This is a genomic window from Pseudomonas sp. UBA1879, from assembly GCF_002338065.1.
In the GTDB taxonomy this organism is placed as follows: Bacteria; Pseudomonadota; Gammaproteobacteria; order Pseudomonadales; family Pseudomonadaceae; genus Aquipseudomonas.
Genome location: NZ_DDHJ01000013.1, coordinates 259,781 through 317,328 on the forward strand (window position 1 = coordinate 259,781; position 57,548 = coordinate 317,328).

General features: G+C 61.1%; 51 protein-coding genes, 3 tRNA genes and 1 pseudogene (2 of these 55 running past the window's edge). 6 read left to right on the forward strand and 49 right to left on the reverse strand.

All coding sequences use genetic code 11. The annotated features are described in order from the left end of the window. The 5 genes in view from B3N48_RS13135 to B3N48_RS13155 are tightly spaced (at most 29 nt apart) and all read right to left on the reverse strand, a layout consistent with a single transcriptional unit that may run on beyond the window. Positions 1–402: the 5' end (the start) of a DUF2797 domain-containing protein gene (locus B3N48_RS13135; RefSeq protein ID WP_296184186.1), read on the reverse strand. Its footprint begins 429 nt before the window's first position; the window shows 402 of its 831 coding nt (coding positions 1–402); the start codon lies at positions 400–402; its stop codon lies beyond the left edge, outside the window. Beyond that, a complete protein-coding gene (locus tag B3N48_RS13140) occupies positions 399–659 on the reverse strand; it encodes a YeaC family protein (protein ID WP_062380693.1) in 261 nt (86 codons plus the stop codon). Before B3N48_RS13140 ends, B3N48_RS13135 begins: the two co-directional genes overlap by 4 nt. Before the next feature lie 29 nt (positions 660–688). After that, positions 689–1,561, reverse strand: coding sequence for a rhomboid family intramembrane serine protease (locus tag B3N48_RS13145; protein ID WP_296184187.1), 873 nt, complete (start codon positions 1,559–1,561; stop codon positions 689–691). 24 nt (positions 1,562–1,585) lie between these two features. Next, entirely contained in the window at positions 1,586–2,557 is a 972-nt protein-coding gene (locus B3N48_RS13150) for a metallophosphoesterase (RefSeq protein ID WP_296184188.1), read from the reverse strand. Further along, on the reverse strand, positions 2,557–3,447 hold the full coding sequence (locus B3N48_RS13155; RefSeq protein WP_120127105.1) for an NAD(+) kinase: 891 nt from the start codon (positions 3,445–3,447) through the stop codon (positions 2,557–2,559). The genes B3N48_RS13150 and B3N48_RS13155 overlap by 1 nt, the downstream gene beginning before the upstream one ends. Positions 3,448–3,733: 286 nt before the next feature. Between B3N48_RS13155 and B3N48_RS13160 the strand changes: the two genes are divergently transcribed. Then, positions 3,734–4,717 (forward strand): DUF1853 family protein, encoded by a 984-nt coding sequence (locus B3N48_RS13160; protein WP_296184189.1) that lies wholly within the window; start codon positions 3,734–3,736, stop codon positions 4,715–4,717. Here B3N48_RS13160 and B3N48_RS13165 read toward each other — a convergent pair. The 6 genes from B3N48_RS13165 to rarD form a co-directional block, all read right to left on the reverse strand. Then, positions 4,680–5,963, reverse strand: a complete 1,284-nt coding sequence (locus tag B3N48_RS13165; RefSeq protein ID WP_296184192.1) for an arsenic transporter — start codon at positions 5,961–5,963, stop codon at positions 4,680–4,682. The two genes, B3N48_RS13160 and B3N48_RS13165, sit on opposite strands and share 38 nt — an antisense overlap. Next, positions 5,964–7,169, reverse strand: a complete 1,206-nt coding sequence (locus tag B3N48_RS13170) for an MFS transporter (RefSeq protein WP_296184194.1) — start codon at positions 7,167–7,169, stop codon at positions 5,964–5,966. Between the two features lie 299 nt (positions 7,170–7,468). Continuing rightward, a complete protein-coding gene (locus B3N48_RS13175) occupies positions 7,469–8,809 on the reverse strand; it encodes an MFS transporter (RefSeq protein WP_296184197.1) in 1,341 nt (446 codons plus the stop codon). 224 nt (positions 8,810–9,033) lie between these two features. Beyond that, positions 9,034–9,942 (reverse strand): 1-aminocyclopropane-1-carboxylate deaminase/D-cysteine desulfhydrase, encoded by a 909-nt coding sequence (locus B3N48_RS13180; RefSeq protein WP_296184199.1) that lies wholly within the window; start codon positions 9,940–9,942, stop codon positions 9,034–9,036. A 219-nt stretch (positions 9,943–10,161) separates the two neighbouring features. Next, positions 10,162–12,201 carry an NADPH-dependent 2,4-dienoyl-CoA reductase gene (locus tag B3N48_RS13185; RefSeq protein ID WP_296184201.1) on the reverse strand — a complete coding sequence of 680 codons (2,040 nt, stop codon included), beginning with the start codon at positions 12,199–12,201 and terminating at the stop codon, positions 10,162–10,164. Positions 12,202–12,449: 248 nt separating this feature from the next. Continuing rightward, positions 12,450–13,337 (reverse strand): EamA family transporter RarD, encoded by an 888-nt coding sequence (rarD, locus tag B3N48_RS13190; protein WP_296184204.1) that lies wholly within the window; start codon positions 13,335–13,337, stop codon positions 12,450–12,452. A 384-nt stretch (positions 13,338–13,721) separates the two neighbouring features. Here rarD and B3N48_RS13195 point away from each other — a divergent pair, with 384 nt between their 5' ends. From B3N48_RS13195 to ilvA, 3 genes are all read left to right on the forward strand, one after another. Further along, positions 13,722–14,873 carry a carbon-nitrogen hydrolase family protein gene (locus tag B3N48_RS13195; RefSeq protein ID WP_296184206.1) on the forward strand — a complete coding sequence of 384 codons (1,152 nt, stop codon included), beginning with the start codon at positions 13,722–13,724 and terminating at the stop codon, positions 14,871–14,873. Between the two features lie 3 nt (positions 14,874–14,876). After that, positions 14,877–15,917 (forward strand): AraC family transcriptional regulator, encoded by a 1,041-nt coding sequence (locus B3N48_RS13200; protein WP_296184209.1) that lies wholly within the window; start codon positions 14,877–14,879, stop codon positions 15,915–15,917. A gap of 817 nt (positions 15,918–16,734) precedes the next feature. Further along, the gene (ilvA, locus tag B3N48_RS13205) at positions 16,735–18,288 is read left to right on the forward strand and encodes a threonine ammonia-lyase, biosynthetic (RefSeq protein WP_296184212.1); all 1,554 of its coding nucleotides are present in this window, start codon (positions 16,735–16,737) and stop codon (positions 18,286–18,288) included. Between the two features lie 292 nt (positions 18,289–18,580). On the opposite strand, the gene B3N48_RS13210 is transcribed toward ilvA, so the two are convergent. From B3N48_RS13210 to B3N48_RS13370, 33 genes and pseudogenes are all read right to left on the reverse strand, one after another. Further along, a complete protein-coding gene (locus B3N48_RS13210; protein WP_296184215.1) occupies positions 18,581–19,417 on the reverse strand; it encodes a DUF2242 domain-containing protein in 837 nt (278 codons plus the stop codon). Between the two features lie 262 nt (positions 19,418–19,679). Then, positions 19,680–20,945, reverse strand: a complete 1,266-nt coding sequence (locus tag B3N48_RS13215) for a 3-phosphoshikimate 1-carboxyvinyltransferase (RefSeq protein ID WP_296184217.1) — start codon at positions 20,943–20,945, stop codon at positions 19,680–19,682. Positions 20,946–21,060: 115 nt separating this feature from the next. Continuing rightward, on the reverse strand, positions 21,061–22,011 hold the full coding sequence (locus B3N48_RS13220; RefSeq protein ID WP_296184219.1) for an NAD-dependent epimerase/dehydratase family protein: 951 nt from the start codon (positions 22,009–22,011) through the stop codon (positions 21,061–21,063). A 135-nt stretch (positions 22,012–22,146) separates the two neighbouring features. Next, positions 22,147–22,223, reverse strand: a tRNA-Asp gene (locus B3N48_RS13225). Between the two features lie 157 nt (positions 22,224–22,380). Beyond that, positions 22,381–22,457, reverse strand: a tRNA-Asp gene (locus B3N48_RS13230). Between the two features lie 66 nt (positions 22,458–22,523). Then, positions 22,524–22,599 (reverse strand) — tRNA-Val (locus B3N48_RS13235). Between the two features lie 212 nt (positions 22,600–22,811). Next, positions 22,812–23,591: an SDR family oxidoreductase gene (locus tag B3N48_RS13240; RefSeq protein WP_296184222.1), complete on the reverse strand. Its 780-nt coding sequence runs from the start codon at positions 23,589–23,591 to the stop codon at positions 22,812–22,814. Positions 23,592–23,600: 9 nt separating this feature from the next. Continuing rightward, the gene (locus tag B3N48_RS13245) at positions 23,601–24,812 is read right to left on the reverse strand and encodes an O-succinylhomoserine sulfhydrylase (RefSeq protein WP_296184224.1); all 1,212 of its coding nucleotides are present in this window, start codon (positions 24,810–24,812) and stop codon (positions 23,601–23,603) included. A 21-nt stretch (positions 24,813–24,833) separates the two neighbouring features. After that, positions 24,834–26,342: an amidophosphoribosyltransferase gene (gene purF / locus B3N48_RS13250; protein ID WP_296184226.1), complete on the reverse strand. Its 1,509-nt coding sequence runs from the start codon at positions 26,340–26,342 to the stop codon at positions 24,834–24,836. Positions 26,343–26,354: 12 nt separating this feature from the next. After that, positions 26,355–26,942, reverse strand: coding sequence for a CvpA family protein (locus tag B3N48_RS13255; protein WP_296184228.1), 588 nt, complete (start codon positions 26,940–26,942; stop codon positions 26,355–26,357). A 157-nt stretch (positions 26,943–27,099) separates the two neighbouring features. After that, positions 27,100–27,786: an SPOR domain-containing protein gene (locus tag B3N48_RS13260; RefSeq protein ID WP_296184230.1), complete on the reverse strand. Its 687-nt coding sequence runs from the start codon at positions 27,784–27,786 to the stop codon at positions 27,100–27,102. After that, positions 27,770–29,076: pseudogene (gene folC / locus B3N48_RS13265) on the reverse strand (bifunctional tetrahydrofolate synthase/dihydrofolate synthase). The gene B3N48_RS13260 and the pseudogene folC overlap by 17 nt, the downstream one beginning before the upstream one ends. Beyond that, a complete protein-coding gene (accD, locus tag B3N48_RS13270; RefSeq protein ID WP_296184233.1) occupies positions 29,073–29,993 on the reverse strand; it encodes an acetyl-CoA carboxylase, carboxyltransferase subunit beta in 921 nt (306 codons plus the stop codon). Before accD ends, folC begins: the two are co-directional and overlap by 4 nt. A gap of 292 nt (positions 29,994–30,285) precedes the next feature. Beyond that, positions 30,286–30,906 carry a phosphoribosylanthranilate isomerase gene (locus B3N48_RS13275; protein ID WP_296184235.1) on the reverse strand — a complete coding sequence of 207 codons (621 nt, stop codon included), beginning with the start codon at positions 30,904–30,906 and terminating at the stop codon, positions 30,286–30,288. Positions 30,907–30,965: 59 nt separating this feature from the next. Beyond that, the gene (gene truA / locus B3N48_RS13280; protein WP_296184485.1) at positions 30,966–31,790 is read right to left on the reverse strand and encodes a tRNA pseudouridine(38-40) synthase TruA; all 825 of its coding nucleotides are present in this window, start codon (positions 31,788–31,790) and stop codon (positions 30,966–30,968) included. 341 nt (positions 31,791–32,131) lie between these two features. Beyond that, a complete protein-coding gene (locus B3N48_RS13285; RefSeq protein ID WP_296184237.1) occupies positions 32,132–34,897 on the reverse strand; it encodes a FimV/HubP family polar landmark protein in 2,766 nt (921 codons plus the stop codon). Positions 34,898–35,013: 116 nt separating this feature from the next. After that, the gene (locus tag B3N48_RS13290; RefSeq protein ID WP_296184240.1) at positions 35,014–36,024 is read right to left on the reverse strand and encodes an aspartate-semialdehyde dehydrogenase; all 1,011 of its coding nucleotides are present in this window, start codon (positions 36,022–36,024) and stop codon (positions 35,014–35,016) included. An 88-nt stretch (positions 36,025–36,112) separates the two neighbouring features. Next, complete coding sequence (locus tag B3N48_RS13295; protein ID WP_296184242.1) at positions 36,113–36,676, reverse strand: DUF1285 domain-containing protein; 564 nt, start codon at positions 36,674–36,676, stop codon at positions 36,113–36,115. A gap of 10 nt (positions 36,677–36,686) precedes the next feature. After that, positions 36,687–37,292 (reverse strand): DUF4823 domain-containing protein, encoded by a 606-nt coding sequence (locus B3N48_RS13300; RefSeq protein WP_296184245.1) that lies wholly within the window; start codon positions 37,290–37,292, stop codon positions 36,687–36,689. A gap of 160 nt (positions 37,293–37,452) precedes the next feature. Next, positions 37,453–38,115, reverse strand: a complete 663-nt coding sequence (locus B3N48_RS13305; RefSeq protein WP_296184247.1) for a TetR/AcrR family transcriptional regulator — start codon at positions 38,113–38,115, stop codon at positions 37,453–37,455. A gap of 401 nt (positions 38,116–38,516) precedes the next feature. Beyond that, the gene (locus B3N48_RS13310; RefSeq protein ID WP_296184250.1) at positions 38,517–39,305 is read right to left on the reverse strand and encodes a TatD family hydrolase; all 789 of its coding nucleotides are present in this window, start codon (positions 39,303–39,305) and stop codon (positions 38,517–38,519) included. Between the two features lie 15 nt (positions 39,306–39,320). Then, the gene (locus tag B3N48_RS13315; protein WP_296184254.1) at positions 39,321–39,677 is read right to left on the reverse strand and encodes a PilZ domain-containing protein; all 357 of its coding nucleotides are present in this window, start codon (positions 39,675–39,677) and stop codon (positions 39,321–39,323) included. 42 nt (positions 39,678–39,719) lie between these two features. Then, entirely contained in the window at positions 39,720–40,706 is a 987-nt protein-coding gene (locus B3N48_RS13320) for a DNA polymerase III subunit delta' (RefSeq protein WP_296184257.1), read from the reverse strand. Then, complete coding sequence (gene tmk, locus B3N48_RS13325; protein ID WP_296184260.1) at positions 40,699–41,343, reverse strand: dTMP kinase; 645 nt, start codon at positions 41,341–41,343, stop codon at positions 40,699–40,701. Before tmk ends, B3N48_RS13320 begins: the two co-directional genes overlap by 8 nt. 19 nt (positions 41,344–41,362) lie before the next feature. Beyond that, positions 41,363–42,658 carry an endolytic transglycosylase MltG gene (gene mltG, locus B3N48_RS13330; RefSeq protein ID WP_296184262.1) on the reverse strand — a complete coding sequence of 432 codons (1,296 nt, stop codon included), beginning with the start codon at positions 42,656–42,658 and terminating at the stop codon, positions 41,363–41,365. Positions 42,659–42,661: 3 nt separating this feature from the next. Continuing rightward, positions 42,662–43,477, reverse strand: coding sequence for an aminodeoxychorismate lyase (gene pabC / locus B3N48_RS13335; RefSeq protein ID WP_296184486.1), 816 nt, complete (start codon positions 43,475–43,477; stop codon positions 42,662–42,664). Then, on the reverse strand, positions 43,477–44,721 hold the full coding sequence (gene fabF, locus B3N48_RS13340) for a beta-ketoacyl-ACP synthase II (protein WP_296184265.1): 1,245 nt from the start codon (positions 44,719–44,721) through the stop codon (positions 43,477–43,479). Before fabF ends, pabC begins: the two co-directional genes overlap by 1 nt. A 108-nt stretch (positions 44,722–44,829) precedes the next feature. Continuing rightward, positions 44,830–45,069, reverse strand: a complete 240-nt coding sequence (acpP, locus tag B3N48_RS13345) for an acyl carrier protein (protein WP_296184269.1) — start codon at positions 45,067–45,069, stop codon at positions 44,830–44,832. Between the two features lie 186 nt (positions 45,070–45,255). Next, positions 45,256–45,993: a 3-oxoacyl-ACP reductase FabG gene (fabG, locus tag B3N48_RS13350; protein WP_166596766.1), complete on the reverse strand. Its 738-nt coding sequence runs from the start codon at positions 45,991–45,993 to the stop codon at positions 45,256–45,258. A gap of 13 nt (positions 45,994–46,006) precedes the next feature. After that, positions 46,007–46,945, reverse strand: coding sequence for an ACP S-malonyltransferase (fabD, locus tag B3N48_RS13355; protein WP_296184278.1), 939 nt, complete (start codon positions 46,943–46,945; stop codon positions 46,007–46,009). 131 nt (positions 46,946–47,076) lie between these two features. Further along, a complete protein-coding gene (plsX, locus tag B3N48_RS13360) occupies positions 47,077–48,084 on the reverse strand; it encodes a phosphate acyltransferase PlsX (protein WP_296184280.1) in 1,008 nt (335 codons plus the stop codon). Between the two features lie 4 nt (positions 48,085–48,088). After that, the gene (rpmF, locus tag B3N48_RS13365; RefSeq protein WP_003179396.1) at positions 48,089–48,271 is read right to left on the reverse strand and encodes a 50S ribosomal protein L32; all 183 of its coding nucleotides are present in this window, start codon (positions 48,269–48,271) and stop codon (positions 48,089–48,091) included. A 13-nt stretch (positions 48,272–48,284) separates the two neighbouring features. Then, complete coding sequence (locus tag B3N48_RS13370; RefSeq protein WP_296184419.1) at positions 48,285–48,812, reverse strand: YceD family protein; 528 nt, start codon at positions 48,810–48,812, stop codon at positions 48,285–48,287. A 106-nt stretch (positions 48,813–48,918) separates the two neighbouring features. Between B3N48_RS13370 and B3N48_RS13375 the strand changes: the two genes are divergently transcribed. Continuing rightward, a complete protein-coding gene (locus B3N48_RS13375) occupies positions 48,919–49,497 on the forward strand; it encodes a Maf family protein (RefSeq protein WP_296184422.1) in 579 nt (192 codons plus the stop codon). Positions 49,498–49,558: 61 nt separating this feature from the next. On the opposite strand, the gene sppA is transcribed toward B3N48_RS13375, so the two are convergent. Genes sppA through rluC form a run of 3 tightly spaced genes read right to left on the reverse strand, consistent with a single transcriptional unit; the run spans position 49,559 to position 52,184 of the window. Then, positions 49,559–50,551, reverse strand: coding sequence for a signal peptide peptidase SppA (gene sppA, locus B3N48_RS13380; RefSeq protein WP_296184424.1), 993 nt, complete (start codon positions 50,549–50,551; stop codon positions 49,559–49,561). Positions 50,552–50,557: 6 nt separating this feature from the next. Beyond that, a complete protein-coding gene (locus tag B3N48_RS13385) occupies positions 50,558–51,235 on the reverse strand; it encodes an HAD-IA family hydrolase (RefSeq protein ID WP_296184426.1) in 678 nt (225 codons plus the stop codon). Next, positions 51,225–52,184: a 23S rRNA pseudouridine(955/2504/2580) synthase RluC gene (rluC, locus tag B3N48_RS13390; RefSeq protein ID WP_296184427.1), complete on the reverse strand. Its 960-nt coding sequence runs from the start codon at positions 52,182–52,184 to the stop codon at positions 51,225–51,227. The genes B3N48_RS13385 and rluC overlap by 11 nt, the downstream gene beginning before the upstream one ends. A 716-nt stretch (positions 52,185–52,900) precedes the next feature. Here rluC and rne point away from each other — a divergent pair. Continuing rightward, the gene (gene rne, locus B3N48_RS13395; RefSeq protein WP_296184429.1) at positions 52,901–56,131 is read left to right on the forward strand and encodes a ribonuclease E; all 3,231 of its coding nucleotides are present in this window, start codon (positions 52,901–52,903) and stop codon (positions 56,129–56,131) included. A gap of 126 nt (positions 56,132–56,257) precedes the next feature. Here the strand turns inward: rne and B3N48_RS13400 are convergent, their stop codons facing one another. Further along, a complete protein-coding gene (locus B3N48_RS13400; protein WP_296184431.1) occupies positions 56,258–56,848 on the reverse strand; it encodes a nucleotidyltransferase family protein in 591 nt (196 codons plus the stop codon). An 83-nt stretch (positions 56,849–56,931) separates the two neighbouring features. Further along, positions 56,932–57,548: the 3' portion of a UDP-N-acetylmuramate dehydrogenase gene (gene murB / locus B3N48_RS13405; RefSeq protein ID WP_296184432.1), read on the reverse strand. It continues 403 nt past the right edge of the window; 617 of the gene's 1,020 nt are visible here — the last part of the coding sequence; the start codon falls outside the window, past its right edge — the gene reads right to left on this strand; the stop codon is at positions 56,932–56,934.

Consider the following 57,548-nt stretch of genomic DNA (forward strand, 5'->3'; position numbering starts at 1 on the left):
GAGCCAGCGGGTCGGCAGTTGCGTGGCGCGGGTGATGCCGACTTTCACGCCCGACGAATTGGCCAGATAGACCACATGGTCGGTCATGCAGAATTGCGTGCCCCACTCCGGATCACGGCAGGTGCCATGCTCGTGGTGGCATTTTTCCGGGCTCATGATGCAGATGTCACACTGCGCCAGCTTCTGCATGCAGGGGTAGCAGTAGCCCTGGCTGAAGCTGGTCTTGGTCCGACGACCGCAATGACTGCAATGGATGGCGCCGAGGTACTCCAGGCGCACGGTCTTGCCGATCAATGGGTTGACCGGGATTTCCGAGTCGCCCAGACGAAACGCGTATTCCACCCGCGTCGCATCGAGCCGCGCGGACATCTTGTTGACGGAACCTCGACCCATTTCAATCAATGGATGGCATCCGATTTGAAGAGAATATTCGGCACAGGCGCCGATTTGGACGCACATTCCTGCGGGCCCATATAGCCGATGCGCTGCTCTTCGGGGACGTTGCGCACTTCCCAGGCAATCAGCGCCTGCAGCGACAGTTCACGTTGTTCCTGGGTCAGCTTGCGGCCATCGGACCATTTGCCGATTTCCACGGCGAGTTTCAGGCTTTCGTAGATGTCCGGGGTGATGTTTTCGATCATTTCGACAAAAGACGACATTGGGTTCTCCCAGAATTAAGCGGGCGATTTTAATGTGTCCGGCGCGCCAATGCACCGCCCACGAGACCTGTTGCACAACCGATGATCAGCCCGCCGACGTGGGCGCCATTGGCGATTTCGCCAAACCCCAGCAGACTGACCAGCCCGGACATGCACAGCACCAACCACGCCAGCATCATCACCAGCACCCCACGGGGCAGGCGATACATGGGGTTGGGCGCCATCAATTGAAAGATCCAGCAGTGACCGAGCAGCGCATACAGCACGCCGGACAGGCCGCCGAACAGACTCGGCCCGCTCCAGACATACTGGCCGTAGTTGGAAAACGCGCTGAACGCGAGGGTCAGGCCGAGCAACTGCCAACTGCCTTGACGCATTTCGATACGTCGCCCCAGCTCCCAGAACCACAGGGCATTCATGACCAGATGCAGGATGCCGAAGTGGATCAGCATCGGTGAGACGACCCGCCACCACTGCCCCGCCGCCAGCGTGACGCTGACCGGGGTGAACGTCACGTAATCACCGCTGACGCGGAAATCGTTGAAGGTCAGCCAGCTCAGCGCCTCGTAGTTGTCGCCCAGCAGGGTCACCCCGGCGACGATCAGGCACAACAGCAAGACGACACTGGTCACCGGGCTGCTGCGCACTTGCACCAAAGGACTGGGGCGTGTCAGCGCCACCACTTCGCGGCCGGGCGGCAGTTGCGCGGTGGGGTCGCCTTCGGGGTATTGCTGATACAGCAGGCGCACGTCGTCGGCCAGTTGAGGCGCGTCGGGCACCCAAAGCACTTGCTGGCCGGCCTCTTCGCTGACTCGATGCGGCACGTTGAGGCGCCGCAGCAATTCGACGAAACCGCTCAGGTCGGTGTTCAAGGGCAGTCGCAAAACGGCGACCGGGTTCATGGGGTCATGCTCATTACGCAAGGCTCATTGAGAGATTTCTGGCCGCTTGACGTCGACCCAGACGAACTTGTTCGGGTCGATGCGGGTTTCTTGATCGAGTCGGTAGGCCACCAGCTTGCCGTACAGCACGGCGCTGTAATCCAGGCACGCCAGATTCGGACGGATCGGCGCGGGCACGCCGCTGCGCCAGTAGTGACCGACGAACAGCAGCGGCTCATCGACGCCATAGCGCAGCAAGGCGCTTTTCTCGGTATCGGAGAGCGGCCGCTTGGCCACGCGCTCCGGCAAGGCATCGGGCTGAAACACCACGTCGCCGTAGGTTTGCGGGTTGTCTTCCCAGAACTTGGTGCGGAACGAGGCGCGGGTCAGGCCGTCACCGCCGGTCAGCGTCATGCCATGGGGCAAGCGCATGTCGGTGCCACGGAGCAGGCGATCAAACACCGCGCTGGCGAAACTGCCGGGCACGGCCGAGGCCTGCACGAACGCCTGATCGACACGGCCGTCGCCGTGGGCACTGCGCAGCGGCTCGATCAGGCTAGCGTCCCAACAGGCGTGGACCAGCCGGAAACGCTCGGCATCGATGAACAGTGGCAGTTCGTAGAACCAGTTGAGAAAGTCGTGCCAGTCACCGGGGTGCCCCTCGAATTGCGCGAGGGTTTCACCGAGCAAACGGGCGTGGCGCGGGGTGTGCTCGCGCACGAATTGCTTGCCCGTGTCAGGCGGCGCAGGCGTGCTCCAGCCCAAGGCGTTGAATTCATGGTTGCCCATGATGCAGAACGCCTGACCGGCCATGACCATGTCGTGAACGATGTGCAGCGCCTCGCGAATGCGCGGGCCGCGGTCGATGATGTCGCCGAGGAACAGGGCGATGCGTTCAGGGTGGCGCCAGACGCCGGCCTGAACGCGGTAACCGAGGGTGTCGAGCAAGTGCTCAAGGGTCTGGGCACAACCATGCACGTCACCGATCAGATCGTAGCTACGCGCGGGATCGAGCATCAGTCGCCCCCGCCGCCAAGCCGACTGCCCCAACCGAGTTTGGTCCGGCAGACTTCGTAATAGTTGTGATCGAGGGGGTGAATCAGACGCAGTTTCTGCGGTTTCTTTTTCACGGTCACGGTGTCACCCGGCGCGCAGGTGAAGTGGTTTTGTCCATCGCAGGAGACCTGTGGGTAAATCGTCATGTCCTTTGAGACAACGATTTTCAGCTCACTGTTGCCGTCGACGACGATCGGGCGTCCGGACAGGGTGTGCGGGTACATCGGCACGATGACGATGGCGTCGAGCTTGGGGTGCATGATCGGGCCGCCTGCCGACAGCGCGTAGGCGGTGGAGCCCGTCGGGGTCGCGACAATCAGCCCGTCGGCCTTCTGGCTGCAGACGAACTGGCCATCGATGTAGATCTCGAATTCGATCATCCGCGTGGATTTACCGGGGTGCAGCACCACATCATTGAGCGCGTCGCCCTGACCGATGGCTTCGCCGTGGCGGCGCACTTCGGCTTGCAGCAGGAAGCGGTTTTCCACCAGATAATGGCCGTCCAGCACCTCGGCGACCTTCACTTCCAGCTCATCGGGGCGGATGTCGGTCAGAAAGCCCAGGCTGCCGCGGTTGATCCCCAGCACTGGCACGTTGTGCTTGGCCAGCGCCCGCGCCGCGCCCAACAGGCTGCCGTCACCACCGACGACGATGACCATGTCACAGACTTCGCCCAGCATCTTGCGCGAAGACGTTTGCATCCCGTGCCCTGGCAGGACTTCAGCGATGGCGTCTTCGAGAATCACATGCAGGTGCCGCGACACCAGGAATTTCTTGAGCCGGCGAACGGTCTCCAGCACCTGCGAACTGCCCAGGCGACCGATGATGCCGATATTACGAAATTGCTCCATGGGGCTCCCGCAGGGTTCAGGCACAGAAAGAACGCGATTATGGGCGAAGGGGTCGGGGGCGGCAAATGGGGCATGATCCCATGACCTGTCCTGCACCTGTGAAAGCGAGCCTCCCTTCAAAGGCATTCTGGCAAGCACAGAAGTTTCATGGCCCTGCACCTGTGGGAGTGAGCCTGCTCACGAAAGCAGTTTGGCGAGCTCAGAAGCTTCAGCGCCCGGACTGTCCTCTTCGCAAGCAAGCTCACTCTCACAGTAGATGACCTACTGTGCCTGCTATCCTCCGCCCATGACCCCATTCCCGACCCTCACCGCCCTGCCCCTTCAACTGCGCACGCCTCAGGTGCGGGATCTGGCATGGGTGATCCTCTCGCCGCCGATGCTCGCGCTGACCGAATGGCCGCAGCGCCATCCCTTGAGCGGCAGTGACTGGGTGCAGAATCCCGAGGCACTGGACGCCTTTTTGCGAAGTCTCGACCAGGACAGCGGCGCTCTCATTGAATGGCTGTCGCGCCGTTCGATTCGGCGTCTGGGCCTGTATTACGAACGCCTCTGGCATTTCGCGATCCTGCACGCGCCGGGGGTGGAGACGATTGCCGCCAACCTGCCGATTCGAGTCGGCGGACATACGCTGGGCGAGCTGGACATGCTGTTGAGGGACAAGAACGGCATTCATCACGTTGAATTGGCGATCAAGTTTTATCTGGGTGAACGGGACACCGACCGCCGGGATCCAGCGAACTGGCTGGGACCGGGATCCCATGATCGGCTGGGCTTGAAGCTCGCCCACCTGAGTCAACATCAGTTGCCGATGTCGGGACGTGAGGAAAGTCGGGAAGCGTTGTCAGCGCTGGGGATTGAAACGTTCGATGCGGCGCTCTGGCTGGGCGGTTATCTGTTCTATCCATGGCCCGACACAGGTGCTTCCCCACAGGGCGTGCACGCCGAGCATTTGCGCGGGACATGGGTTCATCACCAGGACTGGCCGGCCTTTACCGCGCAACACCCCGAAGGACGCTGGCAACCGCTGCCGCGCCATGCGTGGTTGGGGCCTGCCCGGTATGACGAGGTGTGGACCGCAGAAGCGTTTGAGACCTGGCGCGAGCAGCTCCCGCCTACGGCTCAAGCGCACTTGCTGGTGCGCCTGACCGAACATCCGGAGGGTCATTGGCAAGAGGCCGAGCGCGCCTTTCTCGTGTCAGACCTCTGGCCAGACGTCCCGGACGCAGAGGCGGTCAGACACTCAGTCGCAACACCAGCGCCGCCAGTGTGATCAGCAGCACCGGCAGCGTCAGGACGATTCCGACGCGGAAGTAATAGCCCCAGCCGATACTCACGCCCTTCTGCGCCAGCACGTGCAACCACAGCAAGGTCGCGAGGCTGCCGATGGGCGTGATCTTCGGCCCCAGGTCGCTGCCGATGACGTTGGCGTAGATCATCGCTTCCTGCAACGGCCCGTGCGCCTGACTGGCATCGATGGACAGCAGACCAATCAACACGGTGGGCAGGTTGTTCATGACCGACGACAGCAACGCCGTCAGGATCCCGGTGCCCATCGCCGCGCCCCACAGGCCGTGTTCGGCAAAGCGATCCAGCCAGCCGGCGAGGTACGTGGTCAGGCCTTCGTTGCGCAGGCCATACACCACCAGGTACATGCCCAGCGAGAAAATCACGATCTGCCAAGGCGCTTCTTTCAGCACCTTGCCCGTGGAAATCTTGTGCCCTTTGGCCGCGATGCCCCAGAGGATCGCCGCACACACGGCCGAAATCGCGCTGATGGGCAGGCCCAGGGGTTCAAGGGCGAAGCACCCTATCAACAGAATCCCCAGCACCCACCAGCCGGCGATGAACGTGGGCCGGTCCTGAATGGCCGACGCTGGCTCAGCCAGCTGCGAGGCGTCGAAGGTTTTCGGGATGTCGCGACGGAAAAACAGCAGCAGCACCACCAACGTCGCGGCCACGCTCACCACGTTGACCGGCACCATCACCGAGGCGTAGCGATTGAAGCCGATGCCGAAATAATCGGCAGACACGATGTTCACCAGGTTCGACACCACCAGCGGCAGGCTCGCGGTGTCGGCGATGAACCCCGCTGCCATGACGAACGCCAGCGTGGTCGCCGGCGAAAACCGCAGTGCCAGCAGCATCGACATGACGATGGGCGTGAGAATCAGCGCGGCGCCGTCGTTGGCGAACAGCGCCGACACCAGCGCGCCGAGCAGCACGATGAACGCGAACAGCCTGCGTCCGCGGCCGTTGCCCCAGCGCGCCACGTGCAGCGCCGCCCAGTTGAAGAACCCGGCTTCGTCGAGCAGCAGGCTGATGATGATCAGCGCGATGAAGGTGCCGGTGGCGTTCCAGATGATGTGCCAGACCTGGGGAATGTCCGACAGGTGCACGACACCGAACAGCAATGCCAGAACCGCGCCGAACGTCGCGCTCCAACCGACGCCCAAGCCTTTCGGCTGCCAGATGACTAATGTGATGGTGACCAGGAAAATCAGCGCGGCAGTGAGCATTTAGCGTTTGGTTCTCGGGAGAAGGATGGCAAGGATGCCGAGCAACGGCAGGTAGGAGCACAGGGTATAGACGTAGACAATGCCGTGAAGATCCGCGAGGTGTCCCAATAATGCCGCGCCGATGCCACCGAAGCCGAACATCAGGCCGAAGAAAATCCCGGCGATCATGCCAACGTTGCCCGGCACCAGCTCTTGCGCATACACGACGATGGCCGAAAACGCCGAGGCCAGGATGAAGCCGATGATCACGCTCAGCACGCTGGTCCAGAACAAGTCGGCGTAGGGCAAGGCGATGGTGAACGGCGCCACGCCGAGGATCGAGAACCAGATGACGGCCTTGCGGCCGATCTTGTCGCCGATCGGTCCGCCGAAGAACGTACCGGCCGCCACCGCCGCGAGGAACATGAACAGGTGCAGCTGCGAACTGGCGACGGTCAGTTGGAATTTGTCGATCAGGAAAAAGGTGAAATAGCTGGTGAAACTGGCCATGTAGAAATATTTGGAGAACACCAGCAGCGCCAGCACGATCAACGCGCCGGTCACCCGCCCTTTGGACAGGCCGTGAGTCGCGGCGTGCCCGGCCTTGAGCTTGAACAGCGCTAAATGCTTTTTATACCAGCGGCTGATGGCGTACAGCAGCCCCACGGAGAACAGCGCGATCAGGGCGAAATAGGCGATGTGGCCTTGGCCGAACGGAATGATGATCGCCGCCGCCAGCAACGGCCCGATGGCTGAGCCGCTGTTGCCACCCACCTGAAAGCTCGACTGCGCCAGCCCGAAACGCCCGCCAGACGCCAGGCGAGCGATGCGCGAAGCTTCCGGATGGAAGGTCGACGAACCGATGCCGATCAGGCCCGCCGCCAGCAGGATGAGCGGGAAGCTGCCCACCGTCGCGAGCATCAACACCCCCGCCAGAATGCACAGCGACCCGACTGGCAGCACCAGTGGGTTCGGGTGGCGATCCGTGTAGTAACCGACCCAGGGCTGCAGCAACGACGCCGTGACCTGAAACGTCAGCGTGATCAGCCCGACCTGAGTGAAGCTCAAGCCGTACGACGCTTTGAGCATCGGATAGATCGACGGCAGGATCGACTGGATCAGGTCGTTGAGCAAGTGCGCCAGCGCCACTGCGCCAATAATGCGCAGGACCAGTGGGCTGGATTGAGGGGGCGCGGGAGCTGCGGTCGAAGGGCTAGTGACGGCCATCGGGTTCATCCATCGAACGGGTGATGTGCCGCACGCAATGATGACAAGATATGTCAGCGGCACCGAGGGCCGTCAATGTGCCATTTTTTGGGGCAGTGGTGCCACGTTTTGTTGCGGGACTTATTGGGCGTGCAAACAATACCCTGCTGCCAACACTAAGCGGGAATCGAATGCTGAGTTTCAACGCAGGCCATGGGAGTCGGCTTGCTGGCGGATGCGGTCTTTCAGTCAACGCCTCTATGACTGACTGACGCTTTCGCCAGCAAGCCGGCTCCCACACAGGGGCAGCAGGATAGGGCTCATGCAGCCGAGTGCATCGCCTGCCGCCGCTCCAGCGCCCCGTCCACGTCATGCAACGACACCTTCGAGGTTTCCGGCAACGCCAGACCGCCGATCAGACCCAAGACCGCGACCGCAATCAGGTAAAACGCCGGGGACAGGTTGCTGCCGGTCATCCCAATCAGCCAGGTCGCCATCAACGGTGCGGTGCCGCCGAAGATGGTGTAGGCAATGTTGTAGGTGATCGCTGAAGCGGTGTAACGGGTGCGGGTGGGAAACGTCTCGGACAACAGCGCCGCGGTCACCACGTTGCACAGCACCGCGCCGGTGGCCAGCAGCATCACGCCGATGATAGAGCCTGCGAACGAGCCGGAACTGGCCATCAGAAACGACGGATACACCACCACGGCCAGCAGGACACAAGCCGTGATGACGGTCGCACGGCGTCCGACCTTGTCGGAAAACGCTCCGGCCACCGGGCACAACAACGAGGCAAACAGCAGCGCGAGCAGCGACACCAGCAACGCCGTTGCACGGCTCAGACCACCGGCGACTTGCAGGTAGGTCGCGAAGTACGTGGTGAACATATAGAAGGAGAGTGCCGTCAGCGAGATAAACGCGCCGAGGGCGAGAATTGCGCCGCCATGATGGTGCAGGGTTTCCTTGAGCGGCGAGTGAGCCACCGCGTGTTCCTCCGTAACCGCCTGGAACGCCGGGGTTTCGTCCAGCTTCCAACGCAGGTACAGGCCGACCAACCCCAGTGGCGCGGCGACCAGGAACGGCACGCGCCAGCCCCAACTGCTCATGGCCTCCGCCGAGAGCGAGGCTTCCAGCGCGTAAGCGAAAATCGCCGCCGAGGCGAACGCCGCGAAGGTCGAGACCGGCACGAAACTGCCGTACCACGCCCGTTTGCCCCGTGGAGCGTGTTCCATCAAATAGGCGCAGGCCCCCGCGTATTCGCCCCCGGCTGAAAAGCCCTGGGCGCAACGGATGATGGTCAGCAGGATCGGTGCGATCACGCCGATGGCGGCATAGGTAGGCAGCACCCCAATAAGGGTCGTGGCTCCCGCCATCAACAGGATGGTGAAAGCCAGCGTACGTTTACGGCCAATCTTGTCGCCCAGCATGCCGAAGAACAGCCCGCCCAAAGGGCGAAAGGCAAAGGCCACGGCGAACACCGCGAAAGTCTTGAGCAACGCCGCGCTGGCATCACCGCTGGGGAAAAACTGCTGAGCGATGGTGGTGGCCAGGAATCCGTAGACCGCAAAGTCGAACCATTCGACGAAGTTGCCGATGCCGGCCGCTACGATGACTTTTCTCAAGGTGGCAGGGTCAACCTGCTCGATGGCTGGAGTGGTCATGAAAACCTCGGCGCGCGTAGGAAAGATCCGATTATCGGTACAGCGCCTGAGCCGCCTTACTCCAGAAGTGTCGTTGACGTACTCAGGACCGACCTGTCATGGGGTCCGGTCCGCAGGATTCGTGCCAGCCGTACGCAGCGGCTGAGGCAGGTCCGCGTTTTTCTAAACGCTGAACCTCGTGGGAGTGGGTTTGCTCACCCACAAGGATCGCCCAGAGTGAACACTCAACGGTAGCGCTTCAAAGCACCGCTGGCTCGCTTGCCTTGCAACCCTCCGGTATGCACGAAGACCAGACGCGTGCCGTTCGCGAACCGCCCCGCCTCCACCGTCTGCTGCAAGGCGAGCAGTGCTTTGCCGGTATAAAGGGGTTCGAAGGGGACGCCGCTTTGCGATTCGCTCGTTTCGATAAAGGCCAGCAGTGAGGCATCGATTTTGCCGAATCCTCCGCGACTGGCATCGAGCAATTCGTAGCGGGCATGGGCGTCAGCACCGACAATGGCCGTCACGTTTTCGGCAACCCCATGCCCCGTCGGCACCGCCATCGCGCCGTACACCTTGCGAGGTCGGGATTCGGCCAGCACCAACCCGGCCAGCGTTGTGCCCGTTCCACAGGCCAGCCACCAGCCGTCATAGTCGTCCCAGCCGATGCCAGCCCGTTGATCGCAAGCTTGACGCACGATCTCGGCACAACCCAACGCCCCTTCCCGCCCACCGCCGCCTTCGGGAATCGGAAACAGCTGTGGATAACGCTCGCGCCACGGCGTCCAGAAATTCGCGTCGTGCCGGGCGCGATAACCGGCGTAGCCGAGCCAGTGAAGCTCCATGCCGAAGGCTTGAAGGTCCAGCACCGTGGGCGTTTCCACCGGATGCCCCCGTAACAGGCCGACCGTGGGAAAGCCGAAGCGCTGCCCCGCCGCCGCCAGCGCATGCAGGTGATTGGAATGCGCCCCGCCCAGACTGATCACCCCGTCGGCGCCCGTCTTTCTTGCAGCGGCGAGGTGGTGAGAGAGCTTGAACCATTTGTTGCCGCTGATCAGCGGGTCGATCAGATCAAGACGCAGGATCGCGACGCTGACGCCGGATGCGGCGAGCCAAGGCAGGTTCAGGGGTTGGAGCGGGGCTTGGGGGAGCATGACGATCGGCACACGGCGAAAAGTCCGAAGTCTACCGCACAGACCCGCTTGACGCTGAACGCTGTGAAAGGTCCCCACTCAGACTCGCCTGACGCCAACCTCTGTGGGAGTAAGCTTGCTCACGAACGCGGTGTATCTGTCCTGTAAAAGCTGACTGACAGGACGCCTTCGTGAGCACGCTCTCTCACCCAGCAGCGACTCAAGCCAAGGTGGAAGCGCTTACAGCTCCGCCGCCAACCGCGAGCCCTGGTTGATCGCCCGTTTGGCATCCAGCTCTGCTGCGACGTCCGCGCCGCCGATCAAATGCACGTTCTGCCCGGCTGCTTGCAACCCATCGTAGAGCTCACGCAACGGGTCCTGCCCCGCGCAGATCACCACATTGTCCACCGCCAGCAGCTTCTCTTCGCCATCGGCACCGATGCGGATGTGCAGGCCGGCGTCGTCGATCTTCAGGTATTCGACGCTGTTGAGCATTTGCACGTGCTTGTTCTTCAAGCCTGCGCGGTGGATCCAGCCAGTGGTTTTGCCGAGGCCGTCGCCGACTTTGGTAGCCTTGCGTTGCAACAGAAACACCTGACGCGCCGGGGCATGGGGATGGGGCGTGATGCCCGCGATGCCACCCCGTGCTTCCAGCGCGCTGTCAATGCCCCATTCTTCCCAGAACGCGTCGCGATCAAGGCTTGTGGACACGCCTTGGTGCACCAGAAACTCCGAGACGTCGAATCCGATGCCACCCGCGCCAATCACCGCCACCGAATGGCCCACCGGTTTGCGCTGCAGAATCACATCGAGGTAGCTGAGCACTTTGGGGTGATCAATGCCGGTGATCGCCGGCACGCGCGGCGCGATGCCGGTTGCCAGGATGACCTCGTCGTAGCCTTTGCCAACCAGATCCTCCACCGCGACGCGGGTGTTCAGGCGCACATCTACGCCCGTGGTCTGCAATTTGCGGCCGAAATAGCGCAGCGTCTCAAAGAATTCCTCCTTGCCCGGCACGCGTTTGGCAATGTTGAACTGGCCGCCAATCTCGCTCGCTGAGTCGAACAGCGTCACCTCATGCCCGCGTTCGGCCGCCACCGTCGCAGCGGCCAGCCCCGCCGGCCCGGCACCGACCACGGCGATTTTCTTGATCTGTTGCACCGGCAGGTAGTTCAGCTCGGTTTCGTGACAGGCCCGCGGGTTGACCAGGCAGCTGGTGAGCTTGCCGTCGAAAATGTGGTCCAGACACGCCTGGTTGCAGCCGATGCAGGTGTTGATCTCGTCGCCACGACCGGCAGCGGCCTTGTTGACGAACTCGGGGTCTGCAAGAAACGGCCGCGCCATGGACACCATGTCGGCGTCGCCTTCGGCCAATACGGCTTCGGCGACTTCCGGGGTGTTGATGCGGTTGGTGGTGATCAACGGGATCGACACCGCACCGCGCAGTTTCGCCGTGACCTTGGCGAAGGCCGCGCGGGGCACTTTGGTGGCGATGGTCGGGATTCGCGCTTCGTGCCAGCCAATGCCCGTGTTGATGATCGTCGCACCGGCCTGCTCGATGGCCTGGGCCAATTGCACCACTTCTTCCCAAACGCTGCCGCCTTCGATCAGATCAAGCATCGACAGGCGATAGATGATGATGAAATTCGGCCCCACGGCCTCGCGCACCCGCCGCACGATTTCGATGGCCAGACGCATACGATTTTCATAGCTGCCGCCCCAGCGGTCAGTGCGGTGGTTGGTGTGCGCTGCAAGGAACTGGTTGATCAGGTAGCCTTCCGAGCCCATGATTTCCACGCCGTCGTACTCGGCGGTCTGGGCCAGGGTCGCGCAGGTCACGAAATCCTGGATCTGCTTTTCGATGCCCTCCTCATCCAGCTCTTTGGGCTTGAACGGGTTGATCGGCGCCTGAATCGCACTCGGCGCAACTTGCTTGGGGCTGTAGGCATAACGGCCGGTGTGCAGGATCTGCATGCAAATCTTGCCGCCCGCCTCATGTACGGCGCGGGTAACGATGCGATGGTGTTCCGCCTCTTCCGGCGTGGTCAGTTTTGCCGAACCGCTATAAACGCCGCCTTCCACGTTGGGCGCCACGCCGCCGGTAACCATCAGACCCACCCCGCCTCGGGCACGCTCGGCGAAATAAGCCGCCATGCGTTCGAAACCCCCGGGCTTTTCTTCAAGACCGGTGTGCATCGACCCCATCAGCGTGCGGTTGCGCAGCGTGGTGAATCCCAGGTCCAGGGGAGCCAGCAAATGCGGGTAGTGGGCGGCGGCCATATGAAACTCCATCAAGCATCATCACGTAGGCGCGAGCGCTCTTGGGCGCCCGTCGTTTATTCGGGACTACAGCGCAGTCCCCGTTCATGACGCCGACAGTAAACAGCATCGTGGTCACGCTCAATGACCGGTTATCACAATTTAATGACCGAAACGCGCAGCGTATTACGGGGATGTTTAACCGCACAGCCCCATCAATCGCTAGATCCCGTGAAGACGGCGGACAAACGACAGGCTCAAGCGCCGCCTCATCGTTTACGCAGCTGCCGCCAAGTGTCGACGCTGTAAACGAGCAGCCCAAGCCAGATGAACACAAACGCTGTCAACGTCGCTGGCGCCAGCGCTTCGCCAAACACGGTCACGGCCAGAATCAGCACCAGCGTCGGCGCAACGTACTGCAGAAAACCCAGCGTCGAATACGGCAGGTGCCGTGCAGCTGCGTTGAAACAGAGCAGCGGAATGAGGGTGATGAGCCCCGCGAGGGCCAACAGCATCACTTGATGACTGAACAGAAATGCGGGCTGAAAGCTCTCCGACTCCGGGTGAAAGGCCACCCAGCCGAGTGCCAGCGGGACCAGCAGCCATGTCTCGACCACCAGCCCCGGCAGTGCGGCCACCGGCGCGCGTTTGCGAATAAGGCCGTAGAAACCGAAGCTCAAGGCCAGGGTCAATGAGACCCACGGTAGGCTGCCAACCTGCCATACCTGCTGCACGACCCCAATGCTCGCCAACCCCACCGCCACCCATTGCAATCGGCTTAGGCGCTCGCCCATCAGCAACATCCCGAGCAACACGTTGATCAGCGGGTTGATGTAATAGCCGAGGCTCGCCTCAAGCATGCGTCCGTTATTCACCGCCCACACATACACCAGCCAGTTGGTCGCGATCAGACAGCCGCTGACCGTCAACACCCCAAGCCTGCCAGGGTGTTGCAGCAGCTCCCGCCACCAGCCGGGGTGTTTCCAGACCAGCAGCATCGCCGAGCCCAGAATCGCCGACCACAGCACCCGATGGATGATGATCTCCACGGCTGGCACGTTCTGCACGGCCTTGAAATACAGCGGGATGAAGCCCCACATGAGGTACGCGCTGAGGCCCAGCAGGTAGCCTTTGCGCGGGTTGACGGCAGTTTGCATCAGGATCCTTCCGGCATTCTTATCAAAACGGCTGACGAGGATACCGGTCAGTCAGCGGTTTATCGAATCATTCGCGAGTCGGGGTTCTGCCTGACACCGCAACCGTTGCAGGAGGCGGCGCCAAACAGGGATGGCTTGTCCCCTGAGACACTCGGCGCAAGTCAGAGCGGTCTGTCAGATCAGCAAGATAACGGGGTCTATCCATCCCGATGTGTCGGCAATCGAAGCCGGGTTCCAGGTGGGTCAACACGATGTCCAGGTTCCCAGTGATGCACGAAAAAACGCAACACGCTTAAATCGCTTCGGTCAGACGCCGTTTTCCCGTAGCCTTGGCGCCATCCATCCACCCGGCAGCAGCTCATTAAGGCCCACACGCTCCTCCCCATGCGCAAAGTTCTTGGCTTCCTCGCCGCGGTCGTGCTGGCGATTCTTCTGACCAGCTATGGGCTGTGGACCCATAAGCGCCACGCCGGCCATTACCTCACCGATCTGCGCATCCAACTGGTGATCAACGATGGCGAGCCAGGGGACCACGGCAACCTGCTCGGCATTCAGCCCGAGCTGTTTCCTTCGGATTACTCCAGCCTCAAACGCCTGCATCGCAAGCTGGCGGCCTATCTGCAGCAGGCGCGTGAACACGGCTTGATCAATGACAAAACCATCGTCGTGCTGCCTGAACACATCGGTACCTGGCTATTCGCCGTCGACGAGAAGTCGCAGTTCTATGAGGCGGCGACCATCGAAGAAGCCATGAACTGGCTGGCCTTCAGCAACCCGGTGTTGTTTATCGACGCGCTGTTGCACGCCCGGGGGGAAAGCCGGCTCGATGACGCCCACCTGCGCATGAAGGCGCGCAGCATGGCGCAGGATTACCAGAGTGTATTCGGTGGGCTGGCCAAGGAATTCGGTGTCACGCTGGTGGCCGGCTCGATCGTCTTGCCAGCACCTGAGGTGCACAACGGTCAACTGCAGGCGGGCAAAGGCGCCCTCTACAACAGCAGCGTGGTGTTTGGGCGCGACGGCTTGCCCATCGGCCAACCGCAGCGCCAGCTGTTTCCCTCCTGGTATCAACGCGGCTACATCCGCTCCGGCAAGGACGCGCCGCTGAACGTCATCGACACACCGGCCGGTCGACTGGCCACGCTGATCGGCAGCGACAGTTGGTATCCCGACAATTACGTGCGGCTCAACGCCAGCGGCGCCGAGTTGATCGCCGTGCCGGCCTTCGTGGCGGGCAATGGCAGTTGGTCCCGGCCGTGGCGCAGCGATAAACACCCCACGCTGATGAGCCCTCTCGATCCAGAACCCAAACCGTTGACCGAGGGCGAGGCCTGGCGAAGCTTGTCGCTCACCCCGATCAGCACCGCCAAGGCTGGCATCAGCGTGTTCATGCGCGGGCAATTCTGGGATCAGGGCAGTGCCGGTCACAGCTTTGCGACACGCGGCGGGCAAAGTGTCGCCGAGCGTTCCATCAGCGCAGCGCTCAAGGGGGCCAAACCCGGCCACGGGGCGCGACTGATCAATCTGTGGTTGTGACCGATGAGCGCGCTGCAGGTACGTTTGGGAGATTTGTCGGTCGGCTTCGTGCATAACCTGGCCGACGCCGTACGCAGCACCGGCCACGACCCGCAACCCCTGCTCGACCAATACGGCCTGGACGCTGCACGGCTGGGTGAAGCGGGTGCGCGTCTTTCGATCCCGCGCTACATGCGTCTGGGGCACGCGGCGATTCAATTGACCGGCGCAGCGAGCCTGGGCCTGAAGATGGGCCAACTCAGCCGCTTGAGCCAGGCCGGACTGGCCGGCGTCACCGCCGCGCAGGCGCCGACCGTGCGGGAAGCGGCGCGCACGCTGATTCGTTTCGATGCGCTGTACGGCTCCAATTATCGCGGCCAGTCGAGCTTTCACGAAGACAGCGCAGGCGCCTGGCTGCGTTTCTACTCCATCAGCCCCTACAACGATTACAACCGTTTCGTCGTCGACTCCATCCTCAGCGGCTGGCTGCACCAGCTCTCGACGCTCGCCGACACGCCGATTGTGGCGGAACGCATCGAAATCGAATTCGATGCGCCGGGCTATACCCAGGATTACGCCGGGTTGAGCGATCAGCCAGTGGTCTTCGGCGCGGGCCTCAATCAACTGCGTTTGAGCCAGCGAAGCCTGGGGCTGCGCAACCCCGACCACGTGCCGAGCACCTGGCGCCATTTACTGCAACTGTGCGAACGGGAACTGGAGCAACGCACGCGCACTCGCACCTTGCGTGAACGCATCACTCAGTTGCTGGGGCCGTTGCTCAATGGCGGGAGGGAACCGGACCTGGAAGAAGTGGCGGCCCGGTTGAAGCTGCCGACCTGGACGTTGCGTCGCCGGCTGGCAGAGGAAGGCACACGCTTTCGTGCGGTTCTCAATGACACACGTCGCGATCTGGCGATGACCTATATCCGCGACACGGAGCTGGCCTTTGGCGAGATCGCCTATTTACTGGGGTTTGCGTCGGCAGAGGCTTTTCAACGCGCCTTCAAACGGTGGAACGGACAGACCCCTGGCGAGTTCCGCCGCAGCCAGCGTCAGTCGGTCTGATCACTCTCTTACAGCTCGGTCGCGTCATCGGCGGGTTCGAGCGGGTCGAGTTCGTAAGCCTGATACTCCAACAGTTCTTCCTGGTAGTCGTCCATCACTCATGCCCTCATGGCGGGTGTGTTGCGTTTCGGTGTCGTTTTTTGTCGTTTCAGCGACTGTTGCCACTGACCACGACCTTCACCCTAAAGTGCCCTCATGAACGAACCATGAAAGCTTGTTGAACAATCGACGACGGAAACGCGCGAACAGGATCGATGCTTCCGTACCAAGGCTCTGGGGCGGGATCTGTAGCCAGCCATCGGAATGTTTAGTCCAAGAAAATTCATCGCGCAAGGGGTCAGGATAATCGGGCGGATTCTATTCGTGAGCACGCTCCTGCCATGGGGTTCGAGGGAGATAACCCTGTTTGGGAAGCGTGAGGAGTTTCTGTGGGAGTGAGCGTGCTCCCGAAAGCGTCAGGCCCCCCCATCCACGCAGCCTGATGCATGACCTTCGTAAGCAAGCTCACTTCCATGCAAGACCTAGTTGGCGACCAAGGTGATCACGTTGCGCTTGACGACCAGAACCGGCTCGCCATAGTCTTCCCGCCATGAACCTTACCCAGCAATGTTTCGGCCAACGAATTATTACCGCCATTCCAGTCATGGCGGGTTAGCCGACGTTTGCACCGAACCCGCCCTTGGAGGCGGGTTTTTTCTCTCTGTCTCCCCGGGCCCCGAACCTCGAACCAGGAGTCAGACATGTTCATCATTCGCCCTTCCCTCGCCCCTCTTTCTGCACGCCTGATCATCGCCGCCCTTACGACGAGGACGACACGATGACCTCGACGGTTGCGCTCAGCCCAGTCAGCCACGACCTGCTGAATCACTATGCCCGCAAGATCCTTACCTCCCGCGTCTACGACGTCGCCGTCGAAACCCCGCTGCACGGCGCTCGCCAGCTCTCCGAACGCCTCGGCAATCAGGTGTTGCTCAAGCGCGAAGACCTGCAGCCGGTGTTCTCCTTCAAGATTCGTGGGGCTTACAACAAGCTGGCGCAATTGAGCGCGGAAGAAGTTGCGCGGGGCGTGGTCACCGCGTCGGCGGGCAATCATGCCCAGGGCCTGGCGCTGGCGGCGAAGACGTTGGGCGTGTCGGCCACCATCGTCATGCCGAAAACCACGCCGGAGATCAAGGTCGAGGGCGTGCGCTCCCGAGGCGGAAACGTCGTGCTGCACGGCGACTCTTTCCCCGAGGCGTTGGCGTATTCCCTGAAGCTGGTCGAGGAAAAAGGCTACGTCTACATCCACCCCTACGACGACCCTGACACCATCGCCGGGCAAGGCACAGTGGCCATGGAAATTCTCCGTCAGCACCCGGGCCGACTGGACGCGATCTTCGTCCCGGTAGGCGGCGGCGGACTGATCGCGGGCATTGCGGCCTATGTGAAATACCTGCGCCCGGAGATCAAGGTGATCGGCGTCGAACCGAACGACTCCAACTGCCTGCAACAGGCCATGGCCTACGGCGAGCGCGTGGTGTTGCAGCAGGTCGGCCTGTTCGCGGATGGCGTCGCCGTGGCGCAGATCGGCCAGCACACCTTCGACATCTGCAAGGATTACGTCGATGAAGTGATCACCGTCAGCACCGACGAAATCTGCGCGGCGATCAAGGACATCTACGACGACACCCGCTCGATCACCGAACCTGCAGGTGCGCTGGGCGCGGCGGGGATCAAGAAATACGTCGAGCAATACGAGGTCAAAGGCCAGACCTTTGTCGCGATCGAATCCGGCGCCAACGTCAATTTCGACCGCCTGCGCCACGTCGCCGAACGCGCCGAACTGGGCGAAGGCCGTGAAGCCATCATTGCCGTGACCATCCCCGAGCAGCCCGGCAGTTTCAAAGCGTTCTGCGAGGCCGTGGGCAAGCGCCAGATCACCGAATTCAACTACCGCTACCACACCGATCGCGAGGCGCACATCTTCGTCGGCGTGCAGACCCATCCGGAAAACGACCCGCGCAAGGCGCTGATCGCCAGCCTTACCGACCAGGGTTTTCCGGTGCTGGACCTGACGGACAACGAACTGGCCAAACTGCACCTGCGGCACATGGTCGGCGGGCATTCGGAGCGGGTCAGCGATGAAATGGTCTTCCGCTTCGAATTCCCCGAACGGCCCGGCGCGCTGTTCAATTTCCTGAATAAACTGGGCGGTAAATGGAACATCTCGATGTTCCACTACCGCAACCACGGCGCGGCGGATGGCCGGGTGGTGGCGGGCCTGGTCGTGCCGGAAGAGGAACGGCACCTGGTGCCCAAGGCGCTGGCGGAGATTGGCTATCCGTATTGGGATGAGACCCATAACCCGGCGTACCGGTTGTTTCTAGGGTAGCGCAGATGTTCGCGCTGTCCTCGATCCGGAGGGAGCCAGCAAGCCGGCTCCCACGGATGCGGCGTCGGTGCAGATTTTATGACCTATGCATGACCCTTGTGGGAGCCGGCTTGCTGGCGAAGGCGGTTTGCCAGTGAGCATAGAATTTCCCACATGTTCTATGTTCGGCATGTTGTGCGCGGTGCCTGAGGAGCGCCATCCCGGCACTCCCACGTCTTCGGCACAAGCTGGCAGGTGCCAGGCACGAAACCGCCGCCGGCATGACCCAGACCTGTGGCAGTGAGTGACACAATCACTGCGCTGGAGTGGCCTCTGGCGCGGTTGCTGGAGCGGCTTCGGCGGCAGGCGCCGGCGCGGGCTCTGATGGTGCGACGGCTTCGGCCTTCACTGGTTCGGGCTCAGCGGGCGCCGGCATGGGCTCGCTGGTTTGCTCAGCGGCCGCCGGTGGTGTGGTCGGCGTGGCCAGCGGCGCAGGCGTGGCATCAGGGGATGGGGTCTGAGCCGGCTTCTGCTCGGTCAGTGCAGCCGCCTTCGCGGGCGCAGGCTCAGGCATGCCCAGATCGGTCTTGGGTTTTTCTTCAATGTGCGCGGCTTTCTTCACTTCAGGCGGCAGGAAGTTTTCCACCAGCGCGAAGAAACGGTCGTAAAACTTGGATGACGCCACCGTCTCGCTCGCGACCTTGACCATGGAGTCGTCGGTAGAGCCAATCGGCATCGACACCGAGCCCAACACCCCCACCCCCAGGCTTGCCGAGTTGTTCACCTTCTTCAATGCGTAACGGTCCTGCAGGGCGTTGGCGAACATCGTAGCCTTGCCATCTGCACTGCCATCCGCCGCACAGACCACGTTGAAGCTGATTTCCATGTGCGTTTCGCCGGTCTGCTGGAAACTCTTGTGCCCGGCAATCATCTTTGGATCGCTGCTGGTGATGATGTACCCCTGACTCAGCAAGGCACGCCGGCCTGCCTCGCAGGTGGCGGCATCGGAAACAGGGTAATTGCGCGAGAACGTCCCGGCGTCATCGAAGTTTTCGTGCTCGTAAATGGCCTGTTTCTTGGACGAGCAGCCTGCGGCGGTCAGCAGGGCGAGCGCCCAGCATGCAGTACGAAAGCTCATTAATTTAGACATCAAACATCCCGGGGAAAAAGGTCAACAGAACAGCGGACCGGAGAAAACGCCGGTAAGTCTGCAACAAGCCCGGCGACGGATCAACGCACAGTTTGCAACCATGTGGATACATCGAAGCTCTGACCGCCGCGCTATGCCGCATGAAGCGGGCTGGCTGGCGGCCTGGCGGCAGCCCTGGCGAAAAATCGGAACCACCGGCAAATTGCTGAATGGGAGCAGGAATCGACTGACGGTCGCCCTCGTTCGCCCCGCCGCCGCCATATCAGACTTCGCCGCGCTCCAGACGTACGCCCAGAAACTCAAGGGCGCGCCAATAGCCTGGATACGTCTTGGCGACGCACTCCGGGTCTTGAATGCGCACACCTGACACCTTCAACCCCGCCAAGGCAAAGCACATGGCGATGCGATGATCAGAGTGGGTGTTGATCAATGCATCGCTGTGGGTGCCTGCCAGACCTGGGTCGGACGCCACCAGCAGATCGTCGCCCTCGACCGTCGCCAACCCTGAACGCACCTGATTCAGGCCGTCGTGAAGCGCCTGAACGCGGTCGCATTCTTTGACTCGCAGGTTGGCCAGATCGACGAAGCGTACCGGTGTGTTGTTGAACGCGGCCAACACCGCCAGGGTCGGGATCGCATCCTGCATCTGCGAGCCGTTGATCACTGCCTGCATGTTCGGGAATTGCGCGATCATCTCCATCGCCCTGGCGTCGGGCTGGGTGAACGCCTCGGCAGCTACGCCCAGATCGATTTTGCCGCCGGTGAGCGCTTCTGCCGCCCAGAGGTAAGTAGCCGCAGAGGCATCGGGTTCAATGTGGTAGTCACAGGCGGTGTAGCCGGTCGGTGACACCCGCCACAACGCGTCGTCGACCACTTCGACCTCGGCTCCGAAGGCGCGCATACAGGCCAGGGTCAGATCGATGTAGCCGCGAGCGCCGATTTCCTTACCGGTCAGGGCCACTTCAATAGGGGCCTCACCGCACGCCGCGACCATCAACAGCGCCGAGACGTACTGGCTGGACAGGCCGCCATCGATTTCGAAGCGTGTCGCTTTGATCGAGCCCGTGCCGTGAATGATCACGGGTGGGCAGCCCGTAACGCTTTCGGCACTGAGACCGCCCTTGCGCAATGACTCAAGCAATGGGCCAATCGGGCGTTTTTGCATGTAATGATCGCCGTCGAGGGTCACGACACCCTTCACAGTCGCGACAGCCGCGGTCAGGAAGCGCACAGCAGTCCCCGCATTGCCGAGAAAAAGCGGGCCTTCGGGGATTTGCAGGTGGCCGCTGCTGGTGACCACGAAACTGGTGTCGTCCGGCTCGTCGATGGTCACGCCCATTTGGCGCAGCGCGTTGGACATGTGCCGGGTGTCATCGCTTTTGAGAGCCCCGCGCAGATGGCTAGTGCCTTTGGCCAGCGCAGCCAGGAGCAGCGCGCGGTTGGTAATCGACTTGGAGCCGGGTGGCGCGACATGCCCCGTCAACGGTACACCGGGTGGGATCACAGTGAGGGTTTGGTTCATGCCCATGGTCCAGCTCTCCAAATTCGAAATCAGCGCCGCTTCAACAAGCCGCCAATCATGGCATTTATCAGCGGGATCTGCAGCAGCCCGTTACGACCGGTCCCGCAGGAAAAGTCAGCTGCTATCGCGTGTTTTGTCGACTCATGCGGTACTGGCGCCCGACCTGCGCCAATGAAGCCAGGGTGTCGTTGTCAGGGCGATAGCCCAATACATCACGCGCTTTGCTGGCGTCCACCGTCAGCGAACCACACAGTTTGGTGTACGTATCTTCCTTGCCTGCCAGCTTGAACAGCCATGCGAGCAGCGAAGGCGGCACCGGGACAGACCAAAGGCGTTTTCGCATACCCTCAGCGAGCGCGACCAGGATCTGATGGGTTGAAACGTCGGAAGCATCGCTGGCGAGGAACAACTGACCCGCGGCGTCAGGGTGTTGAACCGCGAGCGCAATCAGCCTGGCAAGGTTATTCACAGAGATCAGGCTGCGGGCATTGCGCACCTGCGCAAGGGGGCTGGGCAGCCCTTTGTCGACAACCTTCAGCAACGTCCGAAAATTACCCAGCGCCTCGGCGCCGTAGACCAGCGGTGGACGAATGATCACCCACTCGGTAGGGCTGCCGTCGAGCAGCGCGCGCAGACCGTTTTCGGCGTCGAGCTTGGAGCGGTCGTAAGCCACCACCGGTTGCGGCACCGACGCTTCAGTGAAGCGTTCATCGCAGGCGTTGCCATTGACCCGGATCGTGCTGATGAAGATGAAACGCTTGACCCCGACATCCAGGGCGAGCTGTGCGAGTCGAACGGTGGCCTCGTGATTGACTTCACGATAAAGCGCCGGTGCGTCATTGCGCGGGTCCATCACATGCGCTCTGCCGGCGAGGTGCACGATGCAATCGACGCCTTCCATGCAGTCCGTGAGGGACGGCGTGTCGGTGAAATCCTTGGCGCGATAATCCACCCCGGCCACCGATCCGCTACCGCGGCGGGACAGGCCAATGACCGCATGCCCCTGCTCGACCAGCACTTGGCAAAGCCGCGTACCAATGAACCCGGTGGCGCCTGTGACGAGAATCCGCATGATTCGCTCTCCATGAGTGGCCGGAATAATAGGTGCAGAAGCGGCGCCTGACTGCTTTTCGCAGGCATAAAAAAAGCGACCCTAAGGTCGCTTTTTTTGTCGCTTCGAGGCGTTCAAGGGCCTCGAAGCTATGTATGGCGCAGCGGACGGGACTCGAACCCGCGACCCCCGGCGTGACAGGCCGGTATTCTAACCGACTGAACTACCGCTGCGTGTCGCACAGACTTGCATCTGTTTAACTCTTTCACAGACTTTCGTCTGTTTAACCCTTTCGAAACAAGTCTCGTGTGTACTCATTTCGTAGAACACTGATCGAAGGCCTCGGCGCTCAATCTCAGACCTGACTTATAAGGCCAGAGCTGGAAAATATGGCGCAGCGGACGGGACTCGAACCCGCGACCCCCGGCGTGACAGGCCGGTATTCTAACCGACTGAACTACCGCTGCGCAGTGGTGGACTTTCGTCCGGCTGAATCTCAGTAGCCTTCAGCGTGCTTTATAACTTCTCAACGATGGTGGGTGATGACGGGATCGAACCGCCGACCCTCTGCTTGTAAGGCAGATGCTCTCCCGGCTGAGCTAATCACCCTTTGCTTCGCTGAGGCCGCGAAATTTACGCAGGTGCCGAACCTAAGTCAATAGCCTGATTGAAGTTTTTTCTAAAAACAGCAAACTCAGCTTCAGGCGTCGAATCGCAAGCTTCAAGCAAAGAAGTCCTGCGCTTCCACAAAAAAGCGAGCCATCAGCTCGCTCTCCTTTCCGCTATTACTCGCAGCTCGACGCTCAAAGCTCGCAGCTGCATCACTCAACGTAGATCATCTTCTTACTCATGCCGCCGTCGACCACAAACTCTTGTCCGGTCACGAAGCCTGAGTTCTTCGACAGCAACCACGCCACGGTCGCAGCAACGTCCTCCACTGTGCCTACCCTGCCCGCAGGATGCTGCGCATGATCGGCGTCGGACAATGGCTCGGCGCGACGTCTTGAAGGGTCGCGGGCGTCGATCCAGCCGGGGCTCACGGCGTTGACCCGCACTTGCGGGCCCAGGCTCATGGCCAGCGCATGGGTCAGCGCCAGCAAACCGCCTTTGCTCGCGGCGTAGGCCTCGGTGTCTGGTTCGGATTGCCGCGCCCGGGTCGAGCTGAGGTTAACGATGCTGCCTGCGTGGGCGCGCAGGTACGGCGCGCAATGCTTGGCGAGCAACATGGGACCTGTCAGGTTCACGGCCAGCACCCGGTTCCAATGGGCCAGATCGAGGCTTTCCAGCACCGTATTGCGAGGATCGGCCACGGCCGCGTTGCAGACCAGCGCGTCCAGGCGACCAAACATGCCCAGTATTTCAGCGACGCCACCGGCGACCTGATCTTCGCTGGACACATCCATGCCGATGAAGGACGCGTTATCACCCAGCACTCCGGCCACCGCGTCGCCGCGCTGCCGATCGACATCGGTCAGCACGACCTGCCAGCCTTCAGTGATCAGCCAGGCGGCGATGCCCAACCCGATTCCCCGCGCTGCACCTGTCACCAAGGCAACGCGGCCGTTGTGCATACCGGCGGCTTCTACCACTAACTCATTCACAGGCATCACTCACAACGCGGCCAGGCCACGCGTTAGATCGGCCTTGAGGTCGGCCACGTCTTCCAGACCCACCGCCACGCGGATCAGGCTGTCGCGAATGCCCGCTGCCTCACGTTCCTGCGGCGACAAGCGGCCGTGGGACGTGGTGCTCGGGTGGGTGATCGTGGTTTTGGTGTCGCCCAGGTTGGCGGTGATCGAAATCAGCCGCGTGGCATCGATGAAGCGCCAGGCACCTTCTTTGCCACCTTTGACCTCAAAGCTGACCACCGCACCGAAGGCTTTTTGCTGACGCTTGGCCAAGTCATGCTGCGGATGGCTTTCGAGGCCGGCGTAATGCACTTTCTCGATGCCATCCTGCTGCTCCAGCCATTGCGCCAGTTCAAGGGCGTTCTGGCAGTGGGCGCGCATGCGGATGTTCAGGGTTTCGAGCCCTTTAAGAAACAGCCAGGCGTTGAAAGGGCTCAAGCTAGGGCCGGCAGTGCGCAGGAAGCCGACGACTTCTTTCATCTGTTCGCTGCGACCCACCACAACCCCACCCATCGCACGGCCTTGGCCGTCGATGAATTTGGTGGCCGAGTGCACGACCACGTCAGCGCCCATGCGCAGCGGTTGCTGCAGGGCCGGGGTGCAGAAACAGTTGTCGACCACCAGCATTGCGCCCTTGGCATGGGCGATTTCAGCCAGTGCGGAAATATCCACGAGCTCGGCAAGCGGGTTGGACGGCGACTCGACGAACAGCAACTTGGTGTTGGGCTTGATCGCCGCGTCCCAGCCGGACAATTCGGCTAGCGGAACGTAATCGACCTGCACACCGAAGCGCTTGAAATATTTTTCGAACAGGCTGATGGTCGAACCGAACACGCTTTTCGACACCAGCACGTGATCGCCAGCGCTGCACAGGCTCATCACCGTCGCCAGAATCGCCGACATGCCTGTGGACGTCGCCACCGCCTGCTCGCCACCTTCCAGCGCCGCAATACGCTCTTCGAACGAATGCACCGTCGGGTTGGTGTAACGCGAATAGACATTACCAGGCTGCTCGCCAGCGAACGTCGCGGCCGCATCGGCCGCCGTACGGAACACGTAGCTGGAGGTGAAAAACAGTGGATCGCTGTGTTCGCTCTCCGGCGTACGGTGCTGACCGGCGCGGACCGCGAGGGTGTCAAAACCCACGCCTTCCAGATCGCTGTCCAGTCGACCGGCATCCCATTGCTGAGTCATGCCGTCTACTCCTTGTCTGAATTAGTTGTTGTACAGATCGATGATCGCACTCACTGCCTGAGTCTTGACCTTCGAAGCATCGTTACGCGCCTGTTCGATCTTGTTCAAGTAATGCTCGTCGATGTCACCGGTCACGTACTTGCCGTCGAAGACCGAACAGTCGAAATTGTCGATCTTGATCTTTTTGCTGCCACTCACCGCCTCGATCAGGTCAGTCAGATCCTGATAGACCAGCCAGTCGGCGCCGATGAGGTCGGCCACGTCCTGAGTGGAACGGTTGTGAGCGATCAGCTCGTGGGCACTCGGCATGTCGATGCCGTAGACGTTGGGGAAGCGTACGGCGGGGGCCGCGGAACAGAAGTACACGTTCTTGGCACCGGCTTCGCGGGCCATCTGAATGATCTGCTTGCACGTGGTGCCGCGCACGATGGAGTCATCCACCAGCATCACGTTCTTGCCGCGGAACTCGAGCTCGATGGCATTGAGCTTCTGGCGCACGGATTTCTTGCGCGCTGCCTGGCCCGGCATGATGAAGGTACGGCCGATGTAGCGGTTCTTGACGAAGCCTTCGCGAAATTTCACGCCCAGGTGGTTCGCCAACTCCAGCGCCGCGGTGCGGCTGGTGTCAGGAATCGGGATGACCACGTCGATGTCGTGATCAGGACGCTCACGCAGAATCTTGTCGGCCAGCTTCTCGCCCATACGCAGACGCGCCTTGTACACCGAGATGCCGTCGATGATCGAGTCCGGACGGGCCAGGTAGACGTGTTCGAAGATGCACGGTGCGTATTTCGGGTTGGTCGCGCACTGACGGGTATGCAGCTTGCCGTCTTCGGTGATGTACACCGCTTCGCCCGGCGCAAGATCGCGGATCAGGGTGAAGCCCAGTACGTCGAGGGCAACGCTTTCCGAGGCGATCATGTACTCCACGCCTTCGTCGGTGTGGCGCTGGCCGAACACGATCGGGCGAATGGCGTCCGGGTCGCGGAAGCCGACGATGCCGTAACCGGTGATCATCGCTACAACCGCATAACCACCACGGCAACGGTTATGCACGTCGGTGACAGCTGCGAAGATGTCTTCTTCGGTCGGTTGCAGCTTGCCGCGCACCGCCAGCTCGTGAGCGAAGACGTTGAGCAAGACTTCCGAGTCGGAGTTGGTGTTGACGTGGCGCAGGTCGGATTCGTAAATCTCCTTGGCCAGCTGCTCGACGTTGGTCAGGTTGCCGTTGTGCGCCAGGGTGATGCCGTACGGCGAGTTGACGTAGAACGGCTGGGCTTCGGCCGAGGTCGAGCTGCCTGCGGTGGGATAACGGACGTGACCGATGCCCATGTGACCGACCAGGCGCTGCATATGGCGCTGATGGAACACATCACGAACCAGACCGTTGTCCTTGCGCAGGAACAACCGGCCGTCATGGCTGGTCACGATACCGGCAGCGTCCTGGCCGCGGTGCTGGAGGACGGTAAGCGCGTCATACAGCGCCTGATTGACGTTCGACTTGCCGACGATACCGACGATGCCACACATGCGACACAACCCCTACTTAGTGGAACTGGATTTACCGATCACATCCTGCGGCGTTGCCGTCGGCAGGAGCTGATCCTTGAACGGGATATCAACAGGTACGCTGATCCCGCTGGCTAGCCACTTGCTGGACATCCCGAGAATCAGGTTTTTCGACCAGTCAGCGACCATTACGAACTGCGGCAGCAATCGGGACTGCTGCCACCATTGATCCTGTTGTACCGGGCCGAGGCTCAACAGCCCGACCGCCACCACAACCAGCAAGCCCCCACGCGCGGCGCCGAAGACCATGCCCAGAAAACGATCGGTCCCGGACAGCCCGGTGACGCGAATCAGTTCTCCGATAAGAAAGTTGACCATGGCGCCGACCAAGAGCGTGGCGACGAAAAGAATGGTGCAGCCCGCAATCACGCGCGCCGAAGGTGTTTCGATGTAGTTGACCAGATACTGGGCCAGCGAACCGCCAAACATCCAGGCAACGGCACCTGCGATGATCCAGGTCAGCAAGGACAGCGCTTCCTTGACGAAGCCGCGCTTGAGACTGATCAAAGCGGAGATGGCGACAATCGCAATGATCGCCCAGTCAACCGGAGTAAATGACACGTTGCAGCCTACAGACTGATAAGGCGGCGCATTTTAGCAGAGCGCTCGCCCGGCGGTAAGCAGGGATTATGGATAGTCGCCAATTAAGGCGAACGATTGGACTTTGGCCCTGCGACAGCCGGCGTGCCGGCTGCTACACGATTCAGCACGCCTGGAGCTATTTACGCTCTGGCTGAAAGCGGACCACGATGCCTTTGAGCTTTTGCTGCTTGTCGAGTTGGTCTCGCAAGCGGTCGGCCTCTGCGCGCTCGATCAGCGGCCCGACGAACACACGGTTCACGCCATCAGACGTCCGAATGTACGCGTTGTAGCCTTGGGTTCGCAGGGTTTTCTGCAGGGTGTCAGCGTTTGCCCGGTTGGACAAGCTGGCCACTTGCACGGCCCACGTGATGGACAAGCCATTGGGATCGACGCGGTTGGTGTCCTGAGCCAACGCAGGCGGCGCGGCGGGCGTCGGCGCGGGTGCACTTTTGGCTGGTGCAGGCGCCTGGGCTGGCACTGCCGGTTTTGCTGCGGGCGCAACTTTAGCTTGCGGGGCAGCCTTGGTCGGCGCCGGAGCAATCGGCATCGAAGGCGGTTGATGATTGACCGGTTGCGCGGGTTGAGCCAGCTCCTCGTCGCTCGGTACAGGCTCTTGCGGCAGCGGCTGCTGCTCGGGAACGGTCACCGGCTCAACCTTGATCGGCGTAGCGGCAGGTGCCTGAGGCGCCGCCGGGGCGTCCACCTGTACATGGCGCGCTTCGTCCTGACGCGAAAACAGCATCGGCAGAAAGATCACCGCAATGGCAATCAGTACCAGGGCACCGACCATCCGCTGCTTGTACGCCTTATCCAGCAAAGCCATGTGTCACTTCCTCCGTGACGCGCCAGCAAGCCATTCCAGGGCCTCGGCTACGCAATAAAAAGACCCGAACAGAACGATTTCGTCATCGGTCGTGGCGTGGGCGCATTGTGCTTCCAGCGCCAGTGCGACACTGGGGTAGGACGTCACGACCGCGCCAAGGTTCTGCAAGGTCTCGGCAATCTCTTGCTCGGAGCGGCTGCGTGGCGTCGGCAAAGGCGCCACCGCCCAGCTGTCGAAGCAAGCCGTCAGCGCGCTCAGCACGCCACTCAGATCCTTATCATTGAGCAGGCCGAACACTGCCAGACGCTTGCCCTTGACGGGCCGCTGATGCAGACGCTGGGCAAGGAACACCGCCGCATGGGGATTGTGACCGACGTCGAGCAGCACCTGCAGGCGTTTGCCCTGCCAGTCGAAAGCGCGACGATCCAGACGTCCGGTCACTCGCGTATCCGACAACGCCTGGCGAATCGACGCCTCTTGCCAAGGCAAACCCAGCAGCAGGTAAGCCTGCAGCGCCAGCGCCGCATTTTGCATCGGCAAGTCGAGGAACGGCAGATCGAGCAGCTCGACGCGCTGGCCGCTGGCATCAGTGCCGAACCAGCTCCAGGTGGTTGTGCCCATGCTCAAATCGAAGTCAGTACCTCGCAATGACAGCGGGCAGTGCAGGGACTTGGCCTGATCCAGTAGCGGCTGAGGCGGGTCAACATCGCCGCACAACGCAGGACGGCCTTCGCGAAAGATCCCCGCCTTCTCGAACGCCACCGACTCACGGGTGTTCCCGAGCCACTCGGCGTGGTCGACACCAATGCTGGTCACCAGCGCCATGTCCGCGCCGATCAGGTTTACGGCGTCAAGCCGCCCGCCGAGGCCGACCTCCAGCACAACGGCGTCGAGCGCCGCTTGCTCGAACAGCCAGAACGCCGCGAGGGTGCCCATCTCGAAATAGGTCAGGGAAACATCGCCGCGCGCCTTCTCGATGACCTCGAAGGCTTCGCACAGCTGTTCGTCCGTAGCCTCGACACCCTGCACCTGCACCCGCTCGTTATAACGCACCAGATGCGGCGAGCTGTAGACGCCGACCTTGAGCCCTTGGGCTTGCAACAAGGAAGCGATGAAAGCGCACGTTGAGCCTTTGCCATTGGTACCGGTCACCGTGATGACACGCGGCGCGGGACGGCTCAAACCGATGTGCAGCGCCACCTGCCGCGCCCGATCCAGCCCCATGTCGATGGCCGATGGATGCAGTTGCTCCAGATAGCTGAGCCAGTCGCTCAGGGAGCGTGCGGTCATATATTGGCCGGTGCTGGAGGCACCACGATCGGCTCGAGTTTTGGCGCAACGAATTTAGGGGTTGGCAGCCCCATCATCTGAGCCAGCAGGTTACCCAGACGCTGACGCAGCTCCTGGCGGTGGACGATCATGTCGATCGCGCCGTGATCCAGCAGGAATTCGCTGCGCTGGAAGCCTTCCGGCAGTTTTTCACGCACGGTCTGCTCGATCACGCGTGGACCCGCAAAGCCGATCAGCGCTTTCGGCTCGGCAACGATCACGTCGCCCAGCATCGCCAGACTGGCGGAAACGCCGCCATAGACCGGATCGGTCAATACGGAAATGAAAGGAATACCCTCCTCACGCAAACGTGCCAGCACGGCGGAGGTCTTGGCCATCTGCATCAGGGAGATCAGCGCCTCCTGCATGCGCGCGCCACCCGAGGCCGCGAAACAGATCATCGGGCAGCGTTTTTCCAGGGCGTAGTTGGCCGCCTGAACGAAACGCTCGCCGACGATGGCGCCCATGGAACCGCCCATGAACGAGAACTCAAAGGCGCTGCAGACCACCGGCATACCCAGCAGCGTGCCGCTCATGGAAATCAGCGCGTCCTTTTCACCCGTCTGCTTCTGGGCAGCGGTGAGGCGGTCTTTGTATTTTTTGCTGTCGCGGAATTTCAGGCGGTCGACGGGCTCAAGATCGGCCCCGATTTCCTGACGGCCTTCGACATCAAGGAAGATATTCAGACGCGCGCGGGCGTCGATACGCATGTGGTGATTGCACTTTGGACAGACGTCGAGGGTCTTTTCCAGCTCCGGACGATACAGGACCGCCTCGCAGGATGGGCACTTGTGCCAAAGGCCTTCAGGTACCGAGCTTTTTTTGACCTCGGAACGCATGATCGAAGGGATCAGTTTGTCTACCAACCAGTTGCTCATGCTTTCTTTCTCCAGTACCGGTGGCCTGAACGCGATGGCCATCGAGGCCAGGCGCATGCCTTTAAACTAAATTCATGTGCAGTGTGGCGAACTGTCCTGCAACGATCGGCGCCAACGCCTGACCTGCTGCTGCGACACCCTCGTCGACACTGCCCTCAACCGCTTGCATCGAGACGCGTAAACGTCTTCGCTCGTTCAATTTTGGCAACCCGCGAACCGTGGTCGCAGGGTAGTGGACGGTGATCGCCTGTGTGCCGTCACATTGGTGGCCATCACCAACGGAAAAAACCCTTCAGACCCCGCGGACCGCGCTCATGAAGGCGCGAATCTTGTCGTGATCCTTGCGCCCCTTGGACTTTTCCACGCCGCCGCTAACGTCCACGGCATAAGGACGAACCTGGGCAATCGCCTGCGACACGTTAGCCGACGTCAGCCCGCCTGCGAGGATGATCGGTTTGCTCAAGTGTTTTGGAATCAACGCCCAGTCGAAAGTTTCGCCCGTGCCGCCCGGCACGCCCGCGACGTAAGTGTCGAGCAAAATGCCGCTGGCTTTCTGGTAAAGCGCGCAGTTGGCCGCGATATCGTCACCGGCCTGCACCCGCAAGGCTTTGATCCACGGGCGATGGTAGCCCTCGCATTGTTCGGGGGTCTCGTCGCCATGGAACTGAATGAGGTCAAGCGGGACGGTATCCAGCAGCGACTTGAGCGCCTGTCGCTCGGCATTGACGAACAGCCCGACGGTGCTGACGAACGGGGGGAGTTGGGCAATGATCGCCTGGGCCTGCTCGGCGGTGACGGCCCGAGGACTCTTGGGGTAGAACACGAAACCGATGGCATCGGCTCCCGCGTCGACAGCGGCCAGCGCATCGTCTATGCAGGTAATACCGCAGATCTTGCTGCGAACGGCTGACATGCAGTGAATACCTCAAGCCTTGCGAAAGTCACGGATGGTAGCAAATGCTGTTCAGGGCGTCAGCCGCCAAGTTCCGAGAACCCTGTAAGAAAGTGCGGGCCGATGTAGCGATCCGGCAGCGGGAACTCGTCGCGGTACTCAACCTGTACCAGATACAGACCGAACGGGTGCGCGGTTACACCGCCTGTGCGTCGCACCCGGCTTTCCAGCACTTCGCTTGCCCACTCCACGGGTCGCTCCCCTGCCCCGATGGTCATCAGAACGCCCGCGATGTTACGCACCATGTGATGCAGAAACGCGTTGGCACGGATGTCGATGACGATCATCTTGCCGTGACGCGTGACGCGCAGGTGGTGGATCTGCTTGATAGGCGACTTGGCCTGGCATTGCCCCGCCCGAAACGCGCTGAAATCGTGAGTGCCCACCAGGTATTCCGCCGCCAGCGCCATGCGTTCGACGTCCAGCGGACGGTGATTCCAGGTGATTTCCTGGCCCAGGTGCGCCGGGCGGATCTGATCGTTGTAGATCACGTAGCGATAGCGTCGGGCGATAGCCTTGAAGCGCGCGTGAAAGTGCGCAGGCATTTCTCTGGCCCACGTCACACTGACGTCGTGAGGCAGATTGATGTTGGCGCCCATGGTCCAGGCTTTCATGCTGCGCACGGCCCGGGTGTCGAAATGCACGACCTGGCCGCAGGCGTGAACTCCGGCATCGGTTCGTCCTGCGCACATGAGGGAAACCGGCGAGTCGGCGACTTTCGACAAGGCGTTTTCCAGTGTCTCCTGAACGGTCAGGACGCCGCTCAACTGGCGCTGCCAGCCGCTGTAGCGTGAACCTTTGTATTCGACGCCCAGTGCGATTCTGGAAAAACCTTCAGCGGCCATTTCGGCGGCGGCTGTTTCTGCCTCTGTGTCTGTGGTTGCCAAGTGCTTAAAGCCTGTCGATGTGCGCAAGGGCGGCCATTATACGGATGAAGAGAAAAGACGCCATTGGCACTCGACCAGAGCGATCCCGAGTTGCAGCCAGGCACACACCTGCTGCAGGCCACCACTTGTTTCAATGGAATGAGCATGCTCACGAAGAGGTGCGTTCGGTCGCAGATGATTGCCGCCGGAACACCTGCGTTCGTGGACAAGCTCACGCCCTGAAAGCTTTCAACACCGCTGACAGCAAAAAACAAAAACGACCGCCGAAGCGGTCGTTTCCATGGGCGCTGACGAGCGGATCAGACCAGTCGCGACAGCATTTCGCGAGCCTCGGTCTTCTGGCCGTCGTCCCCCTCCGCCACGACTTCATCGAGGATATCGCGGGCGCCATCGGCATCGCCCATTTCGATGTAGGCGCGGGCCAGGTCCAGCTTGGTCGCCGCTTCATCGGTCCCCGACAGGAAGTCGAACTCCGGTTCGTCGTCGGCCAGCAGCGCGTCGTCTTCAGTGAAAGTTGGAACGTCGTCGAACGGCTTGGCAATCGGCGGTTGTTCGAGGCTGTTGGACAGACGCTCAAGCTCGGCGTTGACGTCGTCAATTTCCGAGGCAAAGGCTTCAGAAGCCTGATCGGTCTCGATCTCATCGGCGAGCGACAAATCGAAATCATCGGGCAACTCAAGCTCGTCGTCATCGGCCTGTGTGTGAGCGCCCCGGTCAACCAAACTTTCGCGCAGTGGCAAGTCGCCCACTGGGTCTTCAAGGCCAAGCAGGTCGTTGTCCTCGGCTCTGAGAGCGGGCTGATCTTCCGAAAGATCAAGATCGAAATCCGCCAGGTCGCCTGGTGCCGCCTTGGCTTCGGTCTGCTCGCGCAGGATCGCGTCGAAGTCGAGATCGTCCGCCGCCGCGCCACCGAAGGGTGCATCGAGGTCCAGATCATCAAGACCATCGTGCGCGCTGGGCGCACTGAGATCTTTGACTTCGGCGGGAGAAGCCGCTTCCAGATCATCCAGACTCAAGTCAAACGCGGTGTCGAAATCGTCCGGAGTTTCCACGACAGGCGCAGGTGCCGGCTCAGATTCGGCCTTGTCGGTCAGCAAATCCTCGACGTACCGGGCGTCCATTTCAGAAGCCAAAGCCGCTGCGCCCGCCGCCCCCGCAACCGCCGCAGCAGCCGCGGCCATGGCGGGATAACGGCTCTTGAGCGCCTCGACTTCAGCGTGGTTCTTTCCCGTGGCCACCAGTTGGCGTTCCTGCGCGACGAAACCGGCCTGATTGCCCTGTTGCGCGTAGAGTTCCATGAGCTTGAGGCGCAGTTCGCTACGCTGAGGCTCTTCTTTTATCGCCTCTTCCAACAGTGCAACGGCTTGGTTCGTACGGCCATAAGCGATATGGATTTCAGCCTGCACCAGCACATCAGTCGGACGCTCACGGGTCGGCTCGATGATGACGGCCGACAGAGGTGCCGGCTTTACGGCAGGCGGAGGCACCTCCAGCCCCTCGAAACTGCTTTCCGGCATGTTCATGTCAGACGCGAAATCGGATTCTTCCGACAACGCACGCGCCATTTGCCGATGTCTTTCCGCTTCGAGAATGGCGTTGCGACGACGCACCAACAGCAGGATCAGCAGCAACAACACCAGAACCGCAGCACCGCCGATTAAGCCCATCAGCATCGGACTGGCGAGAATCTTGTCCAATGTGCTTTGGTTGTCGGGGTTGGCAGCGGTGTCTGGCGCCACGACCAACGGCTGATCCGGTGTCGCTCCCGTGACATTCGCACCTTCGACGGGCAGCGCGTCTTCAGGGGCAATTTCATTGGGCGGCTTGCCCGCGGCATCCGGGGCAGGCGCGGGTGACACGATCTGCGCCGGCATGGCCGGATTGGCGGCGTTGTTCGGGTTGGTCACGCTGTTGGGGCTGACCGTGCCATTGGCATCGTTGACCGGTGGCGGTGGCACTGCGGCGCCAGCGGCTTGCATCTTGGCCAGTTGATCGTTTTTCAGTTCGATCAGACGCTGAAGTTTGTCGACCTGACTTTGCAGGTCGCTCATGCGGCTTTTCAGCTCGGCGTTGTCACGACGAGTGCTGTCCAGATTTTCCTGGGTGACCGCGAGTTTATTGCTCAGTTCAGCATCGCCCGCCGCGCCTTTGGCGCCTGGCTTATTGCCCGAGACCAGACTGAGGTTGTCTTTGGCGTCAATCTGCGCAGGGGCAGCACCGGTACGGTCACGACGCGTTGCGTCCACTTGGCGGGTGCCGCTCGGCAGGCGCCGGCCTTCACGCCAGGCGCGGTTTTGTTCTGCCACTTCGGCAATGGCCCGAGGCTGCGGCGTGGCGGTCGCTTCCTGCGGCGACGGCAAACGCAAAACCTGGCCTTTTTTCAGCCGATTGATGTTGCCGGCAATGAAGGCGTCCGGGTTCAACGCCTGAATGGCCAGCATGGTCTGCTGCACCGTTCCGCCGTTACGCACCCGCTCGGCAATTTCCCACAAGGTGTCGTTATTGGCGGTGGTGTATTGGGTGAACTTGGGCTCTGCAGGCGCTGCCGGGGCTGGAGCAGGCGTCGGTGCGGCAGGCGCCTCGGCGGTCGGGGCCTGAGCAGGGGCGGTGCCGGGAGCGGTAGACGGCAACTGGGCCGTCGCTGCGGCAGCAGCTTGTGGCGAGACCTTCGGCGGGTCGAGCAGCAGGCTGTACTCGCGCAGCACCCGACCGTTAGGCCAGAGCACTTGCACCAGGAATTTTACGTAAGGATCACGAATGGGCTTGCTGGACGTAATGCGCAGAACGCTCTTGCCGCCGGGCGTCACGATCGGCGTGAACGTCAAGTCATCAAGGACTGCCGTACGCCCGACGCCTGCCTGCGCAAATTCGGCCGAGCTGGCCAGACTGGGCACGACCTGGGCAGAATTGAGATCCTGCACTTGCGTAAGCTCGATCTCGGCAAGCAGCGGCTGGTTCAGGCTCGACTTCACGGTCAAACCACCGAGACCAAGCGCCTGAGCCATCCCGGATGACAACGCCGAGGCTGCAGCGATTGCTAAAACCAGTTTACGAACCTGAACCATAGCCCATCCCTTGTTTAAAATTTCCCCGGCGACCGAGAAGATAAAGCCTGCTAGGGCGTAGGGCGTTTCTACACGCCACAGCTAGAATGATTCTTTGAATTGCCGGCAAGTATCTTTTACGTAAGCTCTTTTATCAACAATTCAGCGACCTGCACAGCGTTCAACGCCGCGCCTTTGCGCACATTGTCCGAAGTGACCCAAAAGTTCAGCTCGCAGGCATCGTCAATACCGCCGCGTAAACGTCCTACATAGACGGCGTCCTGCCCGACTGCATCGCCCACCGGCGTCGGGTAATCGCCAGCGTCTACGAGCTCAATCCCCTCCGCCGCGTTCAAGGCGTCTCCGACGGCCGCCAGATCGAACGGCGAAGCAGCCTCCACCGACACGCTCAGACTGTCGCCAAAGAACACCGGCACTTGAATGCAGCTCACGCCGATCTTGATTAAAGGCAGCGCCAGCAACTCGCGCAACTCATCGACCAGGCGTTTTTCCAGAGGCACATGACCTTGGGCATCCGGCACGCCCACTTGGGCAAGGACGTTGAACGCCATCTGCCGGTCAAACACGCGCGGCTCGAGCGGCCGAACGTTGAGCAGCTCGGCGGTCTGGCGTGCCAGCTCGGTGACCCCTTCCCGCCCCTGGCTGGACACCGCCATGCAGGCCGTTACGTTCACCCGCCGGATGTCCAGTAGCTGACGTAACGGGGCAAGCGCCAAGGCCAGCGCCGTCGCACCGGAGCTCGGGCAGGCCACCTGAAGGGGTTTGCCAAGGCGACTCAACAGGTCGCCATTGACCTCGGGGACAAGGTTCGGCGCCTGCTCGACCGGCAGACCACCGGACAGGTCGATCACTGCACAGCCCGCAGCCGTGGCATGCCTGGCGTGATTGCGGGTGACATCAGGGCCCGCCGCAAAGAACGCGATGTTCACTTTGCCGAAATCGAAGGCGTCGACCTCACGCACGCGTACGTTCTTGCCGCGATAGGCGACCGAGCTGCCGGCCGATTCAGCGCTCGCCAGCAGGTGCAGTTCGCCGACGGGAAAGTCGCGCTCCTCGAGGATCTGGACGATGGTTTCGCCGACAGTACCGGTGGCGCCGATCACGGCGATATCAAAGGACTGACTCATGCAAAAACCTCAGAAAAATCGGGGGGCGGCACTTTAACCGCGAGTGGCACGCCAGGCAATTCGCCCGGCCGTTTCAACGCTGAACGCGTTAAGGCTCCAGGCCCACCGGAAAGAACTCGCCGTGGCTCCAGACGCCCAGCCAGCGCTCACCGTCGATCGCCCGCACGACCGCAAGCTCCACCAGTTGATAAAAAACATTGCGATGGATCAGCGCTTCGAGGTTGCTGCGCACGTGCACATAAGGCGCAGGCTCTTGAGTGGCGGGGTCGATGCTGACGCGCAGGGGATGTTCGGCACTGGCCTCGACCACGTCGTCGACTTGGGTCGTGAAGCGGAGAATCTGCGACTCGCCTTCACCCTCCACGTCCAGCAGGACGGCGACAAAGGGCGCGTCGTCTACCGTGATGCCGACCTTTTCCACGGGCGTGATCAAGAAATAATCGTCACCGTCCCGCCGAATGATGGTGGAAAACAGCTTCACCATCGGCTTACGGCCTATTGGCGTGCCCAAGTAAAACCAAGTGCCGTCGCGGGCGATTCGCATGTCGATATCGCCGCAAAAATCAGGGCTCCACAGGTGCACAGGGGGCAAGCCCTTGCCGGTCTTGGGCAATTGCGCCAACAGGTCGTTGGCCTTTCCCGCACCACTCATACGCCTCTCCTCAGCGGGCAGAAACGCCCAACAAGCTGCGAGCGTAATCCTCCATGGGCGGCCCAAGCAAATCTTCAGGCTTGGTGTCGTGCAGGGTGAGCAGACCGCCACGGCTGTGAATGCGCGCGCTGTCGATGAGATAACGGGTGTTGGTTTCGATCAGCATCAGCTGAATGACGCCGCTGTCGATGCCCAGACGATCAACGGCTTCCTGATCGGACCATTCGTCAAAATTGCCGATTCGGTCGTCCGCCTTGGCAAAACGGGTGTAAAGCAGGTAATGCGCGCCCGCGGCACGGGCCTCGTTCATCGCCTCGTCCAGCCCTTCCGGCGCTCGGGCGCGGCGGACCAGCGGGAAATACTCAATGAAGCCATTGAACGCCTCTTCAGCCACCACATTAGGGCGTGGATAAGCGCCGCCTGGCGGCGCAAAGGCGCCCTGAGCGATATAAATGAAGGAATCGGGTTGCAGGCGGAAATTGTTGATCCGGCGCGTAGAACTGTGATCCAGCAGACCCGCATCGCTGAGTTCGTCGTGAGCGCCCTGTGCCAGATCGCTGACGTGCATGCAGCCACTCAGGGCCAGGACGGCCAGCAGTAAAACCAGGCTACGCATTGTTTCCTCCAAAGTCCGGCGACGGAAAACCGGCGAATGGCCGGTTAATGCAGCTTTTGCGCCATGTCAGAAGGTTAATCGCGGATCCTGATCGCCCTCGAACTTCCGACAGCTGAAAGACGCCACTCCTTGCTGCGAGCCTGTCGGCCAACGGGCGAGGTCAGCTGCCCGACGCTTCTGGTTTGAGGTCGTGACCGACTTCAGGGTCGCGCTTGCGCTTGTTGCCCATGCGCACGCCGATGTCCATCAAGAACTGGAAAAAACCGTCTTGATCTTCCAGCACGTTGCTCCAGAACGGCGAGTGATACAACGCCACAGCACCGTGCACCAGTGCCCAAGCGGCGCAGTAGTGGAAGTAAGGCGGCACGTCTTCCAGCTTGCCTTCGGAAATACGGCCCTTGATCAGCAGCGTCAGGCGTTCGAAGTTCGAGGCACGGATTTTGTGCAACTGTTCGACCCACTCAGGCACCTGATTGCCCTTGACCACCTTCTCCTCCAGCCGGTCGAACAACCGATAGCGCTGCGGATCGCGCATGCGGAATTCAAAGTAGGCGCGGGACAATGCTTCCTTGTCCTTGTCGACATCGGCGGAATGCAGCAGCTCGTTCAAATCGCGCTCATAGTCGAGCATCAAGCGGAGGTAGATTTCAGCCTTGGATTTGAAATGCTTATAGATCGTGCCTTTGCCGATACCCACAGCATCGGCAATCATCTCGACGGTGACACTGTCTTCACCCTGTTCGAGAAACAGCTTTAGCGCGGTGTCGAGAATTTCCTGCTCACGGCGGCGAAACTCACGGACTTTACGAGGTTCTTTCTGCATAGGAGGAGGCTTTAGGTTCAAAATCGAAGCCGCACATTATGCCTAAACGGGGTGAAATTGCACGGATCATCCGACGATGTTCATGTTGGAAACCACCTCTGGCGTAAATGCCGCGTTCTGACCCTGCCCGGCTGATCCGTCTTCGTTTCAAACGAAGGCAGCACCCATTGCGGTATCAAGAGGCCGTCGAGTATTCCAAAACTGTTTAAAAAACGTACAACTCTGGCTGGACGCCCGCCGGATATGACCAATACTTACATTCGCCGATGCGGCATCTCCCCCAAGTGCAGTATCGGTAAAGGCACCAATGGATAGCGTGTCTTTGTTTACTCCTAATGGTCTTAACCCGGATTCACCCCCCAGAACCCGGGTTTTTTTTGTCTGCGTTTCGAGACCGGATGTCAGCCCGCTTTGACTCGAGCCAGCGGGAACAGGCGCTTGAAGTTCTCAGTGGTCTGCTCGGAAAAACGCTCGAAGCACTCACCCCGGAGCATCGCCAGAAACTCGGCCACTTCGCGCACGTATTGCGGCAGATTAGGCTTGCCGCGATAAGGAATCGGTGCCAGGTACGGCGAATCGGTTTCCACCAGCAAGCGATCCGCCGGCACCTTACTCGCTACATCGCGCAATGCATCGGCGTTGCGGAAGGTCACGATGCCCGAGAGCGAAATGTAAAAACCCAGATCGAGGGCCGCTTTGGCCATGTCCCAGTCTTCAGTGAAGCAATGCAGCACGCCGGCCTGGGGCAACGCGGCCTCGCGAAGCAGTTCAAGGGTGTCGGCTCGCGCCCCGCGCGTGTGGACAATCACCGGCTTGCCCGTACGATTGGCAGCCTGCAAATGCAGACGAAACGACGCTTGCTGCAATTCCGCCGCTTCAGGCTCGTAGTGATAATCCAGGCCGGTTTCGCCAATCGCCACCACGCGCGGGTGATTCAGTTCGCCCAGCAGCCAATCCAGCGCCGGTGCTTCACCCGGCTTGAGGTCCAGCGGGTGAATGCCGACCGAGCAGTCCACGTCGTCGTAACGCTCGGCCAGGGCTTTGACCGCGCTGGCATTGTCGGCGCTGACGCCGATGCACAGGAAATGCCCGACACCCCGCCCGCGCGCGGCTTCCAGTGCGTTGTCCAGTGAGCCTGCGTGTTGGGTGAGATCGAGACGATCAAGGTGACAATGGGAATCTACGAGCATGGGAACCGAGGCAACTTACATCGTATGGGTCGGACGGTCGGACTTGAGAGCCCCGGCCAGGTAGTTTTCGATCATGTTGCGGGCGGTATTGTCGCCATCGTTGAACTGCACGCCAACGCCCGCTGCGCGGTTGCCCTGAGCGCCTTTGGGGGTGATCCAGGTCACCTTGCCAGCGACCGGAATCTTTTCCGGTTCGTCCATCAGGTTCAATAGCAGGAACACCTCATCCCCCAGCTTGTAGCTCTTGCTGGTGGGGATAAACAGACCGCCATTCTTGATGAAAGGCATGTAGGCGGCGTACAGAACCGACTTGTCCTTGATGGTTAGGGACAGGATGCCATTACGTGGACCCGGGCTCAGGGGAACACTCATCTCAACTTCCTCGTGGGGACTGATGTCATGCGGATGGCCAGTCTAACCCTGTCCGGTCAGCGCTGCCCACTGCACCAATAACGCTTCGAGCAACAAAACGCGATTGAGGTTCGCTTTCGACAGCACTTTCTGACGCTGAAGCAGCACCCAGTCCTGGATTGCGAGGACCTTACCTTGGGGCGACTTTTGCGCCAGGTATTGCAACACCTTGCGCATGTCAGCCAGACCCAGCCCGCTTTCGTCCTGAGTGAGCTGATAGCGCAGCACCAGATTCGACCAGTCGCAGAACCAGTCGAACAGCAGCAACAACGGGATGTCTTTCCAGCCTTCGGCCAGTTGGGTCGGCGATTGCTGGCCTTTGAGCAGCTTCTTCACGCCGTCGACCACCAATGCGCGCTGTTCACGCACGCCCTGGGCCTGAAGACTGACGGCAGCCAGCGGCGAACCGGCCGCGAGGGTCAGCAGCTCGACCCGTTCTTCTTCAGTGCATTCCGGCAAGGCATCGGCCAGCCACGCAACACTCATTGCTTCGCTCGGCAACGGGCAGGCCTGCTGCACGCAACGGCTTTTGATAGTTGGCAACAAACGGCTCGGCTGATGGCTGACGAGCAACAGCACCGTATCACCCGACGGTTCTTCCAGGCTCTTCAGCAGGGCGTTAGCCGCGTTGATGTTCATCGACTCGACCGGCTCGATCAGCACCACTTTGCGCCCGCCCATCTGCGCGGTTTGCACCACAAAACTGACCAGGTCGCGCACCTGATCCACCTTGATCGCCTTGTCCGCCTCTTCCGGCTCCAGCACGTAATTGTCCGGATGACTGCCCGCCGCCAGCAGTGAACAGGATTTGCACTGCCCGCACGCTTCCAACCCTGCAGGCTGCTGACACAGCAACAGGTGCATCAGGCGCTCGGCCAACGCGCGTTTGCCGATGCCGGCTGGCCCGTGTAGCAGATAGGCATGAGCGTGCTGAGTACGTCCGGCGAGTTGCTGCCAGAGGCTTTGCTGCCAAGGATAGGCTTCAGCCATGCTGACGCGCCGCCAGGAGGGTGAGCAGGTCCGGCACCAGCACGTCGAGGGACGCCTGGACCTGATCCAGCGGCAGCGCGGCTTGCACCAGGCGATAACGCTCGGGCGCTGCCGCGGCGCGCTCCAGATAGGTGCTGCGCACCGCATCGAAGAATGCACGGCCTTCTTGCTCGAAGCGGTCAAGCCGTCCCCGGGCTGTGGCGCGAGCCAGACCGATTTCCACAGGCAGGTCGAACACCAACGTGAGGTCGGGACGCAATGCGCCCTGGACGAATGCCTCAAGTGCGGCGATACGCTCGACCGACAGGCCACGGCCACCGCCTTGATAGGCGTAAGTCGCGTCCGTGAACCGATCGCACAAGACCACCGCGCCGCGAGCCAGCGCGGGACCGATCACCCTTGCCAGATGCTGCGCGCGTGCGGCGAAAACCAGAAGCAACTCTGTATCAGCAGCCATCGCTTCGTCGCTGGGAGCGAGCAGCAGCTCACGGATGCGCTCGGCCAGCGGCGTGCCGCCTGGCTCACGGGTCAGCACTACATCGATGCCGTGGCTGCGCAGGCGTTCGGCGAGGTATTCGCGGTTGGTGCTTTTGCCTGCACCTTCCGGGCCTTCCAGCGTAATAAACAAACCAGTCACAGGCAGTCCTTAATCAGAGTCATTGCGGGCGCGACTCGACGTTTCCGTTCTTGTCGCTGGCCTCGGTCGGCGGCTGTGGTTGGTCAGCGTTCGACGGTTCGGTCGTGGAAGGTTCAGTGCTCGACGGCTCAGAAGTCGTAGCCTTCGAAGCGCCCTGCTCTGGCGGCTTCTCATCCGAAGCGGGCACTTGGGGCAAGGAGGCTGGCGCCGACTCCCCCCCAGGCATGCCTGCGGTCGGCACAGGATCAACGCCCGGCGCCGGCGCAATAGCCGGTGGCGACGCAGGTGCCGGGCTGGAACGATAATCGGCCCGACGTTTGAGCTGGTATTCCTTGACCGCCGCGTTATGCGCGTCGAGGTCAGCAGAAAACACATGGCTGCCATCGCCTCGCGCGACGAAATACAGGCTGGTGCCCGGCGCCGGATGCATCGCCGCGTGGATCGCTTCACGCCCTACCATCGAGATGGGCGTCGGAGGGAGGCCGGAAATGACGTACGTGTTGTAGGGCGTCGCCTCCTTCAAGAATGCGCGGGTGATCTTGCCGTTGTAGCGTTCGCCCAGCCCATAGATCACGGTCGGATCGGTCTGCAGCAACATGCCCTGCTGCAGACGACGCACGAACACGCCCGCGATCTGTCCGCGCTCCTGTGGCACACCGGTTTCTTTTTCCACCAGTGACGCCATGATCAGCGCCTGATATGGGTCGACATACGGAACGTCGGCCGCGCGTTTGTCCCACTCCTCTTGCAGCACATCCTCCAGACGGTTGTAGGCCTGCTTGAGGAGCTCAACGTCGGTCATGCCACGCACGTAGCGGTAGGTATCCGGAAAGAACCGGCCTTCCGGAAACACGTTCGGATGGCCAATCTTAGCCATCAGCTCGCTGTCGCTGAGGTCGGACAGCGTCTGCTCCAGCTTGGGTTGTTTGGCCAACGCGGCGCGCACCTGACGGAAATTCCATCCCTCTACGAGCGTCAAGCTGTATTGCACCACCTCACCCTTCTGCCACAAGCCCAGTAGCGATTTCGCGGTCATGCCGGGCGTCATGCGGTACTCGCCACTGTGCAACGACTGCCCCGTGAGGTTGAAGCGCCAGTAAAGACGCAACCACAGTGCGTCCTTGAGGATGCCTTCGCTTTCCAGACGATTCAGGACGCCAGTCGGCGACGCCCCCGAGGGCACATCGAGCAAACGCTCTTGCGTCAGGTTCAAGGGCTGCTGCAGCGCGTTGTTCTGCTGCCAATAGGCCAGACCCAACAACAACCCTGCCAGAACCACACCCGTTTCCAGCAAGACGAATAATTTTCGGATCACGAATCAGATATCCAGAAGCCCGCGGACGAGGTGTTGCAGTTTACGGGTGACAGGGCCAACGGGCCAGTTCAGTTGCTCGAAGCCGCGCACGGGCCAGATGCCATAGACGCTGTTGCATACGAACACTTCATCGGCTTTTTGCAGGTCAGACAGGTCCAGGTCCAGCGCGCGCACGGGCAGATTGTTTTGCTCAGCCAGGTCCAACAACGCCGCCCGCATCACACCCGCCACGCCGCAACGGGTCAGATCAGGCGTCAGCAGCACCCCACGCTTGACCATGAAGAGGTTGCTGTAGACCGCTTCGACGATACGGCCGGAGACATCGCGCATCAGCCCTTCGGCATGCTCCGTGTCGTGCCATTCGTTGCGCGCCAGCACCTGCTCGAGTCGATTGAGGTGCTTGAGGCCCGCCAACAGCGGTTGCTCGGCCAGACGCGTGCGACAAGGGAACAGCCGAATACCCTGTTCGGCGTTGGCCGCCGGGTAAACGGGCGAGGGGCTGGCCTGAAGCACGCGTCGAGGCTGAACATCGGCGGTGGGTGCGTAGCCGCGCTGACCATCGCCTCGGGTGACGATCAGCTTCATTACACCCTCATTCACCTGCGCGGCGAATGCCTTGCACTCGCGTTCGATCAGTGGCAGATCGAGCGCCATCACCAGACGTTTGCTACCCCGCGCAAGACGTTCCAGATGCCGCTCGAAGAGCAATGGCTGGCCAGCCTTGACAAGCACGGTCTCGAACAGACCATCGCCGTAGGCCAGCCCTCGATCCTTGACGGACAGAGCGTCGGCAGGCACCCCATCGATCCAGCTCGGGATCATTCCGCGAACCGACGGAACACCAGCGAGCCATTGGTGCCGCCAAACCCGAAGGAATTGGACACGACGACGTCGATGGGCATGCTGCGAGGTTCGTGAGGTACGAAGTCCAGGTCACACCCTTCGCCGGGCTCATCCAGGTTGATGGTCGGTGGCGCCACCTGGCCATTGATTGCCAACACGCTAAAGATGGCCTCGATAGCACCCGCCGCACCGAGCAGGTGGCCTGTCATGGACTTGGTCGAACTGACGGCCAGCTTGTAGGCATGTTCGCCGAACACCGTTTTGATCGCATTCACTTCCGCGAGGTCGCCGGCCGGCGTTGAGGTACCGTGGGCGTTGATGTACTGCACGTCCTCCGGACGAACCTTGGCATCACGCAGCGCATTGGTGATGCAGCGCGCAGCGCCCGAGCCGTCTTCCGGCGGCGAGGTCATGTGAAACGCATCGCCGCTCATGCCGAAACCGATGAGCTCAGCGTAAATGGTCGCGCCACGCGCGCGGGCGTGCTCCAGTTCTTCGAGCACCAGCGCACCGGCGCCGTCGGACAGCACGAAACCGTCGCGGCCCTTGTCCCACGGACGACTGGCACGGGCCGGCTCGTCGTTACGGGTGGACAACGCACGGGACGCACCAAAGCCGCCCATACCCAGACCGCAGGCCGCCATTTCAGCGCCACCCGCGATCATCACGTCAGCTTCATCGTAAGCAATGTTACGCGCGGCCATGCCGATGCAATGGGTGCTCGTGGTGCAAGCCGTGGCAATGGCGTAGTTTGGCCCCTGCGCGCCCAAATGGATCGACAGGAACCCGGAAATCATGTTGATGATCGAGCCCGGCACGAAGAACGGCGAAATCTTGCCCGGCCCTTGGTCGTGCAGCAGACGGCTGGTGTTTTCGATGTTGGTCAGGCCGCCGATGCCGGAACCCATGGCCACACCCACGCGCTCGCGATTGGCGTCGGTGATTTCGATTCCGGCATTGCGCACAGCCTGGAAGCTGGCAGCCAGGCCGTATTGAATGAACAGGTCGAGACGGCGCGCCTCTTTGGGCGACAGATATTCTTCGACGTTGAAGCCTTTGACCGAGCCGCCGAAACGGGTCGTGTAAGCCGAAAGGTCCGTGTGTTCGATGGGGCCAATGCCACTCTGGCCAGCCAGAATGCCTTGCCAGGTGCTGGGCACATCGTTACCCAGTGGCGTCAGCATACCCATACCGGTGACCACGACGCGTCTACGCGACACAGGACTCTCCTTTAATCTATTGACGAAACGCTGGCCCTGTTTAAAGAAAAAACCGCACGCCTTAGGCAGTGCGGTTTCTCCAGGACAAGCGAACTACGATTACAAAGCTTACGCCTGGTGGGCAGTAACGTAATCGATAGCGGCTTGAACGGTGGTGATCTTCTCGGCTTCTTCGTCAGGGATTTCGGTCTCGAATTCCTCTTCCAGAGCCATCACGAGCTCAACGGTGTCAAGGGAGTCGGCACCCAGGTCTTCGACGAAAGAAGCAGTGTTCACGACTTCTTCAGGTTTGACGCCAAGTTGCTCGGCAACGATTTTCTTGACGCGCTCTTCGATGGTGGTGGTCATACCGTGTTTTAACTCCTAGTGGACAAGTTCGGGCAGCTGGCCGGTGGGTAAGTGTATAGAAGAGGTTTTGCGTATTTCAAGCTAAACGCAATTCCCGCTACGCCCATCGACCCCCTGCCCATTATTAGATTTCAGCTTTATAACGGATTTTAGACAGCTCGTATGACATTTTTTCGATACGGGGAGTCACATGTACATGCCGCCGTTCACGGGGATTGTAGCCCCGGTAACGTAGCCTGCACCTTCCGAGGCAAGAAAAGCGACCACGTGCGCGATCTCTTCGGCCTGCCCCAGTCGACCCAGAGGAATCTGGGTCGTCAGGGAATCACGTTGTGCTTCTGGCAACTCACGGGTCATGTCGGTATCGATGAAACCCGGCGTTACCGAGTTCACCGTCACCGCCCGGGAACCGACTTCACGCGCCAGTGCGCGGCTGAAACCTTCCAGACCCGCTTTAGCGGCGGCGTAGTTTACTTGACCTGCGTTGCCCATGGCACCCACTACCGAACCAATGCTGATGATCCGACCCCAACGGGCCTTGGTCATGCCTCGCAGAACGCCCTTGGTCAAGCGATACAGGCTGGTCAGATTGGTGTTGATGACGTCATGCCATTCGTCATCTTTCATGCGCATCATCAGGTTGTCACGGGTGATGCCGGCGTTGTTGACCAGGATCAACGGCGCCCCAACACGCTCGGTGATTTGTGCCAGAACAGCGCTGACAGACTCGTCGCTGCCAACGTCCAGCGCCAGACCAAATCCTTCGATACCGTTCTCTTTGAAGTAGGCGGTGATCTTCTCGGCGCCCGCTTCGGATGTCGCGGTGCCCACCACGATGGCGCCGTTACGGCCCAGTTCCAGAGCGATAGCCCGGCCAATGCCACGGCTCGCGCCGGTGACCAGTGCAACTTTACCCTGACTCATGCAGTTCTCCTTATCAGGCCAGCGCCGCGCGGGTGGCGGCGAAAGCTTCGGGGGTATTGAGATTGTGCGTTGCCACACCGTCGGCGCAGCGCTTGTTCAGACCGGCCAGAACCTTGCCCGGACCGCACTCCACCAGCTGCAGAGCGCCCTGGGCCGCCAGTGTCTGGATGGATTCGACCCAGCGGACCGGCTTGTACAACTGCTGCAGCAAATCGGCCTTCAGTGCTTCCAGATCCGAGACCACACTCGCGGTGACGTTCTGAACCAGCGGAATCTGCGGCGCCTGCCAGTTGATGGCAGCGATGGACTCGGCGAAACGCTCGGCTGCCGGGCGCATCAATTCACAGTGCGACGGCACGCTGACCGGCAGCGGAAGCGCGCGCTTGGCGCCCTTCGCCTTGCACACTTCAATGGCGCGATCCACGGCTGCCTTGGCACCGGCAATCACCACCTGGCCTGGCGAGTTGAAATTCACCGCGCTGACTACTTCACCTTGGGCTGCTTCGGCACACGCTGCGATGACGTCAGCATCCTCAAGACCGAGGATTGCGGCCATACCACCCTGCCCGGCAGGCACGGCTTCTTGCATCAACTGACCGCGACGCTCCACCAGCTTCACCGCATCGGCCAACGAAAGACTGCCCGCCGCGACCAGCGCGCTGTATTCACCCAGGCTGTGACCGGCGACAAACGCAGGGCGCACGCCGCCTTCCGCCAACCACAGGCGCCATAGGGCGATCGAAGCGGTCAGGATGGCTGGCTGAGTTTTATCGGTTTGATTGAGGCGCTCTTCCGGGCCCTGCTGGGTCAGTGCCCACAGGTCGTAGCCCAACGCATCGGAGGCCTCTTTGAACGTGTCCAGCACCAACGGATACTGCGCGCCCAGCTCAGCGAGCATGCCGAGGGACTGCGAGCCCTGGCCCGGAAAGACGAATGCGACGGAAGCAGACATTGACTGGCCCCTGATTATGGTCGTCGAAAAGAACGTCCGGCCCCGGCCGAACGCGAGATAATTCAAAGTGTTGCGACTGGTCAGTAGGATGACTGTCGGGTCACAGCGGTCACATTCTAGCGCAAGACACCCTACAGCAACGCCTCCAGACGCCCATGAAGGCGCTCGGGCAAATTCTCCTGTATTTCGATCAAGGCACGCTGAATCGCGCTCTGGAATCCCTGAACGCCCGCCGAGCCATGACTTTTGACGACGATGCCTTGCAGACCCAAAAAACTGGCGCCGTTGTGCCGCGCCGGAGCGAGATCGGCCTTGAGACGCCTGAGCAACGGCATGGCCACCGCACCTACCGCTCTGGTAAGCACAGTTTGCCGAAACAGGGTTTCGATTCTCTCACCAATCATGGTCGCCAGCCCTTCACTGGACTTGAGCAGGATGTTTCCCACAAAACCGTCGCACACCACCACATCCGCCTCGCCTCGATACAGCCCGTCACCCTCGATGAAACCGATGTAATTGAGTCCTGGGGCTGCCATCAACAAGCTCGACGCCAACTTCACCTGTTGATTGCCCTTGATGTCTTCGGTGCCGACGTTGAGCAGTGCGACCTTCGGCCGCGCCACGCCCAACGCTTCGGCGGCCACCGAGCCCATCACGGCAAACTGGTAAAGGTTATCTGCGCTGCAGTCGACATTGGCGCCCAGATCCAGTAATTGGCAATAACCGCGCTGGGTCGGAATGGCCGCCACCATGGCAGGTCGGTCAATGCCTGGCAGGGTCTTGAGCACGAAACGCGAGAGCGCCATCAGCGCCCCGGTGTTACCAGCACTCACGCAGGCCTGCACCTTGTCTTCCGCCAGCAGGCGCAATGCCACGCGCATGGACGAGTCAGGCTTGCCCCGCAGGGCCAGGGACGGGCGATCATCCATGGTGATGACTTCAGTGGCATTGACGACGAGCAGGCGCGACCGATCGACGCCAGGGTGGCGGGCGACGAGTTCTTCAAGGAGGGAGGCTTGACCGACGAGGGTCAGGTGAAGCGAGGGTGAAGCGAGCAGGCAGGCGATACTGGCCTGAACAATGCTGCGGGGACCGAAGTCCCCGCCCATTGCGTCGATCGCGATGACCGGAGCAGACAAGAAATTACTCGTCAGCGCCCTTGTCGATCACTTTACGGCCACGGTATACGCCTTCTGGCGATACGTGGTGACGCAGGTGAACTTCACCGGTGGTTTTTTCTACAGACAGGGTGCTAGCCTCGAGAGCGTCGTGCGAACGGCGCATGTCACGGGCAGAGCGGGATTTTTTGTTCTGCTGAACAGCCATAATTGATTAACTCCTAAACGTTTGGGTCACGCTTTAACTGCGCCAATACACTGAACGGGTTGGACCGCGTTACCTCGTCCACGCTCGGCTCGGGCTCATCGGCGCCCGCCGGCTGCTGGCATTCTTCAGGATCATGAACAGGCACAATGGGCAAGGCGAGCAAAAGCTCCTCCTCGATCAGGGCCTTCAGATCCAATGGATCTTCGCCGAGTTCCAGCACGTCATAGCCTTTCGGCAACGACTGGGTGTTTGCACCCTCTTTCACCACGGCATAACTGCATTCGCTGTGGATCGGCAGGGTGACCAGCTCAAGACAACGCTGGCAAACCATTTTGACTTCGACGTCGATTTCGCTGTGGATAACCACGGCGCGTCGCTCGTCTTTTTCAAAAACGAATTTCGCCTGCACTGTACCGAGATTGTCAGCAAGCGGGTCGCAGAGTCTCTCCAAATCAGCCAGCAGCACTTCGCCCTGAAGGGTAGTGCCACGATCAGCTAATTTGCGTGGGTCAACGTGAGGTGGAATCGGGTCATTCAACATAGGCGCAGCATTCTAGGGATGCCCCCGTCGGCTGTCAAAGGAAATTCAGGACTGTTCGCAACCTGACCCGCTGATTACACTCGACTTTCACGTTTCGGAGAACCCCATGCTACCTCTGCTCCTAGCCTCCAGCTCACGCTATCGTCGAGAACTGCTCGAACGTCTGCGCTTGCCGTTCGTCTGCGCGTCGCCAGACATCGATGAACGCCACCGCCCACAGGAGTCGGCCACGGCGCTGGTAAAACGGCTCGCTCAGGAGAAGGCCACGGCACTGGCAGCGCACTATCCCGATCACCTGATCATCGGCTCCGATCAGGTCGCGGTGCTGGGCGAGCAGATTCTCGGCAAACCCCATACGTTCGAACGCGCCTTGCAGCAACTCAGCGACAGCAGCGGCAAAAGCGTGAGCTTTCTGACCGGGATTGCCCTGTACAACAGTCAGTCAGGCCACTGCCAGGTGGATTGCGTACCGTTCACCGTGCACATGCGCGAACTGGACCATGCGCGTATCGCCCACTATCTAAGGGCTGAACAACCCTACGACTGCGCGGGCAGCTTCAAGGCTGAAGGATTAGGGGTGAGCCTGTTTCGCAGCACCGAAGGCCCGGATGCGACTAGCCTGGTAGGCCTTCCTTTAATAAGGCTGGTGGACATGCTGATGGTCGAGGGCGTGGAGATTCCCTGACCGCTCTTATAAGGCACAGAAAAAACCCGACCGGAGGTCGGGCTTTTCGCACACAAAGCAATCAGCGCAGCGAAGGCCCATTGAACCCTGCCCACAGGGCAATGCGCTCGACAACGCTGGCACCGAGCTTCTTCGAGAAGCGGTCAAACGGCGATTCCTGAACCGTGTAGTCCACCAACTCCTTCTCGCCAATCACATCACGCGCAACGGAACTGGCACTGCCCAGGCCGTCAACCAATCCCAGACCCACTGCCTGCTCACCGGTCCAGACCAGGCCGGAGAACAGCTCGGGATGCTCCTTGTCTTTCAGCCGATCACCCCGCCCTGCCTTCACGCTGGCAATGAATTGCTTGTGCGTGGTGTCCAGCACGGTCTGCCAGAAAGCCGTCTCATCAGGTTTAGGCGCCTGGAACGGGTCGAGAAATGCCTTGTGCTCACCCGACGTGTAGGTACGCCGGTCCACACCCAGCTTTTCCATAGTGCCCACAAAACCAAAACCGGCTGCCGTCACACCGATCGAACCAACCAGACTGGCCTTGTCCGCATAGATCTGGTCAGCCGCGCTGGCGATGTAATAGGCACCCGAAGCGCCGAGGTCGGTGATCACCGCGTAGACCTTGATGTCCGGCTTCTTGGCCCGCAGGCGGCGGATTTCATCATAGATGTAACCTGACTGCACCGGACTGCCGCCCGGGCTGTTGATGCGCAGTATCACACCCTTGGTCTTTTCATCGTCGAACGCCGCGCGCAGGCTGCCCACGATGTTGTCAGCGCTTGCGGGCTCGGTGTCAGCGATCATGCCCTTCACTTCGATCAACGCCGTATGGCTGGTTTTGCGCGATGCGCTTTTGCCAAAGTCCATCAGCGGCGAGAACATCGCCAGAGCTGCGAACAAGTAAATAAAGGTCAGGGATTTGAAGAAAATCCCCCAGCGACGCGTACGTCGATGCTCTTGAACGTTCGCCAGCAGCGTCTTTTCCAGCAATTTCCAGCTTTTTGCATCACCTGCGTCGTCGCGCTCTTGCGAGGACGGAGACTTCCATTCATCCGACATACATCATTACCCCAACGAAGACTCAACAGCTCGCACGCCTAACCAGGCCCGCAATTCGGAAAAATGCTTGATCGCCAATTGCGGCTCATAGTGCAGCAAGTCATCCAGCGCCTGAGCGCCGTACCCGACCGCCACCGAATCCATTCCGGCATTGCGCGCCATCTGCAGGTCGAACGAAGCGTCGCCGACCATCAATGCCTTTTCGGGCCCGACACCGCAGTGCTGAAGGATTTCATTGAGCATGAGCGGGTCAGGCTTGCTGGCGGTCTCGTCAGCCGCCCGGGTGACGTCGAAGTACTCGAGCCAGCCATGCGCCTTGAGCACGCGATCCAGCCCTCGGCGGGCCTTGCCAGTCGCGACCGCCATCCGATACCCCTCTGCCCGGAAAGCCTCAAGGGACTCGCGCACGCCGTCGAACAACTTCGAAGGCTCGACATCCAGAGCCATGTAGCAGTCGGCGTAATGCCGACGAAATTCGATCAGGTCATTGCCAGAGATGTCCGGATAAAGCGTCCGAATGGCTTCCGGAAGGCCCAGACCGATGATGCCCTTGATCGCCTGATCATCCCGCAGCGGATGCCTCGCAAGAATGGCAGCCTGGCGCATGGCGTCGACGATACGACTAATCGAGTCGGATAACGTGCCGTCCCAATCGAAAATCAGCAGTTCGTAATCACGGCGCACTCAGCAATCGCTCCACGGTCTTGGCCCACATCTCATCGACGGGCGCTTCCAGCTCCAGCTTGCCCCCGTCAGGCAGCGGCACGATCAAGGCGTATGCATGCAGGAACAGGCGCTTTCCTCCGAGCTCGCGAATCTCGCGAGTGAAGTCCTCGTCACCGTATTTGCTGTCGCCAGCAATGCTGTGCCCTGCGTGCAACGTGTGCACTCTGATCTGGTGGGTACGCCCGGTGATCGGACGCGCCTCGACCATCGTGGCAAAGTCGCCAAAGCGGCGCAGCACCTTGAACAGCGTCAGCGCTTCTTTGCCCTCTTCGTTCACTTCAACCATGCGCTCACCGGAGCGCAGGTTGCTCTTGAGCAGCGGCGCGCGCACCTGCTTCTGCGAGGTCGGCCAATTGCCACGGACCAGTGCCATGTAGCGCTTATCCACACCGTCGCCGCGCAGCTGCTCGTGCAGATGGCGCAGCATGCTGCGCTTCTTCGCGATCATCAGCAGGCCTGACGTGTCGCGGTCCAGGCGATGCACCAACTCCAGCTCTTTGGCGTCTGGACGCAGCTGACGGAAGGCTTCGATAACGCCAAAACTCAGACCACTGCCTCCATGAACCGCAATGCCGGCAGGTTTGTTGAGGACGATCAGGCCTTTGTCTTCGTAAACGATGGCCGCCTCCAGACGCTGCAACAGGCCTTGCGCGACGGGCGCGGGTTCATCGCGCTCAGGCACCCTCACAGGGGGAACGCGGACAATGTCGCCCGCCTGAAGCTTGTACTCGGGCTTGATCCGTCCCTTGTTCACGCGCACTTCGCCTTTACGCAATATGCGGTAAATCAAGGTCTTGGGAACGCCCTTGAGGTACGTGATCAGAAAATTATCGATGCGTTGACCGGCGTATTCCGGCGCAACCTCAACCAGCTGAACGCCGGGGGTTGGGGGAGTGATATTCGTCATGGCGCAAATCATAACAATTTTTTATGGATTTGAAGCACTTAATGATTGCTGCTATAGTCCCGAACGCCGCCAAAAGCGGCCTGGGCAGCGGACCAACGGCATGACAGCCGGCCCTGACCAACGCAATTCACAAGGGCGCAAGGCCGTCCTACGAGGCTTTCGGTGACAACGGAAGATCAGCGAGCGCAACGAGCGCAGGTGACATGAGGCCTGAAACAAGCCCGATCGCAGAGTGAAACGCTCGCCATCGAGGCCCACGTTCAAGGCCAGTTCACAAAGTGCAGTCGCTGGCGATCGCTCCGGGCGAATGTGTCGGAAACCACGCCTTAATTTGAGCCATGAGGCGCGAACTTCCTATCGAAGCTCGCGTAAATGCAAACCCGCTGCGGATTCAGCGCGCGGCAGCACCCGAATTATCAGGGATACGTGTGGGGTGGAGACGCACAACCGTCGGACTGTGTAGCAAAAGGCTTTATTCAAGACGCTTCATATCGTCCGCTACCGATGGTTGATTCCTCCTCCTGACAAAGCTTTTGCTGACAGGGTGTCATTTGTCACCACAGCAAGCAGGAAACGTCGTCGCGACCATGGCCCCGTTGGCCAGACATCGCTAGACACTGGAGTGTCCAAGCACTCCTGACGCGCCCTGACACCGACCGTGAGAAGTCGTGTGTGCCGAACGCCGTTTCCGGCAGCCCGGAAACCGACGGTACTACATGAAAAGAATGCTGATTAACGCGACTCAACCCGAAGAGTTGCGTGTTGCGCTGGTAGACGGCCAGCGCCTATACGACCTGGACATCGAATCCGGGGCCCGCGAACAGAAGAAGGCCAACATCTATAAAGGCCGGATCACGCGTATCGAACCGAGCCTTGAAGCCGCTTTCGTCGACTTTGGCTCCGATCGTCACGGCTTCCTGCCGCTGAAAGAAATCTCCCGCGAATACTTCAAGAAGTCCCCGGAAGGCCGCGTCAACATCAAGGACGTCCTGAGCGAAGGCCAGGAAGTCATCGTTCAGGTCGAGAAAGAAGAGCGTGGCAACAAGGGCGCAGCCCTGACCACCTTCATCAGCCTGGCCGGTCGTTACCTGGTACTGATGCCGAACAACCCGCGTGCCGGTGGCATCTCCCGCCGCATCGAAGGCGAAGAGCGCAATGAACTGCGTGAAGCGCTGAATGGCCTGATCGCTCCAGCGGACATGGGCCTGATCGTTCGCACCGCCGGCCTCGGCCGCAGCAGCGAAGAAATGCAGTGGGACCTCGATTACCTGCTGCAGCTGTGGACCGCTATCAAAGAAGCGTCCCAGGATCGCGCCGCGCCGTTCCTGATCTATCAGGAAAGCAACGTCATCATCCGCGCCATTCGCGACTATCTGCGTCAGGACATCGGCGAAGTGCTGATCGACAGCGTGGAAGCTCAGGAAGAAGCCCTGACCTTCATTCGCCAGGTGATGCCGCAGTACGCCAGCAAGATCAAGCTGTACGAAGACAGCGTCCCCCTGTTCAACCGTTTCCAGATCGAAAGCCAGATCGAGACCGCTTTCCAGCGCGTCGTCGAACTGCCTTCCGGTGGCTCCATCGTCATCGACCCGACCGAAGCTCTGGTGTCCATCGACATCAACTCGGCGCGCGCCACGAAAGGCAGCGACATTGAAGAGACGGCTCTGCAGACCAACCTTGAAGCGGCTGAGGAAATCGCCCGTCAACTGCGTCTGCGCGACATCGGCGGCCTGATCGTCATCGACTTCATCGACATGACCCCGGCCAAGAACCAGCGCGCCGTGGAAGAGAAAGTCCGCGAGAGCCTGGAAGCCGACCGCGCCCGCGTTCAAGTGGGCCGCATTTCGCGCTTCGGTCTGCTGGAAATGTCCCGTCAGCGCCTGCGTCCATCCTTGGGCGAAAGCAGCGGCATCGTTTGCCCACGCTGCAACGGCACCGGCATCATCCGCGACGTCGAGTCCCTGTCGCTGGCGATCCTGCGCCTGATTGAAGAAGAAGCCCTGAAAGACCGCACAGCTGAAGTGCGCGCTCAGGTACCGATCCCGGTCGCTGCGTTTCTGCTCAACGAAAAACGCAACTCGATCACCAAGATCGAACTGCGCACCCGCGCCCGTATCGTCATCCTGCCGAACGACCATCTCGAAACGCCGCACTTCGAAGTGCAACGTCTGCGCGATGACAGCCCGGAAGCCCACAGTTTGCAGTCCAGCTATGAAATCGCTGCGGCCGCTGCCGAAGTGGAAGAAATCCAACCGACCGCCGCTACCCGCACCCTGGTTCGCCAGGAAGCCGCGGTCAAGACGGCACCCGCCCGCGCCAATGCCCCGTTGCCGACCGAAGTCGCCGCACCGGCTGCACCCGCGCCTGTCGCTCATGAGCCAAGCCTGTTCAAAGGCCTGGTGAAATCCCTGGTCAGCCTCTTCGCCACCAAGGAAGAGCCTGCAGCGCCGGCCGCAGTGATTGAAAAACCGGCTGCCGAGCGCCCTGCCCGCAACGAGGAGCGTCGCAACGGTCGTCAGCAGAGCCGCAGCCGTAATGGTCGCCGCGACGAAGAACGCAAACCTCGTGAAGAACGCGCCCCGCGTACCGAGCGTGAAGAACGCGCGCCTCGCGAAGAACGTGCTCCACGTGAAGAGCGTGCACCGCGTGAAGAACGTGCCCCTCGCGAAGCCCGTGAAGACAGCGCTCCACGTGAAGAACGCGCACCGCGCGCTCCACGCGAAGAGCGCCAACCACGTGCGCCGCGTGAAGACCGCAAGCCGCGTGAAGAGCGTGTGCGTGAACTGCGCGAGCCTCTGGATGCCGCTCCGGCCGTCAGCGTGCCTCGCGAAGAGCGTCCTGAGCGCGCCCCACGTGAAGAGCGTCAACCACGTCCGCCGCGTGAAGAACGCAAGCCACGTGAAGAGCAGACCGCGGCTGCCGAAGACGAAACCTTGCTGAACAATGAAGAGCAACAGGATGACAACCAGGAGCACGCCGAAGGCGACCGTCCTCGTCGTCGCTCCCGTGGCCAGCGTCGTCGCAGCAACCGTCGTGAGCGTCAACGTGATGCCAACGGCAATGTGATCGAAGGCTCGGAAGGCAACGAAGACGAGCAAAACGTCGGCGAAGCCTCGAATGAAGGCGTGCGTAACGAAGGCAGTCGCACTGAAATCGCTGCAGGCCTGGCTGTCACTGCTGCCGTTGCTGAAACTGCGATCAGCGCAAACGCCGAAGCCGACGCCCATCGTCAGGCAGAGCGTGCCACCGCTGCAGTCGAGACATCCGCTGTCGAAGCCGCTCCTGTCGAGAAAACCGAAACGGTCGAGGCACCTGTGGTCGAAAACCAGGCTGCGACCGCGAAACGTTCGATCTTGCCAGAAGTGGAAGTCGCGCAGTTTGACGCGTCTCTCAGCCCGTTCGAGCGCCAGGTCAAAGCCGCCGCTGAACAGGTTGAAGCGCCGGCTGCGGTTGAGCCCCCTGTGTCTGTCGAAGCGCCGGTAGCTGCCGTTGAAGCGCCGGCGCCCGTCGCTGAGGTTCAACCGGTCGAAGCGCCGAAAGCGCCTGAGCCCGTCGTTGAGACACCTGCTGTCGAAGCGCCAGTGGTTGAGACGCCTGTGGCCCCGGCACCTGTCGCGGCAGCACCAGTGGTTGAAGCGCCGGCTGTCACCGCCGCGCCGGAAATCGTTGCTGCCCCTGTCGCTGCCGAGCCTGCTCCAGCGCCGGTAGCAGTCGAGAAGCCAGCATTGCCGCAGGCCAGCAGCGGTCGCGCGCCGAACGATCCTCGCGAAGTCCGCCGCCGTCGTCTGGAAGCCGAGCGTCTGCAAAAGGAAGCCGAGGCTAACGCGGCGGCAGCTCCCCAGGCCGCAGAGCCAACCCCAGCCGCTGTCCATGTTGCCTCTGAACAAAGCGCCGTGACCGAGCACGCAGAAACTGAAGAAAGCAACGAGCCTAAGCCGCTTTCGTAATCTTCAAGAAATGAAAAAGCCCCACCTGTGCAAGCAGGTGGGGCTTTTTTATACCCGCGAGATATGTGCGGAGGAGCGCTTCCCACAACGTTCAGTGTCGAATCAATTGCAACGCGCTGAAGGTGCCTACTCGAAAACCAGCGCCGAGGGAACGTCGACATCCCACAACACGCCAGGATCATCGACCCGGACCTCGTTCACCTGCGCGCCATTGAACAGCCGCTTGGCGCCCTTTTCCCCCGCCAATCCCATTAGCGATGACGCAAACCCACGGCCGAACGCCACGGGGTGACCATATTGCCCCTGGTACACAGGCACGCTGATCATGTCGGGCCGCACCGAGTCAGCCACGCGTTTGAGGGTATCCGGATGAATGAATGGCATGTCGCCCAGCACGATAAGCCAGCCGCGATGGTCGGGCTCTGCCGACACCGCGGCGGCGATGCTGTCGCCCATGCCTGGAGACTCGAGCACCACGACTTCGCAGCCATGACGCAGGCCAAGCTCGGCGACGCATGAGTACTGAGGACGGGTGAGCAGAACGACTTTGTCGACCTGAACGCTCAGATTCACCAGAACCTGTTCGATCACGCAGCGCTCGATCCCGTCACGGCCCATGCATTGCGCCAGCAGCTTGTTACGGTGCGCACCCGCTACCTCCCGATAGCGGGTACCTTGACCCGCCGCAAGGACGATGGCGCACAGGGTCTCGCTCATGCTCAGCCTCTGATCGGATGTTTACTTGACCGCAGGTGCAAGGGCCGCGCCAGAATAGTCAGCCCTCTATTACAGGCGCAGGTTTAGTAGAGGTTGGGTTCCATTTCCAGCGCCACGCCGAAACGCTGCAGGATATCGGCCTGAATCCGATGCGCAAGCCCCAGCAGATCGTGCCCGGACGCCGCTCCGTGGTTGACCAGTACCAGCGATTGCAGCGCATGCACGCCAGCATCCCCTTCACGAAAACCCTTCCAGCCAGCCTGTTCGATCAGCCAGCCCGCCGCCAGCTTCACCTGACCGTCGGCTTGTGGATACGCCACCAGCCCCGGGTAGGTTTCGCGAATCAGTGCCGCGCGTTCGGCGGACACCAGCGGGTTCTTGAAAAAGCTGCCCGCATTGCCAAGGATCGCCGGGTCCGGCAATTTCTCGCTGCGAATCGCGCTGATGGCCCGGCTGACGTGAATCGGCGTCGGGTTGGCGATGCCCTGCTCTTGCAAGCGCTGACGCACCGGGCCGTAGTCCAGATGCAGCCGCGCAGCAAAACTCAAACGAAAGCGCACGCGCAGGATCAGCCAGCGGCCCACTTGGTGCTTGAACACACTGTCGCGATAGCCAAATGCACAATCGGCCAGCGCAAACTCGCGAGTTTCCCCGGTTTCGCGATCCATCGCCACGAGGCTATCGAACACGTCTTTCAGCT

What these genes read in the sequence shown, in the direction of transcription:
- B3N48_RS13140 (WP_062380693.1), bottom strand. Translation starts at nt 659, where the DNA reads ATGTCGTCTTTTGTCGAAATGATCGAAAACATCACCCCGGACATCTAC.
- B3N48_RS13145 (WP_296184187.1), bottom strand. Translation starts at nt 1,561, where the DNA reads ATGAACCCGGTCGCCGTTTTGCGACTGCCCTTGAACACCGACCTGAGC.
- B3N48_RS13150 (WP_296184188.1), bottom strand. Translation starts at nt 2,557, where the DNA reads ATGCTCGATCCCGCGCGTAGCTACGATCTGATCGGTGACGTGCATGGT.
- B3N48_RS13155 (WP_120127105.1), bottom strand. Translation starts at nt 3,447, where the DNA reads ATGGAGCAATTTCGTAATATCGGCATCATCGGTCGCCTGGGCAGTTCG.
- B3N48_RS13160 (WP_296184189.1), top strand. Translation starts at nt 3,734, where the DNA reads ATGACCCCATTCCCGACCCTCACCGCCCTGCCCCTTCAACTGCGCACG.
- B3N48_RS13165 (WP_296184192.1), bottom strand. Translation starts at nt 5,963, where the DNA reads ATGCTCACTGCCGCGCTGATTTTCCTGGTCACCATCACATTAGTCATC.
- B3N48_RS13170 (WP_296184194.1), bottom strand. Translation starts at nt 7,169, where the DNA reads ATGGCCGTCACTAGCCCTTCGACCGCAGCTCCCGCGCCCCCTCAATCC.
- B3N48_RS13175 (WP_296184197.1), bottom strand. Translation starts at nt 8,809, where the DNA reads ATGACCACTCCAGCCATCGAGCAGGTTGACCCTGCCACCTTGAGAAAA.
- B3N48_RS13180 (WP_296184199.1), bottom strand. Translation starts at nt 9,942, where the DNA reads ATGCTCCCCCAAGCCCCGCTCCAACCCCTGAACCTGCCTTGGCTCGCC.
- B3N48_RS13185 (WP_296184201.1), bottom strand. Translation starts at nt 12,201, where the DNA reads ATGGCCGCCGCCCACTACCCGCATTTGCTGGCTCCCCTGGACCTGGGA.
- rarD (WP_296184204.1), bottom strand. Translation starts at nt 13,337, where the DNA reads ATGCAAACTGCCGTCAACCCGCGCAAAGGCTACCTGCTGGGCCTCAGC.
- B3N48_RS13195 (WP_296184206.1), top strand. Translation starts at nt 13,722, where the DNA reads ATGCGCAAAGTTCTTGGCTTCCTCGCCGCGGTCGTGCTGGCGATTCTT.
- B3N48_RS13200 (WP_296184209.1), top strand. Translation starts at nt 14,877, where the DNA reads ATGAGCGCGCTGCAGGTACGTTTGGGAGATTTGTCGGTCGGCTTCGTG.
- ilvA (WP_296184212.1), top strand. Translation starts at nt 16,735, where the DNA reads ATGACCTCGACGGTTGCGCTCAGCCCAGTCAGCCACGACCTGCTGAAT.
- B3N48_RS13210 (WP_296184215.1), bottom strand. Translation starts at nt 19,417, where the DNA reads ATGTCTAAATTAATGAGCTTTCGTACTGCATGCTGGGCGCTCGCCCTG.
- B3N48_RS13215 (WP_296184217.1), bottom strand. Translation starts at nt 20,945, where the DNA reads ATGGGCATGAACCAAACCCTCACTGTGATCCCACCCGGTGTACCGTTG.
- B3N48_RS13220 (WP_296184219.1), bottom strand. Translation starts at nt 22,011, where the DNA reads ATGCGGATTCTCGTCACAGGCGCCACCGGGTTCATTGGTACGCGGCTT.
- B3N48_RS13245 (WP_296184224.1), bottom strand. Translation starts at nt 24,812, where the DNA reads ATGACTCAGCAATGGGATGCCGGTCGACTGGACAGCGATCTGGAAGGC.
- purF (WP_296184226.1), bottom strand. Translation starts at nt 26,342, where the DNA reads ATGTGTGGCATCGTCGGTATCGTCGGCAAGTCGAACGTCAATCAGGCG.
- B3N48_RS13260 (WP_296184230.1), bottom strand. Translation starts at nt 27,786, where the DNA reads ATGGCTTTGCTGGATAAGGCGTACAAGCAGCGGATGGTCGGTGCCCTG.
- accD (WP_296184233.1), bottom strand. Translation starts at nt 29,993, where the DNA reads ATGAGCAACTGGTTGGTAGACAAACTGATCCCTTCGATCATGCGTTCC.
- B3N48_RS13275 (WP_296184235.1), bottom strand. Translation starts at nt 30,906, where the DNA reads ATGTCAGCCGTTCGCAGCAAGATCTGCGGTATTACCTGCATAGACGAT.
- truA (WP_296184485.1), bottom strand. Translation starts at nt 31,790, where the DNA reads ATGGCCGCTGAAGGTTTTTCCAGAATCGCACTGGGCGTCGAATACAAA.
- B3N48_RS13285 (WP_296184237.1), bottom strand. Translation starts at nt 34,897, where the DNA reads ATGGTTCAGGTTCGTAAACTGGTTTTAGCAATCGCTGCAGCCTCGGCG.
- B3N48_RS13290 (WP_296184240.1), bottom strand. Translation starts at nt 36,024, where the DNA reads ATGAGTCAGTCCTTTGATATCGCCGTGATCGGCGCCACCGGTACTGTC.
- B3N48_RS13295 (WP_296184242.1), bottom strand. Translation starts at nt 36,676, where the DNA reads ATGAGTGGTGCGGGAAAGGCCAACGACCTGTTGGCGCAATTGCCCAAG.
- B3N48_RS13300 (WP_296184245.1), bottom strand. Translation starts at nt 37,292, where the DNA reads ATGCGTAGCCTGGTTTTACTGCTGGCCGTCCTGGCCCTGAGTGGCTGC.
- B3N48_RS13305 (WP_296184247.1), bottom strand. Translation starts at nt 38,115, where the DNA reads ATGCAGAAAGAACCTCGTAAAGTCCGTGAGTTTCGCCGCCGTGAGCAG.
- B3N48_RS13310 (WP_296184250.1), bottom strand. Translation starts at nt 39,305, where the DNA reads ATGCTCGTAGATTCCCATTGTCACCTTGATCGTCTCGATCTCACCCAA.
- B3N48_RS13315 (WP_296184254.1), bottom strand. Translation starts at nt 39,677, where the DNA reads ATGAGTGTTCCCCTGAGCCCGGGTCCACGTAATGGCATCCTGTCCCTA.
- B3N48_RS13320 (WP_296184257.1), bottom strand. Translation starts at nt 40,706, where the DNA reads ATGGCTGAAGCCTATCCTTGGCAGCAAAGCCTCTGGCAGCAACTCGCC.
- acpP (WP_296184269.1), bottom strand. Translation starts at nt 45,069, where the DNA reads ATGACCACCACCATCGAAGAGCGCGTCAAGAAAATCGTTGCCGAGCAA.
- fabG (WP_166596766.1), bottom strand. Translation starts at nt 45,993, where the DNA reads ATGAGTCAGGGTAAAGTTGCACTGGTCACCGGCGCGAGCCGTGGCATT.
- fabD (WP_296184278.1), bottom strand. Translation starts at nt 46,945, where the DNA reads ATGTCTGCTTCCGTCGCATTCGTCTTTCCGGGCCAGGGCTCGCAGTCC.
- rpmF (WP_003179396.1), bottom strand. Translation starts at nt 48,271, where the DNA reads ATGGCTGTTCAGCAGAACAAAAAATCCCGCTCTGCCCGTGACATGCGC.
- B3N48_RS13370 (WP_296184419.1), bottom strand. Translation starts at nt 48,812, where the DNA reads ATGTTGAATGACCCGATTCCACCTCACGTTGACCCACGCAAATTAGCT.
- B3N48_RS13375 (WP_296184422.1), top strand. Translation starts at nt 48,919, where the DNA reads ATGCTACCTCTGCTCCTAGCCTCCAGCTCACGCTATCGTCGAGAACTG.
- sppA (WP_296184424.1), bottom strand. Translation starts at nt 50,551, where the DNA reads ATGTCGGATGAATGGAAGTCTCCGTCCTCGCAAGAGCGCGACGACGCA.
- rluC (WP_296184427.1), bottom strand. Translation starts at nt 52,184, where the DNA reads ATGACGAATATCACTCCCCCAACCCCCGGCGTTCAGCTGGTTGAGGTT.
- rne (WP_296184429.1), top strand. Translation starts at nt 52,901, where the DNA reads ATGAAAAGAATGCTGATTAACGCGACTCAACCCGAAGAGTTGCGTGTT.
- B3N48_RS13400 (WP_296184431.1), bottom strand. Translation starts at nt 56,848, where the DNA reads ATGAGCGAGACCCTGTGCGCCATCGTCCTTGCGGCGGGTCAAGGTACC.